This window comes from Paenarthrobacter sp. NPDC057981 (assembly GCF_042886835.1).
Lineage (GTDB): Bacteria > Actinomycetota > Actinomycetes > Actinomycetales > Micrococcaceae > Arthrobacter.
Window position 1 is genome coordinate 1 of sequence record NZ_JBHVQI010000035.1, and the last position, 40,807, is coordinate 40,807.

The 40,807-nt window shown below is 63.4% G+C and carries 36 protein-coding genes and 1 pseudogene; 10 read left to right on the forward strand and 27 right to left on the reverse strand.

The window, feature by feature from the left end; genetic code table 11:
• Positions 1-128 precede the first annotated feature (128 nt).
• From ACFVSI_RS20605 to ACFVSI_RS20625, 5 genes are all read right to left on the reverse strand, one after another.
• Positions 129-557, reverse strand: coding sequence for a DUF3151 domain-containing protein (locus ACFVSI_RS20605; RefSeq protein ID WP_387827905.1), 429 nt, complete (start codon positions 555-557; stop codon positions 129-131).
• Complete coding sequence (fbaA, locus tag ACFVSI_RS20610; protein WP_235521349.1) at positions 557-1,576, reverse strand: class II fructose-bisphosphate aldolase; 1,020 nt, start codon at positions 1,574-1,576, stop codon at positions 557-559. The genes ACFVSI_RS20605 and fbaA overlap by 1 nt, the downstream gene beginning before the upstream one ends.
• Positions 1,577-1,774: 198 nt before the next feature.
• Complete coding sequence (locus ACFVSI_RS20615; protein WP_387827908.1) at positions 1,775-2,503, reverse strand: hypothetical protein; 729 nt, start codon at positions 2,501-2,503, stop codon at positions 1,775-1,777.
• Between the two features lie 376 nt (positions 2,504-2,879).
• Positions 2,880-3,575, reverse strand: coding sequence for a TrmH family RNA methyltransferase (locus ACFVSI_RS20620; RefSeq protein WP_387827911.1), 696 nt, complete (start codon positions 3,573-3,575; stop codon positions 2,880-2,882).
• A 41-nt stretch (positions 3,576-3,616) separates the two neighbouring features.
• Positions 3,617-4,741, reverse strand: coding sequence for a hypothetical protein (locus ACFVSI_RS20625; protein WP_387827914.1), 1,125 nt, complete (start codon positions 4,739-4,741; stop codon positions 3,617-3,619).
• 323 nt (positions 4,742-5,064) lie between these two features.
• Between ACFVSI_RS20625 and ACFVSI_RS20630 the strand changes: the two genes are divergently transcribed.
• Both ACFVSI_RS20630 and ACFVSI_RS20635 read left to right on the forward strand, forming a co-directional pair.
• The gene (locus tag ACFVSI_RS20630; RefSeq protein WP_377548497.1) at positions 5,065-5,895 is read left to right on the forward strand and encodes an HAD-IIA family hydrolase; all 831 of its coding nucleotides are present in this window, start codon (positions 5,065-5,067) and stop codon (positions 5,893-5,895) included.
• An 11-nt stretch (positions 5,896-5,906) separates the two neighbouring features.
• The gene (locus tag ACFVSI_RS20635; protein WP_387827917.1) at positions 5,907-6,623 is read left to right on the forward strand and encodes a tyrosine-protein phosphatase; all 717 of its coding nucleotides are present in this window, start codon (positions 5,907-5,909) and stop codon (positions 6,621-6,623) included.
• A gap of 18 nt (positions 6,624-6,641) precedes the next feature.
• Here the strand turns inward: ACFVSI_RS20635 and ACFVSI_RS20640 are convergent, their stop codons facing one another.
• The 16 genes from ACFVSI_RS20640 to ACFVSI_RS20715 all read right to left on the reverse strand — a co-directional run bounded on the left by ACFVSI_RS20640 (position 6,642) and on the right by ACFVSI_RS20715 (position 26,569).
• A complete protein-coding gene (locus ACFVSI_RS20640; protein ID WP_387827920.1) occupies positions 6,642-7,766 on the reverse strand; it encodes a thioesterase domain-containing protein in 1,125 nt (374 codons plus the stop codon).
• Positions 7,767-7,871: 105 nt separating this feature from the next.
• Positions 7,872-8,444, reverse strand: coding sequence for an orotate phosphoribosyltransferase (gene pyrE, locus ACFVSI_RS20645; protein WP_281450632.1), 573 nt, complete (start codon positions 8,442-8,444; stop codon positions 7,872-7,874).
• Positions 8,445-8,483: 39 nt separating this feature from the next.
• On the reverse strand, positions 8,484-9,467 hold the full coding sequence (locus ACFVSI_RS20650) for a LacI family DNA-binding transcriptional regulator (RefSeq protein WP_387827989.1): 984 nt from the start codon (positions 9,465-9,467) through the stop codon (positions 8,484-8,486).
• A gap of 90 nt (positions 9,468-9,557) precedes the next feature.
• Positions 9,558-10,841, reverse strand: coding sequence for a multiple monosaccharide ABC transporter permease (gene mmsB, locus ACFVSI_RS20655; protein WP_387827923.1), 1,284 nt, complete (start codon positions 10,839-10,841; stop codon positions 9,558-9,560).
• A gap of 5 nt (positions 10,842-10,846) precedes the next feature.
• Positions 10,847-12,376: a multiple monosaccharide ABC transporter ATP-binding protein gene (gene mmsA / locus ACFVSI_RS20660; RefSeq protein ID WP_387827925.1), complete on the reverse strand. Its 1,530-nt coding sequence runs from the start codon at positions 12,374-12,376 to the stop codon at positions 10,847-10,849.
• Positions 12,377-12,517: 141 nt separating this feature from the next.
• Entirely contained in the window at positions 12,518-13,642 is a 1,125-nt protein-coding gene (chvE, locus tag ACFVSI_RS20665; protein WP_387827928.1) for a multiple monosaccharide ABC transporter substrate-binding protein, read from the reverse strand.
• A 358-nt stretch (positions 13,643-14,000) separates the two neighbouring features.
• A complete protein-coding gene (locus ACFVSI_RS20670) occupies positions 14,001-16,259 on the reverse strand; it encodes a gluconokinase, GntK/IdnK-type (protein ID WP_387827931.1) in 2,259 nt (752 codons plus the stop codon).
• Positions 16,249-17,478: a D-mannonate dehydratase ManD gene (gene manD, locus ACFVSI_RS20675; RefSeq protein WP_144661870.1), complete on the reverse strand. Its 1,230-nt coding sequence runs from the start codon at positions 17,476-17,478 to the stop codon at positions 16,249-16,251. The genes ACFVSI_RS20670 and manD overlap by 11 nt, the downstream gene beginning before the upstream one ends.
• Before the next feature lie 24 nt (positions 17,479-17,502).
• Positions 17,503-18,831: a mannitol dehydrogenase family protein gene (locus ACFVSI_RS20680; protein ID WP_387827935.1), complete on the reverse strand. Its 1,329-nt coding sequence runs from the start codon at positions 18,829-18,831 to the stop codon at positions 17,503-17,505.
• Complete coding sequence (uxaC, locus tag ACFVSI_RS20685; RefSeq protein ID WP_387827938.1) at positions 18,828-20,222, reverse strand: glucuronate isomerase; 1,395 nt, start codon at positions 20,220-20,222, stop codon at positions 18,828-18,830. The genes ACFVSI_RS20680 and uxaC overlap by 4 nt, the downstream gene beginning before the upstream one ends.
• Before the next feature lie 3 nt (positions 20,223-20,225).
• A complete protein-coding gene (locus ACFVSI_RS20690; RefSeq protein ID WP_387827941.1) occupies positions 20,226-21,158 on the reverse strand; it encodes a sugar phosphate isomerase/epimerase family protein in 933 nt (310 codons plus the stop codon).
• Positions 21,155-22,327 (reverse strand): Gfo/Idh/MocA family protein, encoded by a 1,173-nt coding sequence (locus ACFVSI_RS20695; protein ID WP_387827992.1) that lies wholly within the window; start codon positions 22,325-22,327, stop codon positions 21,155-21,157. Before ACFVSI_RS20695 ends, ACFVSI_RS20690 begins: the two co-directional genes overlap by 4 nt.
• A gap of 20 nt (positions 22,328-22,347) precedes the next feature.
• Positions 22,348-23,196, reverse strand: coding sequence for a sugar phosphate isomerase/epimerase family protein (locus tag ACFVSI_RS20700; RefSeq protein ID WP_387827944.1), 849 nt, complete (start codon positions 23,194-23,196; stop codon positions 22,348-22,350).
• Between the two features lie 2 nt (positions 23,197-23,198).
• Entirely contained in the window at positions 23,199-24,134 is a 936-nt protein-coding gene (locus ACFVSI_RS20705; RefSeq protein ID WP_387827947.1) for a carbohydrate ABC transporter permease, read from the reverse strand.
• Complete coding sequence (locus tag ACFVSI_RS20710) at positions 24,131-25,192, reverse strand: carbohydrate ABC transporter permease (protein ID WP_262277098.1); 1,062 nt, start codon at positions 25,190-25,192, stop codon at positions 24,131-24,133. The genes ACFVSI_RS20705 and ACFVSI_RS20710 overlap by 4 nt, the downstream gene beginning before the upstream one ends.
• Positions 25,193-25,204: 12 nt before the next feature.
• Positions 25,205-26,569 carry an ABC transporter substrate-binding protein gene (locus ACFVSI_RS20715; RefSeq protein WP_387827951.1) on the reverse strand — a complete coding sequence of 455 codons (1,365 nt, stop codon included), beginning with the start codon at positions 26,567-26,569 and terminating at the stop codon, positions 25,205-25,207.
• Positions 26,570-26,698: 129 nt separating this feature from the next.
• Here ACFVSI_RS20715 and ACFVSI_RS20720 point away from each other — a divergent pair, with 129 nt between their 5' ends.
• Together ACFVSI_RS20720 and nadE are read left to right on the forward strand one after the other, a co-directional pair.
• Positions 26,699-27,724, forward strand: a complete 1,026-nt coding sequence (locus tag ACFVSI_RS20720; protein ID WP_387827954.1) for a LacI family DNA-binding transcriptional regulator — start codon at positions 26,699-26,701, stop codon at positions 27,722-27,724.
• Positions 27,725-27,782: 58 nt separating this feature from the next.
• The gene (gene nadE, locus ACFVSI_RS20725) at positions 27,783-28,604 is read left to right on the forward strand and encodes an ammonia-dependent NAD(+) synthetase (protein ID WP_281450617.1); all 822 of its coding nucleotides are present in this window, start codon (positions 27,783-27,785) and stop codon (positions 28,602-28,604) included.
• 4 nt (positions 28,605-28,608) lie between these two features.
• On the opposite strand, the gene ACFVSI_RS20730 is transcribed toward nadE, so the two are convergent.
• The 5 genes from ACFVSI_RS20730 to ACFVSI_RS20750 all read right to left on the reverse strand — a co-directional run bounded on the left by ACFVSI_RS20730 (position 28,609) and on the right by ACFVSI_RS20750 (position 32,897).
• The gene (locus tag ACFVSI_RS20730) at positions 28,609-29,871 is read right to left on the reverse strand and encodes an FAD-dependent oxidoreductase (protein WP_387827957.1); all 1,263 of its coding nucleotides are present in this window, start codon (positions 29,869-29,871) and stop codon (positions 28,609-28,611) included.
• Entirely contained in the window at positions 29,868-30,299 is a 432-nt protein-coding gene (locus tag ACFVSI_RS20735; RefSeq protein ID WP_387827960.1) for a RidA family protein, read from the reverse strand. The genes ACFVSI_RS20730 and ACFVSI_RS20735 overlap by 4 nt, the downstream gene beginning before the upstream one ends.
• Before the next feature lie 85 nt (positions 30,300-30,384).
• Positions 30,385-31,182 carry an amino acid ABC transporter ATP-binding protein gene (locus ACFVSI_RS20740; RefSeq protein WP_387827963.1) on the reverse strand — a complete coding sequence of 266 codons (798 nt, stop codon included), beginning with the start codon at positions 31,180-31,182 and terminating at the stop codon, positions 30,385-30,387.
• Positions 31,179-31,937 carry an amino acid ABC transporter permease gene (locus ACFVSI_RS20745; RefSeq protein WP_387827966.1) on the reverse strand — a complete coding sequence of 253 codons (759 nt, stop codon included), beginning with the start codon at positions 31,935-31,937 and terminating at the stop codon, positions 31,179-31,181. The genes ACFVSI_RS20740 and ACFVSI_RS20745 overlap by 4 nt, the downstream gene beginning before the upstream one ends.
• 39 nt (positions 31,938-31,976) lie before the next feature.
• Positions 31,977-32,897, reverse strand: coding sequence for a substrate-binding periplasmic protein (locus ACFVSI_RS20750; RefSeq protein ID WP_387827969.1), 921 nt, complete (start codon positions 32,895-32,897; stop codon positions 31,977-31,979).
• Positions 32,898-33,072: 175 nt separating this feature from the next.
• On the opposite strand from ACFVSI_RS20750, the gene ACFVSI_RS20755 reads away from it, so the two are divergent.
• Positions 33,073-34,290: a CdaR family transcriptional regulator gene (locus ACFVSI_RS20755; RefSeq protein ID WP_387827972.1), complete on the forward strand. Its 1,218-nt coding sequence runs from the start codon at positions 33,073-33,075 to the stop codon at positions 34,288-34,290.
• 3 nt (positions 34,291-34,293) lie between these two features.
• On the opposite strand, the gene ACFVSI_RS20760 is transcribed toward ACFVSI_RS20755, so the two are convergent.
• Positions 34,294-35,010: a FadR/GntR family transcriptional regulator gene (locus tag ACFVSI_RS20760; RefSeq protein ID WP_387827975.1), complete on the reverse strand. Its 717-nt coding sequence runs from the start codon at positions 35,008-35,010 to the stop codon at positions 34,294-34,296.
• A 263-nt stretch (positions 35,011-35,273) separates the two neighbouring features.
• Between ACFVSI_RS20760 and eat the strand changes: the two genes are divergently transcribed.
• From eat to ACFVSI_RS20785, 5 genes and pseudogenes are all read left to right on the forward strand, one after another.
• Positions 35,274-36,704 (forward strand): ethanolamine permease, encoded by a 1,431-nt coding sequence (gene eat, locus ACFVSI_RS20765; protein WP_387827978.1) that lies wholly within the window; start codon positions 35,274-35,276, stop codon positions 36,702-36,704.
• 51 nt (positions 36,705-36,755) lie between these two features.
• Positions 36,756-38,138: a glutamine synthetase family protein gene (locus ACFVSI_RS20770; protein WP_387827980.1), complete on the forward strand. Its 1,383-nt coding sequence runs from the start codon at positions 36,756-36,758 to the stop codon at positions 38,136-38,138.
• Complete coding sequence (locus tag ACFVSI_RS20775) at positions 38,119-38,880, forward strand: gamma-glutamyl-gamma-aminobutyrate hydrolase family protein (protein WP_387827983.1); 762 nt, start codon at positions 38,119-38,121, stop codon at positions 38,878-38,880. The genes ACFVSI_RS20770 and ACFVSI_RS20775 overlap by 20 nt, the downstream gene beginning before the upstream one ends.
• Positions 38,877-40,247 carry an aldehyde dehydrogenase family protein gene (locus ACFVSI_RS20780; protein ID WP_387827986.1) on the forward strand — a complete coding sequence of 457 codons (1,371 nt, stop codon included), beginning with the start codon at positions 38,877-38,879 and terminating at the stop codon, positions 40,245-40,247. The genes ACFVSI_RS20775 and ACFVSI_RS20780 overlap by 4 nt, the downstream gene beginning before the upstream one ends.
• A gap of 27 nt (positions 40,248-40,274) precedes the next feature.
• Positions 40,275-40,715 (forward strand): annotated as a pseudogene (locus tag ACFVSI_RS20785) (SDR family NAD(P)-dependent oxidoreductase); the annotation flags it as partial.
• Between the last annotated feature and the right edge of the window lie 92 nt (positions 40,716-40,807).

A 40,807-nucleotide genomic window follows, 5' to 3' on the forward strand; every position in this document is an offset into this window, starting at 1 on the left:
CTAGGGGACAGCAAACGTTCCAATGACGCTTCATTGGAACGTTTGCTGTCCCCTAGTTGGGCGGATTAACGACGACGGCGACCCTCGCCTTTTCGGTGAGGGCCGCCGTCGTTTGTTCTTTCGTCGCGTCAGCCTTGGCGGGCTTCGATTGCTGCCTTGGCCTTCGGATCCGAGTCGTTCAGGAACTTCTCGATCCGCTCCGGTTCGTCAGCTTCGCCGATCGCCGATGCGGCCCGGCCCAGCGCGTAGAGCGCACGCAGGAATCCCTGGTTGGGCTCGTGCTCCCACGGGATGGGCCCGATGCCGCGCCAGCCGTTGCGGCGCAGCGAATCCAAGCCGCGGTGGTAACCGACGCGGGCGTAGGCGTAAGACTCGATGGTCCGCCCCTCGGCCCAGGCTTCCTCGGCGAGGATAGCCCACAGCAGTGACGACGTGGGGTTCTGGGCCACGAGGTCCAGTGCTTCCTTGCCAAGGGCCAGGTGCTGGTAGATCTCGTTCTCGGCGGGCAGGAGCGTGGGCTCCGGCCCCATCAGGTTCTTCCGGAATTCGTCGGACATTAGAAGGTCTTGCCAACCGATCCGAGCTGCTGGGCTGCCTCAACGATGCGTGCGGCCATGCCGGCCTCGGCGGAGGCGCCCCAGACGCGGGGGTCGTAGGTCTTCTTGTTGCCCATTTCGCCGTCGACCTTGAGGACGCCGTCGTAGTTGGAGAACATGTGGCCGGCCACCGGGCGGGTGAACGCGTACTGGGTGTCGGTGTCGATGTTCATCTTGATGACGCCATAGGAAACAGCGTCGGCGATTTCCTGCTCCGTGGAGCCCGAGCCGCCGTGGAAGACCAGGTCAAACGGGTTTTCCTTGCCGATCTTGGCGCCGACCTCGGCCTGGATCTGCTTGAGCAGTTCGGGGCGGAGCTTCACGTTGCCCGGCTTGTAGACGCCGTGCACGTTGCCGAAAGTGAGGGCGGTGAGGTAGCGGCCGTTTTCGCCGGCACCCAGGGCCTCGATGGTGGCCAGTGCATCTTCGGTGGTGGTGTAGAGCTTCTCGTTGATCTCGTTCTCGACGCCGTCTTCCTCGCCACCAACGGTGCCGATTTCAACCTCGAGGATGATCTTGGCAGCAGCGGCGCGCTGCAGCAGTTCGCGGCCGATGCGCAGGTTGTCTTCCAGGGTCTCGTGCGAACCGTCCCACATGTGCGAGTTGAAGATCGGGTCCTTGCCGGCCTTCACGGCTTCCTCGGAAGCGGACAGCAACGGAAGAACAAAATCGGCAAGCTTGTCCTGCGGGCAGTGGTCCGTGTGCAGGGCGATGTTGACGTTGTAGTTCTTGGCAACTTCGCGGGCGAACGCGGCGAAACCGAGGGAACCGGCCACCATGTCCTTGACCGAAGCGCCCGACCAGTAGGCTGCGCCACCGGTGGAAACCTGGATGATGCCGTCAGATTCGGCCTCGGCGAAACCGCGGATCGCAGCGTTCAGAGTCTGCGACGACGTCACGTTGACCGCGGGGAAAGCGAATCCGCCAGCCTTTGCGCGGTCGATCATCTCGGAGTAAATCTCTGGGGTTGCAATGGGCATGGTGACTCCTATGCTGAATTCGTCTGTGGGTTGGTAACCCTGGAGTAGACCGCTTACGGCTAGCACCCATCCTAGCGATATCCGCCGGGACGCCGTGTTTCGGGTCACTGGGGCTCTTAACACTTCCGCCGAGTTGGCATTTAATGACAATCCGGCGCCTTGGGATTGTCATCAAATGCCAACTTGCGCAGTATTTGCTCACCGGTCCCGCCAACCGCGGCTTTGGAGCGCACGACGGACTTTATGTACGACGGCGGGTCTCTCACCTTCGAGGTCGTGCTTTGAGATCCGGACTTCCAGCCAGCCGTGGGCGAGTGACTTTTCCTGCCGTTCGATGTCCTTCAGATGCTGTTGGGCGCCACCGTGGTGCTGGCCGTCGTACTGGAGGGAGATCTTATGGTCCACGTACGCGGCGTCAGGCCACAGCACTGCTCCGCCAAAGACGTCACGGACCACCAGGTTGAGCACAGGCTCGGGCAGTCCCGCGTTGATGAGTGCCATTCGCATCAGGCTCTCCGGCGCGGAGTCAGAGCCTACCCGGATCAGCTCCAACGCTGCCCGGGCGGTCCGCACTCCGCGCATGCCAGGGTGCCGGGAAACTGCCCGGGTCAACTCCTCAAGGCTGCACACCGGGTCTTTGGGAACGGGAAAGTCCGGACCATGGGCGCATACCAGGTGGTCTCCTGCAGCCACCAGGTCCTCAACGGACAGCAGTTTGGCCAAGTCAAGCCAGGTCCTCGGCGGAGAGGTGAGGCGGACGCCGTCGTGCTCCACGGTCTCGTCCGGAAGCAGCGTCAGGAGGTGGCCCGCCACGTTCACGCGCCGCGGGAAACTGAATCCGGCGCGCCGGGCCAGATGGATGCGCCAATCCCCGTTGAGCACTCCCGGCAAAGGGATCCCCCAGAGCCGGGCCGCTGAAAGCGACACCAGCAGTGATGAGTCGTCCAGGTCCGTGTACGCCCGCAGCGCAGCTGCCCCGGATGCAACAGACGCGGCCGGGACCCTGATTCCCGGGACACCAGCACCAAATCCTTGGCCAAGGTCCGGGATCGAGGCACTCCGGCCTTGTCCGATGCACGCACGGAGAACGAACCTGTCGTGAGGTGGTGAGGTAGTTCTTTCCTGCGCATGCCCCATTCTGGCTGGCCCGAGCGGAGCCGGGCTGGGTTATCCACAGGTCACCCGGCCAATCCCGCCGCGAGTTGGCATTTAATGACAATCCGCCGCCTCTGGATTGTCATTAAATGCCAACTCGGCGGGGCGGCGGGGCGGCGGGGCGGCGGGCGCCGGCGGGGCCGGGGGCTTACACGGGCTGGTTGAACACGTGCCGGCGCACCCACGCATGCATCGCAATGGCCGCAGCGGATGCCGCGTTCATGGACCGCGTGGAGCCGAACTGCTCAATGGAGAGCGTTGCGACGGCGGCATCGTGCACCTCAGGCGTCAGCCCCGGACCTTCCTGCCCGAACACCAGCACGCACTTTTCCGGCAGGTCGTAGGTTTCCAGCGGCACGGAATCCGGGAAGATATCGATGCCGATCACAGCCAGTCCCTCCCCCTCGGCCCACTGGACGAAATCCTCAACGGTGGGGTGGTGGCGGACGTGCTGGTAGCGGTCGGTGACCATGGCCCCGCGACGGTTCCATCGCCGTCGTCCGATGATGTGGACCTCCTTGGCGAGGAACGCGTTCGCTGTGCGGACCACGGTGCCGATGTTGAGGTCGTGCTGCCAGTTTTCGATGGCGATGTGGAATTCGTGCCGCTTGGAGTCCAGATCGGCGACGATCGCCTCGTGCTTCCAGTACCGGTACTGGTCCACCACGTTGCGGCGGTCACCATCCCTCAACAGGTCCGGGTCCCAGTGCTCGCCTTCCGGCCACTCGCCTTCCCAGGGGCCGACGCCGACCTCCGCCTTCGCCTCTACCTCGCCTTCTGCTGTGGTCTCCCCGGGTGTTTCGGCAGGGGTGGGCAGGGCTGTGTTGGGGGGAAGGTCAGTCACCCCTCAACTTTAGCCCCGGCCCGCCCGGCCCAAAGGATGGCTTAGCCCATCTTCCACTTGTTGATGCGGTACGAGTTGCCCAGCTGCTCGAAGAGGCCCGGGTGCGCATCCCAATATTCCTTGTGTCCACTGACGCCGAGCATCTGCGGGGTTCCCCAGGGTGTCACTGAGAACAGGTTCACTGCCTGGATGGCTTCGCCGCGCGCGTTGGTGCAGGTGAAGCCAATGACCACGGCCTCCCCGCGGCGGAATTCACGGATCTCCGGCATGGTGGTCTTGAAGTCGGACGCGCACTTGTGGCCTACCAGGTTCTGCGGCAGCTCAGTGGCCGTCATGCCCTTGTACCTGGCCTCGATGTCCGCCAGGGCCTTCCTGATCTCCACCGGATCCTTCCCGAACTTGCCTTCCTCCGATTCCGCAAAGAACGCATAGGCGAGCGCAATGCCGTCCCCGTCGGTCTCCACTGTGCCCTGGGCCTTCTTCTGGATTTCCTCGCCCGTAGTGGGGTCCTTGGTGATGCCGAACGACTCGTCGTGGGTCCACTCGGCGAGGTACTGGAAGGACGATTCGCCCGTGACCCACTTGCTGAACAAAGGGTCGCCATCGGCAGGAACACTGCTGGGACCGGCGAGCTCTTCCCACGTTGCCGGCAGCGGGATGACCCCGGCGGGCAGTTCCGTGGGCGGCGCGGCGTCACCGGAGGGCTCCCCCTCAGCGGACGGTTCGGCAGCGGCGTCGGACGCTTCCTCCGAGGACGTCACCGACGGCGACTGAACCGCAGTTGGCTTGGTCATCGATGGAATCAGCCACGTGAACGCCACCACCAGCGCAATAATCACGACGACGGCGACTCCACCCAGGATGAAGAAGAGGGACTTCTTGTTGTGGTCGCCCGGGTTGTGGCCGGGTCCGGTGGGCTGGCCCGGGTAGCCGGGCTGGCCCTGATCCACCTGGGGATAGCGGTGTACGGTCTCTGCGTACTGGCCGTCAGGGTTGTTGACAGGCTGGCCCTGCTGCGCCAATCCCTGCTGTGCTTCCGGCTGGTACAGGGGCTGAGTCTGCCCCGGCTGGTACTGCCGGTATTGGCCCTTGTCCGTGTCATAGCGCGGCTGCGGCACTCCGTCGGGGTTGTAGGGAGGCTGGGGTGTGCCGTTGTTGTTGCTCATGACAAGGCCCTTTCACATGCAGTGGGCACCGGGGCATCCTGGCGGACGCCTCCGGTGGTCTATCCGGAACGAGGGACCTGCTGAAGCGGGACGATCTTGAAACACGCCGTGTCGATCCCCCGACCCACGGCGTTACCCGGCCCAGGGCATTGCCCGGCCCGCGCAGCCACAAGCGTAGTGCAACCGGCCATGCACGGCACAAGTCAAAACCTCTACCCCATATGGGCAGAACTACCCACATAGGCCGGATTCCGGGATGTCCCTGCGCCCGAATAATGAAAGACTGGGACGCAGTGCATGAACAACCCCAGCCGGAGGTAAATATGGCAGAAGAAACCACGCCCCAGACGTCCACATCGGTTTACCGCAACGGCCACGAGATCGAATGCTGGCTCACGGACATGGACGGTGTCCTGGTTCATGAAAACCAGGCGATCCCCGGCGCAGCGGAGCTCATCCAGCGCTGGGTGGATACGTCCAAGCGCTTCCTGGTGCTGACCAACAACTCCATCTTCACTCCCCGCGACCTCGCTGCCCGTCTTCGGGCGTCCGGCCTCGAGGTTCCGGAGGAGAATATCTGGACCTCGGCACTGGCCACTGCCCAGTTCCTCAAGGACCAGGTCCAGTCCTCGGATTCGGGCAACCGCGCCTACACAATTGGCGAGGCCGGACTCACAACGGCCCTCCACGAGGCCGGGTTCATCCTCACGGATACCGAACCCGATTTCGTGGTCCTCGGCGAGACCCGCACCTACTCCTTCGAGGCGATCACCATGGCCGTCCGGCACATCCTGGCCGGCGCCCGCTTCATCGCCACCAACCCGGACGCCACCGGCCCCTCCAAGGACGGCCCCATGCCCGCGACCGGCGCCATCGCAGCCATGATCACCAAGGCCACCGGCCGCGAACCGTATGTTGTGGGAAAGCCCAACCCCATGATGTTCCGCTCGGCCATGAACAGGATCGACGCCCACTCCGAGACCACGGCCATGATCGGCGACCGCATGGACACGGACATCATTGCGGGCATGGAAGCAGGCCTGCACACGGTCCTGGTGCTCAGCGGCATCACGCAGCGCGAGGAGATCGTCTCCTTCCCGTTCCGGCCCAACCAGATCCTCAATTCCGTGGCCGACCTCAAGAGCCAGATCTAAGAAAGACAACCATGGCTGTGCTCAATCTGCGTCCCCTCGCCGGGGGACGGATCCTCAGGGGGAGCCAGCCGTTCGGCTTGGATGCCGCTGCGACGTCAGCTTTCCTGTCGGAGCACGGCATCCAGGCCATCGTTGACCTGCGCAGCGATCTGGAACGGTCTCTCGTCCCGTGGCTGGTCGCGGACGACATGAATCACGACGGCGGCCGCGCGCCTTCCGCCTCGGCCCCGCCCGCCGTCGAACTCATCAACAACCCGCTGGACCCAAACGCCATTGCCGGGTCGCTCCAGGCCGTGGAAACTGCCGAGGATCTGGGCGAGCTGTACTTGGGGTGGATCCGGCTTCGGCCCGGCTGGGTGGCTGATGCCCTGAGGCCCGTGGCGCGCGGCAAACGAACGTTGGTGCACTGCTCATTGGGCAAGGACAGGACCGGCGTGGTGTCCGCTATCGCGCTTTTGGCGGCGGGCGGCACCGAGGAAGCAGTTGTGGCTGACTACGCTGCAACCACCACGAACCTGCCGGACGTACTGAAGATCATGGCCGAAACATGGCGCCTCAGCGTCCCCTCCACGCCCTCGGAGTATTTCAGCCCGGACCTGATGATCCTGCAGAGCCCTGAAGCCGCAATGAGGCATTTCCTGGCTGGATTCGCCAAGGAATTCGGGGACGTCGGCGGGTTCCTGCACGAGGCGGGCCTGACCGCCGTCGAAATTGAAGCGCTGCGGTGACGACAAGCCGTGCTGCCGCTAGGCAGGCCTGATCACCTTGCCGTTGGGCTCGCGGTAGGCGGGCTCCTCCGGCTCGGGCGGCAGGGGCAGGAGCTCATTTTGGACCTGTTCCAGCAACGGCCGGTACACACCGCCGTTCCACTGGGGGCTTGCGTGCGCGGGGCGGGCGCCCTCTGTGCTGAGCGTGGGCATCGCCATGTTGGCGCCGAAAACCTTGCTCCAGCCTGCGCGCGCTGATTCGTAGTCCACGGTGCCGTCCTGGGCGTTGCCCATAAACGCCATCTTGGCCCCGCCGATCTTGCCCGCGAACCGCAACCCATCAAAGTGGTAGATATACGCTGACTCCGTCTGGATCAGGACGCTGGACGGAGCAATGGGCGACAGTTGCTCCATGGTTTGGTCCAGGATTTGGCGCCAGGTGCGCTCGTCCTTGTGGACCACGCGCTCCCCCAGCTCATAGCCTCCACGCAGCACGGACGGAATGCGGAACCCATTCTCGTAAAGGAACACGACGCCGTCGAACCAGCTTTGGTCCAGAACGTCCGCACGGCTGAACGGACTCGAATCCAGGACAATCACCTGGGTTTCCATACCGTGCAGTTCCAGCAGGCGCGCGGCGACCTGGGTTGCGAGCATGCCGCCGAAACTGTGCCCGTAAAAATACAGCTTCTCCAACTCAAGCTCGCGGACATGAAGGATGATTTCGCGGACCACCTCGTCCACGTCCAGGCCCAGGTTGGAATACCCGACGGCGGCAAGGCGGCCGCGTTGGTGGAGGGCGGGACGCAGTGAGTTCAGGATCCACTGGGCCTCTTCCCAGCTGGTCTTGTACCCGGGAAACAGGATCCAACTGGCCTTGGGAAAGTACAGGTCCGAATACGGATCGGGCACGCGCAGTATCTTGGTAGCCCGGCGCTCGGCCTGGACGCGGCGGGTGAACAGCATGTCCCCGGCAAGCGCGGCCGAGATGCCCGCGTAGGTGAGGAAGTTGCGGCGCGAGGTCTTCTTGAGCCGGGCAGCGTAAGGCAGGATCCTGGCCCAGGAGGCCGGATCCTGTTCCTTGTCCGGTTCCGGAAGGACGGGTGCCGGAGGGTTTTGATCCACCTCCGGCGGCGCCGTGAGCTTCCCTACTTGAACGTCCACGCAGCAAGCATAGGCTTCAACCCGGGCACCTCACATCCCCGCAGTTTTTGTACAGCTAATGCCCTTAAGATGCGCTCTTGAGGGCATTAGCTGTACAAAAACTCCCTAGTCGAGGCCGAGTTCGTCCTTGCCGAAAGCGAAGAGGTAGGGAACGCCGGTTTCGGCTTCGATCTTCTCTTTGGCACCGGTGTTGCGGTCCACGATCACGGCGACGGCCACCACGTTGCCGCCGGCCTTCCGGACACCTTCGACGGCGGTCAGTGCGGACCCGCCGGTGGTGGACGTGTCTTCAAGGACCACAACGTTGCGTCCTTCAACCGAGGGACCCTCCACCTGGCGGCCCATGCCGTACGACTTCTGGGCCTTGCGGACAACGAACGCGTCCACAGCACGGCCGGCGTCGGCAGCAGCGTGCATCACAGCGGTACCGACGGGGTCGGCACCCATGGTGAGCCCGCCCGCGCACTCAACCTGGACACCGGCGTCGTCGATCATTGCCAACATGACCTGGCCCACCAGCTTGGAAGCCTCGTGGTGCAAGGTGATGCGCCGGAGATCGATGTAGTAGTCAGCTTCCTTGCCGCTGGAGAGGATCACCTTGCCGCGGACCACCGCCAGCTCTTTGATGAGTTCAAGAAGGCGGGCACGGGCAGCTGAGGTGTCAGGCGAGGAAGTCATGGCTCCTAGTTTAGTGTGCCGGGATTCGTGCGCAGGAGTTCAGTGTGACGGCGCCGCCGTGGTGGCCCGGATGACCAGGCGTGGATCCACGATCTGGTCCTGGGATCCGGCGTGTCCTTCCAGTTGATGCAGCATCTCCTCCATGCATTTGCGCCCGAGTTCTTCAAAGTCCTGTTTGATGGTTGTCAGCGGCGGCATGAAGAATCCGGCCTCCGGCTGGTCGTCGTATCCCACCACGCTGATGTCGCCGGGCACCTGGCGTCCGGCTTCCTGGACCGCGCGGAGGACGCCGACGGCCATCTGGTCGTTTGCCACAAAGACGGCCGTCACGGCGTCGTGCTGGAGAAGCTCCAGACCGGCCCGGTAACCGGACGCAGCATCCCAGGCGCCCTGGAGCAGAACGTCCGCGTCAAGCCCGGCCGTCTCCAGTGCCTCGCGCCAGCCTTCGATGCGTTCCGCGGCGTCGATCCAGTGCGTTGGGCCGGAGATATGCGCGATGCTGCGATGCCCCAGTCCTATCAGGTGCTCCACGGCAAGCCGCGCGCCCAATCGCTGGTTGAGCGATGCCCCCTTCAACGGGTTTCCCGCGCCGGCACCCACCGCGACTATGGGCACCGGAACTGAGACATCGCGCAAGGCTGCGAGGACATCGGGATGCGGGACCAGGATGACAATGCCATCCACTGACTGGCTGCTGAAATGCGCCATGGCGTCGTTGATGCTTTCGCTGGTCACTTCGCGCAGGCTCGCGATACTGACGAAATACCCCGCTTCCCTGCCCGCCTGCTCAACGCCCAAGAGCGTGTTGGCTGGCCCGAACTGCCCTGTTTCGCAGGCCAGGACACCGATGGTGCGGGATCGACGCGTCACCAGGCTTCGCGCGGCAGTGTTCCGGCGATACCCGAGCCGGGCTATCGCGGCCTCCACCCGCTCCTTGGTGTTGTTGCTGACGTTCGGGTGGTTGTTCAGGACCCGTGAAACCGTTTGGTGCGAGACGCCCGCCATCTTGGCGACATCCCCCATGACCGGGGGCCGGGGAGCAGAATCGGGCGCGGCCCCGGGCAGTACCCGGGGCCGCGCTGGGAGCGACTGATCGCCGCGTGGCATCGGACGCTACTTCGCGTCGACGCCCACAGGCTCCGCTTTGGACGCGGGGGCCGCTTGGGTCGCTGGAGGCGTGGTCTTCCACTTGAAGCGGCGTCCCATGCCGGATCCTCCGCCGGCACCGGTCCGGTTCTTGTTGAAGATGTCGAAGCCGACGGCCAACAGGAGCACCAGGCCCTTGATGAGCTGCTGGTAGTCAGTGCCGAGGCCGAGGATGGACATACCGTTGTTCAGGACGCCCATGATCAGGCCACCGATCATGGCCCCCGCTACCGTACCGATACCGCCCTGGACAGCTGCGCCACCGATGAAGGCTGCCGCGATCGAGTCCAGCTCGAACCCGGTACCACCGGCCGGCTGTGCGGAGTTCAGGCGTGCGGTGAACACCAGGCCGGCCAGTGCGGCGAGGACACCCATGTTCACGAAGAGCCGGAAAGTAACCTTCTTGGTCTTGATGCCGGACAGTTCGGCGGCGTGGAGGTTGCCACCGATGGCGTAGGTGTGGCGGCCGAAGATGCTGTTGTTCATCAGGGCCGAGTAGAGAATCACCAGGGCTGCGAGCACGATCAGGACAATCGGGGTTCCGCGGTAGCTGGCCAGCAGGAAGGTGATGATGAGCATCAGGACGGCGATGAAACCGTTTTTGACGGCGAACCAGGCCATCGGCTCGTTCTCGAGGTTGAACTTGCGGCGGACGCGGCGTTCCTTCAGGGCCTGGAAAAGGATGGCTGCAGTACCGCCGACACCCAGGATGACCGTCAGCCATTCAAGGACAGAAGTGCCACCGGAGATGTCCGGAAGGAAGCCGCCACCCAAGGCACGAAGTTCGTTCGGGAACGGGGTGATCTGCTGGTTCTTGAGGGTGATCAGCGTCAAACCTCGGAAGATCAGCATGCCGGCCAGGGTGACGATGAAGGCGGGGATGCCGACGTAGGCGATCCAGTAACCCTGCCATGCACCCACCAAGGCACCGACCAAGAGGCACGCCGGGATGGCGAGCCACCAGGCCCAACCCCAGTGCACGATCATCACGCCTGCCACAGCACCAATGAAGCCTGCGATGGAGCCGACAGAGAGGTCGATGTGGCCGGCGATGATGACCATCACCATGCCAATGGCGAGGATCAGGATGTAGCTGTTCTGGACCACCAGGTTGGTGACGTTCTGCGGCTCAAGGAGGATGCCGTCGGTGAGGACCTGGAAAAGGATGACGATCAGGATCAGGGCGACGAAGATGCCAACCTGGCGGAGGCGGCTTGTGAGGAAGCCAAGGGATTCTCGTAGGGCGGACATGGTGGCTATTCCTTCTCTTGAGTCATGTAGTGCATGAGGGTTTCCTGCGTGGCCTCGGCGATGGGGACCTCGCCGGTGATGCGGCCCGCGGAGAGCGTGTAGATTCTGTCGCAGATGCCCAGGAGCTCCGGCAATTCGGAGGAGATCACGATGACGGCTTTCCCGGAGGCGGCCAGCTCAGCGATGATCGTGTAGATCTCAAACTTGGCGCCGACGTCGATTCCGCGTGTGGGTTCGTCCAGGATCAGCACGTCGGGATCGGAGAACATCCACTTGCTGAGCACCACTTTTTGCTGGTTTCCGCCCGAGAGCTTGCCGGTGATCGCAGCAACCGAGGGAGCCTTGATGTTCATGCTCTTCCGGTAGTGGTTGGCCACCGTGGTTTCCTGGTTCCCGTCCACCCAGCCGCGCTTGGCCAGCTTGCCCAGGGCGGCCATGGAAATGTTCCGCTTGATGTCCTCGATCAGGTTCAGGCCGTAGTGCTTCCGGTCCTCGGTGGCGTACGCAATGCCGTGGTCGATCGCGTCCGAAACCGTGGAGGTGTTGATCTCCTTGCCGTACTTGTAGACCTTGCCGGAGACAGCACGCCCATAGGTCCTTCCGAAAACACTCATGGCCAGCTCGGTCCGGCCGGCGCCCATGAGTCCGGCCAGGCCAACGACCTCGCCCTTGTGGACCCTCAGGTTGGCATTGCTGACGACGGTCCGCGAGTGGTCCTGCGGGTGCTGGACCGTCCAGTCTTCGATGCGCAGGACTTCTTCGCCGATGTTGGGGGTGCGGTCCGGATAGAGGCTTTCAAGGTCGCGTCCCACCATGCCGCGGATAATACGCTCCTGCGTGATCTGGCCCTGGTCCAGGCGCAGCGTCTCGATGGACTTCCCGTCACGGATGATGGTGACGGCGTCGGCCACCTTGCGGATCTCGTTGAGCTTGTGGCTGATGATGATGCTGGTAACGCCCTGGCCCTTGAGGTGCAGGATGAGGTCCAGCAGGTGGTCCGAGTCTTCGTCGTTCAGGGCTGCGGTGGGCTCGTCCAGGATGAGCAGCTTCACTTCTTTGGATAGTGCCTTGGCAATCTCCACCAGTTGCTGTTTGCCCACGCTGATGTGCTGGATGGGCGTAATGGGGTTCTCGCTGAGGCCGACGCGGGCCAGCAGTTTGGCGGCTTCCAGGTTGGTCTTGCGCCAGTCCACCCAACCGTTCCTGGCCTGCTCGTTGCCGAGGTAGATGTTCTCGGCGATCGACAGGTAGGGGCTCAGGGCCAGTTCCTGGTGGATGATCACGATCCCGCGCTTCTCGCTGTCCGTGATGCTGGAAAACTCGCAGGGCTCATTCTCGAACAGAATGTCGCCGTCGAAGGTGTTGTGCGCGTAGACGCCGGACAACACCTTCATGAGGGTGGATTTCCCGGCGCCGTTCTCACCGCAAATGGCGTGAACCTCACCTCGGTTGACGTCCAGGGTGACGTCCTGAAGTGCTTTTACACCGGGGAAAGTCTTGGTGATTCCTCGCATTTGAAGAATGGGTACGTTCATCGTCAATTCCCGCTGACTGGTTGAAAACTTGGCCGGGCCGAGGACTCGACAGGCTCTGGGGATACTGTGGCCCCGCCGCACTTCGCTGCAGATAAATGCACGGCGCAGCTAAGGACGGTGGGGCCACAGCGGGGGACGTCGTTACTTGACGTCGGATTCCTTGTAGTAGCCCGAGTCGATGAGTTCCTTCTTGTAGTTGTCCTTGGTGATGATGACGGACTTCAAGAGGTAAGCCGGAACAACCTTGACCTTGTTGTTGTAGGTCTTGGTGTCGTTGGTCTCAGGCTCGTTGCCCTTGAGGACAGCGTCCACCATCTTCACGGCCTGTGCGCCGAGCTGACGGGTGTCCTTGAAGATGGTGGAGTACTGCTCGCCGGCGATGATGGACTTCACGGAGCCCTTTTCGGCGTCCTGGCCGGTTACTACGGGGAGCTTGCCGGTGGAGTAGCCGCCTGTGCTGGTCAGGGCGGAGATGATGCCGATGGACAGGCCGTCGTACGGCGACAGCACGCCGTCGAGCTTGGTGCCGGAGCTGTAAGCGGAGGTGAGGATGTCTTCCATGCGCTTCTGGGCTACGGGTGCCTGCCAGCGGAGGATGGCTGCCTGCTCGAACTTGGTCTGGCCGCTGGGGACCTTCAGGGTGCCTGCATCCAGGTACGGCTTGAGGGTATCCATGGCGCCGGTCCAGAAGAAGTTGGCGTTATTGTCATCCGGGCTGCCTGCGAACAGTTCAACGTTGAACGGGCCCTTGCCCTCTACCTTTTTGCCGCTGGCGTCGACCAGTCCCAGGCCGGTCAGCAGTGACGTGGCCTGCTGGACGCCCACGGTGTAGTTGTCGAACGTGGTGTAGTAGTCCACGTTCGGGGTGCCGTTGATGAGGCGGTCGTAGGCGATGACCTTGACGTTCTGCTCCTTGGCCTTGGCCAGGACATCCGTCAGCGTGGTGCCATCAATGGCCGCGATGATGAGGGCCTTGGCCCCCTTGGTCAGCATGTTCTCGATCTGGGAAACCTGCGTGGGGATGTCATCGTTGGCGAACTGCAGGTCCGTCTTGTAGCCCAGGTCCTTCAGGGACTTCTCAACGTTGGCGCCGTCGGCGATCCAACGCTCCGACGTCTGCGTCGGCATCGAAATGCCTACCAGCGAATCGCTGGGTTTTGCGCTGCTGGAGGACTCCGCTGCGCCTCCACGGCTGCCGCAGCCTGTGGCTCCGACGGTCAAGGTCAGGACAACCGCTACGGCGCCCAGGAGTTTTTTCAATCTCACGATGCTCTCCTTCCGCGGCAACAATGCCGCGAACTCTGATGCAGCCGGAGCATCTGCGCGTCCGGCACGGTGAAGCTGGGTGTGGCCTGCGTGCTGGGGGCTGCACAAGCCAGTGAAAACGTATTGCGAATGCCATTGTGAACGCTAACAATGCAACGGGTCAAGTGCTGCACATCACAAAATGATTGCAGCTCATTACTCCGGCGCCAGTACTTGATTTACAACGTTGTTAGCGTTCACAATGGCCCGCTGCGGCACCCGGCCACAGAAAAGCCCGGCACCGCCGTGAAGGCGATGCCGGGCTGGACACTCCTCCGCAGTGGAGGGGGCGACTTCTTCCTGGACGAGGACAGGGGAGTCAGAGGCGGGTGTCGAACGAATCGCAGAACACGTTCTGGTTGAACGTTCCCTGGAATTCGGACTTCCCCTGGATTTTCCGGATGGTCGCTCGAATGGCCTCACGGGTGCCGGCATGGGCGTGGATCGCCGTCTTCACCATCGGCACGTCGATCAGGTGGTTGGGTTGGTTGAGCGAGACGAATACGGTGGGAACTTCCGTTGCGTACCAAGGTATTTCAGCAGCCATCGGCGAGGACCACTTGATACGGATGGCAGCCTCCTGTGCGAAGCCTTTCACGTTGGCGAAGACGAAGGCGCCGTCGTAACGCTCGGCGTAGTCCGCAGTGGCTTCCTCGGACACCACCCGCATGAAATTCATGCCGACTTCCCCTGCGGCTTCGCGTTGTTCGGCGGTCTTGAAGACGTCCACCTCAAAACCGGCGGCCTCCAGCTCCTCCCTGACGATGTCCAGGTAGGCCAACGGATCAGCCCGGGTGAAGTCGGCCCCGCCCGAGATGCCATACAAACGGATGCGCTTGTGGGTCGTGGGCGTGATGGGCAGGTTCCCCGCGGTGTCCTTCACCAGCGTCACCGTCTTGTCCGCGATCTCCGCGGCGATCGCGCGATGGGCCTCGCTGCCAATGACGGCCAGGGCGTCAGGCGCGGGAACCAAGGATTCCCGGGAAGCCACGTGCAGGCCAAGGCTCGCCTTCAGGCCGAGGATCCTCCGCAGGGCATCCTCAAGGCGGGCGTCAGTGATGATGCCGGCCTTGTAGCCGTCCAGCATGAATCCGAAGTCCTCCTCCGGGTTGCGGAAGAAGAGGAACATATCGCAGCCTGCCGCAATGGTGGCTGGGACCAGGTCGCGCCGCTTCATGGCCTGGGTCAGCCCCACCATCAGGGAGGCGTCCGTCAAAACCAGGCCGTTGAAACCGAGCTCACCGCGAAGCAGGTCCTGCAGGAGCTCGGGGGCAAGGGTTGCGGGACGGATTTCGGCATCCGTCATAGCGGGTCGGAAGTGTCGCGAGACCTCCGGTGCGCCAATGTGCCCCACCATGATGGACTGCACGCCGTGCCCGATCATCTCGCGGTACACGTGCCCGTAACTCTGGTCCCACTCGTCGTAGCCCAAAGTGTTGTAGGACGTGACAACATGCTGGTCACGCTCGTCGACGCCATCGCCCGGGAAGTGCTTCATGGCGCACACAGTGGGCGATTCGCTGATGCCGTCGAAGTATTCCTTGGCCCGTTCCACCACGATCTCCGGGGTGTTGCCGAAGGCCCGCGTCGAGATCACCGTGTTCCGCCAGTTGTAATGGATGTCCACGATCGGCGCGAACGCCCAGTTACAGCCCAGAGCAGCAGTTTCGACGCCGGCCACCTCGCCCATGCGGCGGGCGATCGCCTTGTCGGGGTGCGAACCGGCCTGCAGGTGCGTCGAAACGAACGTGCCGTCGTCGCAGCTGCCTGCCCCGCCCATCTCCGGGTTGGAAGCAACGAGCAGCGGGATGCGGGTCTTGGACTGCGCGTATCGGATGTGCTCTTGTACCGCCGCCGACGGGCCGGGCCGGTAGCGCATGCCACCGACGTGGAAGTTCTCCAGCACGTTGTCCAGATACTCAGGCGAGTAGTCGTTGTTGTGGTTGATGAAGAGCTGGCCGATCTTCTCTTCCAACGTCATGGACGCGATGGTGGCCTCAACCCATTCCACTGCAGAGTCGTCCAGCGTGAACGGTGCCGCCTTGAGGTCCACCAGGAACCTCGCGGCGCCATCCCGGGGTCCCGGGAGCCCCTCCACGGCGCGGTCAACGATCTGCTCCACAGGTGTCTCAATGTCCACCACCACACCTGCTTCATCGGCGTGGAGATGTTCAAGGGTAGCCAGTTGCGAGTCCAGCAGCGAGGGCGGCATGAAGTGCCCTGGGCGGGAGTTCATGCGTTCGCTGAGCAGTTCCCGGGCTCCGTGCAGGTGCACGAACACCACGGATTCGCCACCGCCGCGGATGATGTCCCGGTAGGCGCGCTTCAGCGCGCTGCACGCGATCACCAAGGAAGCGTCCGACGCCGAGAATCGCCTGCCGATCTCGGCAAGCCAGGGCGCACGGTCGTCGTCGTTAAGCGGAGTACCGGCGGCCATCTTGTCGATGTTCGACTGTGGATGCAGCGCATCGCCGTCGAGGAATTCCGCGCCGAGGCGCTGGGCGAGGGCCGCGCCGACCGTGCTTTTCCCACAGCCGGCGACCCCCATCACCACAACATGGAGAGGCTTACCAGTCATGGACCGTGCCATCAACAAGGCGGTTGTAGGGCAGGTAGGCCTGCTGGTACGGGTAAGCGGCAGCGGCTTCTTCGTTGAACTCGACGCCGAGGCCCGGGTTGTCGCCCGGGTGCAGGTAGCCGTCTGTGAAGGTCATGGACTGCTCGAAGACCTCGTTGGTCTTGTCCGAGTGCTGCATGTACTCCTGGATGCCGTAATTGTGGATCGCCAGGCCGACGTGCAGCTGGGCGGCGAAGCCCACCGGGGAGATGTCCGTGGGCCCGTGGAAGCCGGACTTGATCTGGTACTGGGCGGCGAAGTCCATGACCTTCTTCAACGGCGAGATGCCACCGAAGTGCGTGGAGGCGGCACGGACGTAGTCGATCAGCTGTTCCTTGATGAGGGTCTGGAAATCGAACACGGTGTTGAAGATTTCACCGATGGCCAGCGGGGTGGTGGTGTGCTGGCGGACCAGGCGCAGTCCTTCCTGGTTTTCGGCCGGCGTGCAGTCCTCGAGCCAGAAGAGGTCGTACGGCTCCAGGGCCTTTCCGAGCTTGGCGGCCTGGATGGGGGTCATGCGGTGGTGGCCGTCGTGCAGCAATGGGATTTCGGGGCCGAACTCGTTGCGCACTGCTTCAAACACTGTGGGCAGGTGGCGGAGGTAGGCGCGGGTGTCCCAGTCCTCCTCGAGGGGGAACGCGCCACGGCCGGCGGGTTCGTAGTCGTACCGCTCCCCCGAGGCCTGGGCCTGCGCGGCAACACCGTACACGGCCTTGATGCCGGGAATCGCGGTTTGGATTCGGATGGACTTGTAGCCCAGCTCCAGGTGTTCGCGGACCGAGTCAAAGAGGGACGGAATGTCAGAACCCGATGCGTGTCCATAAGCGCGCAGCCCGTTCCTGGAAGCGCCGCCCAGCAGCTGGTACACCGGCAGCCCGGCCACCTTGCCCTTGATGTCCCACAACGCCATGTCGACGGCGGCAATCGCCGCCATCGTGACCGGCCCCCGGCGCCAGTAGGAGCTGCGGTACAGGAACTGCCAGGTGTCCTCGATCCGGTGCGGGTCCTTGCCGATCAGCAACTGCGCGACGTGCTCCTTAAGGTAGGCGGCCACAGCCAGTTCCCGGCCGTTGAGCGTCGCGTCGCCGATGCCTGTCACACCGTCTTCGGTGGTGATGCGGAGGGTGACGAAGTTGCGGGTAGGGCTGGTCACGAAGACTTCAGCGGCAATGATTTTCATGGGTGTGGCATTCCTTCCAGGGGTCTATGCGTGGGTACTGGCAGCGGCAACGTCGTCCTGCTGCCGGTGAATATGGGAAACCAGGGCACTGTCCCCGGCGAGGTCAGGGCTGATGAGCGCCAGCAGCGCTTTGGCGCGTTGTTCGGCGTCGTGCGTTTTTGCGGTCCGGATGTCGTCAGCAAGGGGGTCTTGGAAGTCGTCCGTGGAGGACACGTACGCAATCCAGGCCGCCATCATGCGGGCAGCACCGGCTCCGGGACGGCCTTCGGCGCGTTCGGCCACCAGCACGGGCAAGGCGCGCATGCGCAACTTGGTGGTTCCGTCCATGGCAATCTGGGTCAGGTGGTGGGCAATCCGCGAATTGCCGAAGCGTTCAAGCAGGGCTTGTCGATAGCCGGGAATGTCCAGACCTTCGTCCGGCAGGTGGCGGGCAGCCTCATCCCAAAACGACTCCACGGCGGATCGGCAGACCTCATCGGACAGGGCGTCCGCCACGGTCGAATGGCCCCGGACCAGTCCCGCGTAGGCGAGGATGGAGTGCGCCCCGTTGAGCAGCCAGAGTTTGCGGTTCTCGTACGGCTCGATGTCGTCCACGAAAATTGCGCCGGCATCTTCCCAGCGCGGACGTCCGCCTGGAAAGTCACCACTCAGGACCCAGTTACTGAAGGGTTCGGCCACGACGGCGGCCTCGTCCAGGTATCCGCACTGTTCGGCTACTTCCTCAAGGTCATCCGGTGTGGTCCGCGGCGTAATGCGGTCCACGGAGGTGCCAACGAAGCTCACCTGTGTATTGATCCATTCCGCCAGTGCCGGCTCCGCCGCTTCGGCGATGGCCAGCACAGCCTTGCGGGCAACTGCGCCGTTGTCTGCCAGGTTGTCGCAACTGACGACGGCAATCGGACCGGCGTCGGCGTCCTTTCGGGCAGCGAGCGCGGTGACCAGGCGGGCCAGCGGCGTGTTCCCGCCGGTTGCCGCATAAGCGGCTTCGGTGATGGTCAAAGTGACAACGGCCGTGCCGGGCGCGGCCACGAGCTCCGCGAGTCGCTGGACGTCCGCGCCGTCCACAGCTTCGACGATGCTGCCGACGACTTCAAACGCATCTCCCGCGCCGGACCTCTCCACCACTGTGAACACGCCGTCCTGTTCGGCCAGGACATCCGCGGCGTCGGGCCGGCGCCCGGTAAACGCCGCGATGCCCCACTCGGCCGCGTCTCCCGCGTGGTGGGTGTACCAGGCCTGGTGGGAGCGGTGGAACGCGCCAAGGCCCAGATGCACCATCCGGACTGGGGGCGCGGCCTGCCCCGGAAACGCGGAGGCCCGGGTGAGGCGGGGCGGTCCCTGGTCGGCACTCATAGCTTGAAGACCCTTCGCGGGGAAGAATCGACGACGTCGACAATCAGCTCATGCGCGCGGTCCTCGCTGATGCGGTGCTCGGCAACCAGCCGCGCCAGGAACGAGGCTTCGATCCTGCGGGAAGCGTCGTGCCGGGCAGGGATGGAGCAGAAGGCCCGCGTGTCATCTATGAACCCGGAAGAACGGGAGAAGCCAGCGGTTTCCGTGACGGCCGAGCGGAAGCGAAGCATGGCGTCGGGCGCGTCCAGGAACCACCACGGAGCACCGATGTAGACCGAAGGGTAGAACCCCGCAAGTGGTGCAAGTTCACGGGAAAAGACCGTCTCGTCCAAGGTGAAAAGCACCAGGTGGAAGTCCTTGGCCGTGCCGAAGTCCTGCAGGAGCGGGCGGACGGCCTCGGTGTAATTGACCGCGAAAGGGATGTCGTGGCCCGTGTCCGCGCCGAAGGCCTCGAACGTTGGCTGGTGGTGGTTGCGGTAGGAGCCCGGATGGATGGTCATCACCAGGCCGTCTTCCACGGACATCCGCGCCATCTGGTACATCATGTGGGCCTCGAACGCGTCGCGGTCCTGGGCGTTTGCCTGTCTCGAAACTGCCTTCTCGAACAAGGCCTCTGCGTCAGATTGGTCCAGCTTGAGGGTCGCCGGTGTCCTCACACCGTGGTCCGCGGAGACTGCTCCGTGGTCCACGAAGTACCGGCGGCGGTTTTCCAGGGCGGTGAGGTAGCCACGGTAGCCGCTGCCGCCGTCGGACGCTTCTGCGATGAGCCGCTCCACGTTGGCCTGCCACGCCGGGTGTGCGATGTTGATGTACGCATCCGGGCGGAACGTGGGCAGTACACGGCCATGGAACGACGGGTCGGCAGCGAGCGCCCGGTGGCTGTCCAGGCTGTCCAGGGGATCGTCCGTGGTGGCAAGGACCTCGATGTTGAAGTCCTTGAACAGCTCACGGGGGCGGAAACCGGGCTCCGCGAGCTTGGCGGAAATGGCGTCGAAACTGGCGTCCGCCGTAGCTGCGGACAGCTCACCCTGCCACCCGAACACCGACTCGAACTGGGTCCGCAACCAGTACCCGGACGCGGTGCCGTCGAACAATGGCCAGGCCTCGCAGAAGGACCGCCAGATGTTGCGAGCCCCTGCCTGGGGCTGGAGCTTGTCCAGCGGAACTCCGGAGGCGTGGATCAGCCGGGTGACGTAATGGTCGGGGGTGACCAGCAACGCGGCCGGATCAGGAAAGGGCGTGTTCTGCTCGATGACGGCCGCGTCCACATGGCCGTGCGGGGAAATGATGGGCAGGTCCTGGACCCGCTCCAACAAGGCACGCGCGATGCTGCGCGTCCCCGGGTCCGCCGGGAGCAGGCGGTCCGGGTGGGTGGCAAGGGATTCGGACATGGGTCAGCCTTTCGGGGTGGAACCGGCGGAGAGATCGGCGTTGGACGGAACCGTCAGTCCTGCCAGCTCGGCCACCCGGCGCAAGTACTGAAGGTTGCCTGCGGTACGCTCGGCCAACGGAAGGTCGGTGGAGAAGTCCTCCACGGTCACCCACTCGTCATAACCGACCTCGGCGAGCGCCTTGAAGTACGCCAGGACGCTCCCCTGGCCTTCAGCCAGCGGGGCCCACTCGTTGACCCACGCTGCGGCTCCGGACTCGTCCCGCTCCCCCGTGAAAACCCAGCGCGCATTCTTCACGTGGACGTGAGCCAGGTACGGTCCGAGGAGTTCGAGAGCAGGCAGCGGAGACTCCCAGCCTTCGATCAATAGGTTGCCGAGATCGTGGATGACGCCCACGTGCTGGGAATCCAGGCCCTCCAGAAGGCGGCGGGCAGCTGAGGCGGATGAGGTGACCGTGCCGTGGTGCAGCTCGACGAGTGCCTTGACTCCATGGTGGGCGGCACGGCCGGCAACCCACTCGTAGTGCTCACGGGTGGCTGCAAACAACTCCGGGTAGGACAGGCCACTTGGCTCGCCCCCGCCCATGGTGGAGTTGCCCAACGGCAGGACGTTGACCCTGACCTGGTGGGCACCCAAGGCGGCCGTCGCGGCGAGGACTCGCTCGACGTCGTCGTGGTTGTCGCAGCGGGCGTACCCGCCCAGGCCCGAGTACTCCAGGCCGGCTTCTGCGGTGAGGCGGGCAATCTCCGGCAGTGAATCCTCAAGGCCGGTCATCGGCCAGGTTGCCTTGTTTCCCGCCCAAAAGCCTGGCTCAGGGGATTCAGCCTGATCGGTGACGCGCCATTCAATGCCGTGCCAACCCTGCGCTGCGAGCTCGGTGGCGGCTTCCTGCGGAGTCCAGTCCGGCGTCGAGGCCGTGAAGACCGAGAATTTCATGCGCTGACCTCCTCGAAGTGGCCGTTGCCGGTGCGCACCTCAACGTCGTTGTACTTGCCCGCAACCACATCGGCTATGAGGACGGGCTGGCCGAGCGTGGCCGAGACGTACAGTGCCCGCACGGTAGCCAGCGCCCGCACTGCGTCCTCGATGGTGACGCCTGCAGGACGGCTGTTCCGGATCGCGTCCACTACGTCGCGGTACTGGCGGATGTGGCCGGCCGGGTAGACGGTGGGGTCGAGGTTTGCTTGCGGCGCTGGATCAGCGAACTTGGCCAGCTCCTCCTCTGCCTGGTTGCCCGCGCCGGGCATCCCCATGGGCCCGCTCTGCGTCTCTTCTTCGGAAGCGGCAGCGTGGAAGAACTGGAGGTTGTCGCTGTCGATCACAGCCGAGCCCATGCTGCCCATGACCTGCAGCCTGACGCTGAGCCCAGGGTACGCGGCGGTGGTTGCGTGGAGTACCGCCAGGGCACCTGATTCGAACGTCACGGTGGCCACGGCGGTGTCCTCCACCTCGACTCCTGTGTGTGCCAGGAGGGCGGTCTTTGCACTGATTTCCACCGGGGTGCCAAGGAACCACAGCAGGAGGTCCACGGTGTGGACGCCCTGGTTCATCACCGCCCCGCCACCATCCATGGCCCAGGTGCCGCGCCAGGCGCCGGAGTCGTAGTAGCCCTGGCTGCGGTACCAGCTCACCGAGGCAATTGCCGAGGTCAGCCGCCCAAAGCGTCCGGCGCGTCGGGCCTCGTCCACCACAATGGATGCCGGGTCGAAACGGTGCTGGCTGATGACACTGGCCACCAAGCCCTTCTCCTCTGCCGCTTTGGCTGCCGCCAGGATTTCGTCGGCACGGTTCAGGTTCACATCCAGCGGCTTTTCGATCACCACATGCTTGCCCGCGTTGAGGACCTCCAGTGCCTGCTCGATGTGCAGTCCGCTGGGGGTCGCGATGATGACAAGGTCGACGTCGGACCCTGCGAACGCTTCGTCCAGGCTTCGGAAGGTGGCAGGCCGGGCGGCGCCTTGGTCTTCGATGTGTTGGGCAAGGGCATCTGCGGCTTCGGTGATCTCATCCACCAGGGCAGTGACCTGCAGGTCCTCGATCGCGGCGACCGACGCCGCGTGGGTGCGTCCGATGGTGCCGCATCCGGCAATGGCGACGTTGATCATGGACTTCGACGTTTCGGTGCTCACTTGGTTTCCACTCCTGCTTCGTTAACAACTTCGGCAAAGGCACGGGCTGCCATCCCGAACGCGGTGGGGCCGGAGAATCCTCCCAGGCCATGGGCGCCGGCCAGATGCGGCTCCAGGCTTGCGAAGCCCACGAAACCGTCGGCTTTCAGCGCTTCGACTGTGCGGAGCAGATCGCCGTCCCCCTCACCGGCAGGAACCACGACGCCGTCCGCGAACCGCGCGTCCTTGACCTGGAGGTATTCGAGGTGGGGACGGAGTTTGGCGTAGCCCTCGTCGAAGGGCTTGACGCCAACCTGGACGAAGTTGGCCGGATCCCACGCAACTTTCAGTGCGGGCGAGTTCACGGACGCGATGATGTCCAGCACGCGGTCCGGGGTGTCTCCGAAAATGTCCTTTTCGTTCTCGTGGAGCAGCACTACGCCGGACTGTTCGGCAACCTCGGCCAGGGCACGCATACGCTCAATCACGTCGTCCCGGATACTGTCCACTGCCACTCCTTCTCCGTAGTAGAAGGAGAAGATGCGGATGTAGCGGGCACCAAGGACCTGGGCTGCGTTGGCGGCCCGGCGGAGGCGCTCAACCTCGTGTTCCACCGGCAGCGTGACATCCACTTTGCCAATGGGCGACGCGATGGCCGAAACCCCCATCCCGGCGGTGTCCAGGAGCTTCTTCAGTTCCGTCAACTGCTCGGACGTCAGGTCCACGATGTTGGTTCCCCAGGCGCTGCGGACTTCGATGTGGTTCGCCCCCAGGGCCTGGAGTACGGCGATCTGCAGGACCGGGTCGTCGTCGATCTCGTCTCCAAAGCCCGAAAGCGTCCACTGGACTGTTGCTGGACCGGTCATTGCTACTTAACTCCTCCGGCGGTGAGACCGCCCACTAGGTAACGTTGGAAAATCAGGTAGAGAATCACGACGGGCGCCGCGCAAACCAGCGAAGCCGCCATCATTTGGCCGTACAGGGGAATCGCTCCACCTTCCTGCGAGGCTCCGAAGATCTGCAGGGCTACGGCTGCGGTCTGGCTCTCCGGCCGGGTCATCACCGAGGCAAAGAGGACATCGTTCCAGCCCAACAGGAAAGCGAAGATGCCCGAAACAACAATGCCGGGCCAGCTGAGCGGAAGGATGATCCGGACCAGGACGCCCACGTTGCTGGCGCCGTCGATCCTTGCCGCCTCTTCCAGCTCACGCGGAAGGCCACGCAGATAGGTGACCATGACCCAGGTGGAGAAGGGCATCGCGAAGGTCAGGTAGGTGACGAAGAGACCCCACTGCGTTCCGATCACCTGGACGCCGAGGTAGCTGGCGGCCGAAGAGAAGAGCACGAACACCGGAAGGACCATCAGGGTACCCGGCACGGACTGCAGCGCCAGGAGCCCGCGAAGGATGGTCAGCCGCCCGCGGAATTGGTAGCGGACCAGGACGTAGGCGATGGATATGGACATGGCTGCCGACACCACGGCGGTGGCGCCCGCTACCAGGACGCTGTTTGCAAGGCCCTTCGCCAGGCCAACGCTGGACCAGATCTTGGTGTAGTTCTCCAGCGAGAAGCTGGACGGCCAGAACTCGCCGTTGGCCACGCCGATGTCCGAGTTCACCGATGCCAGGAAAATATAAGCAACCGGGATCAGGACGATGGCGCTCAGGACCGTGAGGATGATGGCCAGCATGGGGCCAGGCAGGAGCCGGGTGACTTCGTGCTGCCGTTTTGAACCGGGCCGGAACGCAGCCCCCGACGGGTCCGGGCGGGACGTGCCGCGGACCGAGGTGGTTGATGCGCTCACTTCTTGCCTCCCGGCGTATCGGCGTCGTCCAGCTTGACGGCGCGAAGGTAGATGAACAGCGGTATGGCGATCAACACCAGGGACACAAACGCCATGGCGGCGCTGAGGCCGAAGCGGAAGCTCTGGAAGCTGGTCACGTAGGTGAGGATCGGAAGCACTTCGACGTCGGACGGGGCCGGAACGCCGAACAGCACGAACGGAAGGGTGAAGTTGTTGATGTGGTGCAGCATGCCGATCAGGAAAGCCAGCGACAACGGACCCTTGAGGTACGGGAAGATGACGTACCGAAGCTTGTTCCACCACAGTGCCCCGTCCAAGGCCGAGGCCTCATGGACTTCGTGGTCCACCGATTGCAGGCCCGAAAGTGCCAGCAGGTAGATGAACGGCCAGGAAGCCCAGATCTGGACCAGGATCAGCGTCCAGTACGTTTGGGGTCCGTTCAGCCACAGCCCACCGTCCACTCCGAAGACACCCAGGGCCGAGTTGACGACTCCGTCAGGCTGGAACATGGTCCTCCATACGGTTGCCACCACGAAAGACGGCAGTACGTACGGGATCAGGAAAATCGAGCGGATCAGCGCCCGGCCCTTGAAAGCATTCTGCGTGGCAACAGCCGCTGCGATGCCCAATGGCAAGGTCACGACCATGGCGATCAGCGAGTAGCTCACACTCAGCCACACCGAGTGCAGCAGAGGCGAGTCGGTCAGGGCCTCCACGAAGTTCTCGACGCCGATGAACGGTGCGCTGACCCACTTGCGCAGCGAGTACTGGTCGAGGTTGAGCGTTGACATGTAGATGCCGAGGAACAGCGGGACCACGATGATGATGAACATCAGGAGTCCGCCGGGGATCAGCATCCACAGTGGACGGTTCCGCTCGCTCAAGCCCTTGCGGCGGACAGGTTTCCTGCCACCGCCGCCCGGCTGGAGGGTTCCTGTGCCTGCGGCCGGTGAGGCACCGGCGTCGAGCGCTGGCTCTGTCGACCCGGACCGGGCCAGCTGCCCGCGGGCAGCCGGACCGGACACGGGTTTCATTTCCCTGAAGGAATCAGTGGACATGGGAGACCCTGCCTAGGACTTCGCAGCCCGGTCGAGGGAAGCCTGGCCCTTGGACTGGGCGTCCTTCAGCCGTGATTCCAGGGCGCTCTCGTCAACGGATCCCTTGGCCAGGTCCGGGATGGACTGGACGGTCACGTTCAGGAGGCCCAACTGGATGTCGCCCCAGGCGCCGGTGAAGGGAGTTGCCTTCGACTTGCCGGCAGCATCGGCGATCGGCTTCAGCTTCGGGTCGGTCAGGGACGCCAGTGCCTCGGCATTTGCCGGAAGCTCACCGAAGATCTTCTGGTAGTTCAGCTGCTCGTCTTTGGACGTGATCAGCTCGATGTAGGCGAACGCCAGATCCTTCTGCTGGGAGTAGTCCGCGACCACGACGTTGTCACCGGACAGGATGCTGGCGGCCTTGTCGCCGTCGCCCTTGGGGGACGATTCGCCCGGAGCCGTGGTGGGCATGAGGGCGTATTCGTACTTGCCGGCGATGGCTGACTTGTCCAGGGTGGGAATGGAGCTGGACGTGGTCATCATCAGGTAACCGGCCTTGCCGGAAGCGAAGGCTGCCACCGCGTTGCTGTTGCTCCAGCCGATCGCTGCCGGGTCAACCACCTTGTCCTTGGTGAGCCAACCGAAGTAGGTGTCGTAGGCCTTCTTGACCGTGGGATCGTCCAGCTTCAGCTTGTTGCCGTCAACCAGCGGGTTGCCTGCCTGCACGGACATGGCCCAAATGAATTTCCAGGGATCGAAGTTGTCCTTGTAGCCGGTGGCCAGGCCGAAGGTTCCGGTGCCGGCGTTGGTCATCTTCTTGGCCTGCTCGGCGAGCTCGTCCCAGGTGGTGGCTGGCTTGTCGATGCCCGCGGCGGCCAGGATGTCCTTGTTGTAGGCCATGACGAACGGGCGGCTGACGAACGGGATGCCTGCTTGGTGTTCGGAGTCAGGTCCGGAGATGCCCAGGGCTGCGGGGTTGAACCGGTCCTTTCCGCCGACCTTCTTCCAGTCGTCGTCGGAAAGCGTCACGAAGGCTTTGGTGGCATAGGCGGTGGGCGTGAAGGTGGTGCCCAGGCTGTAGACGTCCGGCCCCTGGCCGGAAACAACAGAAGTCTGGATGCGGGTCAGTTCATCGTTGGCCGAGGCGAAGGTCTCAAACTTCACTTCCGCGCCAGTCTTTGCCTTGAACTTGGCGGCGATATCGCTCTGCCACTTCTTCTGCTCTTCCGGGTATTGGTTGTTAACGCCGGTCAATACATTCAGCGTCTTTCCCGCTCCGTCGACGGCACCCCCGGAGCTGGCAGACGTGCCGCTGTTGCCGCTCCCCCCACAGGCTGTCAATGCCAGTGCAGCAGTCAAAGCGACGGCGGCAAGCTTGGCAGATGGTGCAAACCTCATTGTTTCCTCCTTGGATACACAGCCCGGTAGTGGTCTACGTCACAGGGGCTTTCGGCAACGAGTCTACGAGTCCGGCAACTGTGCGGCAAGCGGTTGCCAAAAGTTGCCATGGGATGGTGCAATCTTTTTATGGCTGAGACGAACGGGCGGGGATCCGCACCCACAATCAAGGATGTTGCGGCCTTGGCGGGAGTGGCCACTTCCACTGTCTCCAGGGCCCTTTCCAACCCGGACCGCGTGAACAGGGCAACCCGTGAACGCATCGAAAAAGTGGCCGCCGAGCTCAACTATGTCCCCAGTTCGCAGGCCCGCAGCCTTAGCTCCGGCCGGACCAATGCCATCGCCCTCCTGGTCCCCGACGTCACCAATCCGTTCTACTTCGACATCATCAGGGGCACCCAGAACCAGCTGAAGGCAGCCGGCTATACCCAGTTGCTGGTGGACACCGAAGAGTCGGCCGAGATGGAAGCCGATGCCCTGCAGAAGATGCAACGAACTGCCGATGGCTTCATCCTCGCCGCTTCCCGCCTCACTGACACCCAGATTCTCGAGGCGGCATCGTCCCAGGCAATCGTCACCATCAACCGCTCCTCAGCCAACGCTCCCACTGTGGTCATCGACACCCCGGGTGCCGTTGTCCAGGCACTGGAACACCTGACATCGCTGGGCCACTCCAAGATCTGTTACGTCGGCGGGCCGGCTTCCTCCTGGTCGAACGCCAAACGCTGGAAGACCTTTGAGGAGGAAAGCCATGACCGTGGACTCAAGACCTCCCGGGTTGGTCCTTTCACTCCCAAGACAACCTCGGGTGCGGCGGCCGCAGATGCCGCAGCACGAACCGGAGCAACGGCGTGCATCGTTTTCAACGACCTCCTGGCGATCGGCATGCTGCAGCGACTCCGCGAGCGTGGCATCCGGGTCCCCGAGGACATGAGCATCGTGGGGTGCGACGATATCTTCGGCGCCGACTTCTGCAACCCACCCCTGACCACCATGGCCTCCCCGATCGAGCAGGCCGGACGGGTGGCGGTTTCAATGCTGCTGGCACAGCTGGATCCACTGAACGCCGGGTCCAGCCGGCGCCTCGCGGTCATGCCCACCCATCTGACGGTGCGCGGTTCAACCGGCCCGGCACCGGATCAACGTCCTGAATAACTGAATCACCACGCAATATGGTTGAGCCTTCGTGACGCGGCTGACTACTGTGGAACACATGCGCGAACTCCAGGCCAAGATCATTGAGGAAATGGGCGTCCAGCCCCGGATCGATCCCGCGGAGGAGATCCGCAAACGGGTCGCCTTCCTGAAGGACTACTTGAAGGCGACAGGGACCAAGGGCTTTGTGCTGGGCATTTCCGGCGGCCTCGACTCCACGCTCGCGGGCCGCCTGGCCCAGTTGGCGGTTGAGGAACTGGAAGCCGACGGCGTGGACGCAAACTTCGTGGCGGTCCGCCTCCCCTACGGTGTCCAGCACGACGAAGAGGACGCGCAGGCCGCCTTGGACTTCATCCGGGCCAAAACCGAATGGACCTTCAACATCTCCCGCGCCGTCGACGGTTTCGAGGACGAGTTCCTCAAGACCACCGGCGCCGAAATTTCAGACTTCCACAAGGGCAACACCAAGGCCCGCGCCCGCATGATCGCGCAGTACGCCTTGGCAGGAGAGCACAACTATCTGGTAATCGGTACGGACCACGGCGCCGAGTCCGTCACCGGCTTCTTCACGAAATACGGCGACGGCGGTGCGGACATCCTCCCGCTGTTTGGCCTCGACAAGCGCCAAAACCGGCAAGTCCTGGCAGAGTTGGGCGCCCCCGAGCGCCTGTGGAAGAAGGTTCCCACAGCCGATCTCCTAGACGACAAGCCGGGCCGCACGGACGAGGACGAGCTCGGCATCACCTACGACCAGATCGACGACTACCTTGAGGGCCGCGAGGTACCCGAAGGAGTCGCCGAGACCATCGAACAGAAGTTCCTTCGCACGCGCCACAAGCGCACGGTCCCGGTCACCATCTTCGATACGTGGTGGAAATAGGCACCTAGCGGCCGACGGCGTAAGGCGCCACCGGAAGGGCCGTAGCCTTTCCGTCGATCAGGTCAGCCAGCATCTCCGCGGACCCACAGGCCATGGTCCACCCCAGGTGGCCGTGGCCTGTGTTGATGTACAGGTTGCTTTCACCTGCCCTGCCAATGATGGGTGGCCCGTCCGGGGTCATGGGCCGGAGGCCCACCTTGTAGGTGGCCCGGTCCAGATCCAACACCCCGGGAAACAGTTCGTTACCGGCGTTGAGGATGTTGGCGAAGTCCTTCTGTGAATACTGCTGCGAGTAGCCGGCAAACTCGGCGGTGGCAGACATCCGCAATTCATCCCCGAACCGTGACCACGCAACCAGGGACCTCTCGTCAATGCCCCCCAAGCCAGGGGCAAGTGCTCCTTCTTTGATGGGAGCGGTCAAGCTGTACCCCTTGGCCGGATAGACCGGGAGGCGGATACCGGCGGTCCTGGCAAGGCGGGCGCTCATCGGACCACCCGCAAGGATGTACCGGTCGGCCGTCAGTTCACCGTGAACGCTTCGGAGCCCTCCCACGTGGGTTGCACCAGGCCGGGAAGCCTCCATCCGGAAGCCCTGGACGGCCGTGTCGAAGGTGAAGCGCACTCCCAGGTCCTCGCACAATTTTCGGACTTCCGCGGCAAATTCGGCGGGGTTTCCGCTCGCATCGGTTTCATCGTGGACAGCTCCCACGAACCTGACGTGGCTGTTCGCCAGTGCCGGTTCCAAGTGGAGCAATTCCTCGCGGGACACGGGCCGCTGGGCCTGGCCGTTCTCCCGCATGATGGTGCCGTGCGCCATCGCGCGCTTCAGGGCTTCGCCATCCCTGTAGAGGTAGAGGACGCCGCCTCCCGATGGACGGAAGTCCATGTCCTCCCCGTTGATCATCGCGTTGAAGAGCTCTTGGCTCCGTTGGGCGAGACGAAGTTTTGCCAGGGTATTTCGGTTCGCCCGCGGGCCGGTACATTCGCGTAGGAACCTGAGACCCCAGGACACGAGTTCCGCATCGAGGCGTGGTTTCACCCGGATGGAGGTATCGGAACTGAAAAGGGATCGCAGCAACTCCTTGGGCGCCGACGGTGAAGCCCAGGCAAACGAGTGCCCCGGTGCGATCAAACCCGCTGTAGCGTCGCTGGTAGCCAGCGTTTCGGAAGCCTCCCTGTCCACCACTTCAACCTCGTGTCCACGCCGGGCCAGCTCATAAGCCGTGGTGACACCGATGATCCCGGCGCCCACTATCAGGATCTTCATTTCCCTGCCTCCGCCGGAACGGCATTGGTCTGCGGCAGGCAGGCAATCGCCTGCACTTCCACCAGGAGCCTGGGGTCCAGCAGTTCGGCAACAACAGTGGCCCGGGACGGCCTGTGTCCACCAAAAGCCGACACCCAGGTTTTGTTGAAAGCCTCGGCAAGCACAGCATCCTTGAGGTAGACCGTGCAGGAAACCACGTTCGCCAGGCCGGCACCGTAAGTCGCCAGTACACGCCTCAATCGCTCCAGGGAACATCGGGTCTGTGCCTCGATGTCCCCCTCCCCCACCACCAATCCGTCGTCGCTGAACGAAACCTGGCCCGAAACATAGAGGGTTCCTCCTGCGAGGGTGGCCGCTGGATAGGGAGAAGCCTCGGTTGTGATGCCGGGGACATCCACGGTCCGGACGGGGATTTGAGTCGAAGTCATGGTTCTCTTTCACGGAAATCGGGCGCGTTTGAGCATGGCGTGGCACAACGGGGTGACAGGCGACGCGCGCTGGTGGGGAGGAAGGCTAACTGTCCGAGTTGTAGGAGCGCAGGAACGCCTTGGTGCGTTCCTCCCGCGGGTTGTCGATAACCGCGGAAGGTGGACCCTGTTCGATGATGTGGCCGCCGTCTATGAAGACGATCTGATCCGAAATCTCCTTGGCAAAGGGAACTTCGTGCGTGACGATGACCATCGTCATGCCGGAACGGGCCAAGCGGCGCATGACGGCCAGAACGTCGCGGGTGGACTCAGGATCGAGTGCCGACGTCGGCTCGTCAAACAGGAGCAGGCTGGGGCCGAGCGCCAATGCCCGGGCTATCGCTACCCGCTGTTGTTCACCGCCGGACATCTGCTCGGGAAAGGCCAGGGCCCGGTGGGACAACCCCACTTCGGCAAGCAACTCCAGTGCCGTATGGAGGGCCTGCTTTTCGGGGATCTTCAACCCCTTCATTTGGGCCAGCATGACATTTTCCACAGCTGTCAGGTGGGGAAACAGGTAGAAGCGTTGAAAGACCATCCCCACCTGTTGCCTGAGCTTGGCCAGATCCTTGCACACCGTCTTCCGCCCGGCGAAGACAGGTTCGCCTTGCAACGCAATGGAGCCGGAGTCGGGTTGTTCGAGGAGGTTGATGCAGCGCATCAAGGTGGTCTTGCCACCGCCGCTTCGGCCGATGATGCTGACGATGTTGCCTGGGTCCACCGTGAAATCCACGTTGTCAAGCACGGTGCGGCCGGAGAAGGACTTCACCAGGTTCTTGATCTCCACTACTGGACGGACATTGTTCACCGTTTGGCCTTTGGTCTCGGTTCTTCCGATGGTCATGGCTTTACCTCCGAGTATCGCTTGGGTTCCGCAGCCGCCAGAAGGGCGCGGGCCTGAGCCAACCTGCGATGCCTGCGAAGGGACAGCGGCGCTCCTGCCTGTACGCGGCGTTCAAGCCTGAGCACAAGCTGCGAGAGCGGGTAGCAGACCACAAAGTAGATCGCGGAAATGACGATGTAGACCTCAAGGGCGCGGAAGGTTTCGCTGGCAATCAGTTGGGCCTGCGACATAAGCTCAGCCGCCGAAATCACTACCAGAAGGGAAGTGGACTTCAAGAGGTCCACCAGCATGGTGCCGGTTCCAGGCAGTGCCAGCCTCAGCGCCTGCGGGAAGATGATGCCCGTGAAGGTCACGGTCGGCCCGAGACCCAGGGCTTGACCTGCTTCCCGCTGCCCGGGGTGCACGCCGAGCAACGCGGACCTGAAAATTTCCGAAAGGTACGCCCCGTAGAAGATCACCAGGCTGAGCGTGCCGGCCTGGAAGGCATTGAGCCGGATACCAATGGAAGCCAAGCCAAAGTAGGTGATGAAAATGATGGCCAGCAGGGGGATGTTCTTGAACAGTTCCGTGTAGACAGCTGCCGGTATCCGGAGCAGGCGCCGGGAACTGATGCGCAGGAGCGCGATGCCGAGTCCGATCACCACTGCGCCGGCAAAGCCAGCCGCCGTGTAGCCAAGGGACCTCAGCAGACCATCAGCGAGTGCCGGCAGGTACTCCTGCCAGGGCACCTGAAACAGGCCGGGTGCGGGGTTCATGATTAATCCTGTCCGTTGGGAATGATTGCCGGGACCGCTTCATTTCGAGGGGGCAGTCCAGTCGGCCGGGCGGTCCGCGGCCTGCCGGTCCGCGGCCATCGACGGCGAGGGCTTAAGGTACTGGTCTGGATCGCCGCCGTATTTGGTGATCAGGGCGGCAAGCTCCCCGTTGGCATACATCTCCCTGATGACGCCGGAAATTGCCTTCTCCAGTTTCGGCTCCTCCTTGGGAACATAGAAGCTGGTCATGTAAGGCTGGAAGTAGGCCAGATCAGGGGACTTCTGCACTTCGTCATCTGTAGGCGGGGTCAGGTACTTGGTCTGGATCCCCAGATCGGGTCGCTGGGCCTGGGTGTAAGAGATCAACAGGGGATCCACGAACCCCACGTCCACCCGGCCGGAGCCGACGTCCGCGAACAGGCCATTGGCGTCAGGGAACGAGCTGAGCTTGGCATCCGGCACAGCCTTGATGGACTTCACCCAAACGTAGCCGGTGACGGTGCCGAGGTTCTTCCCGCGGAGGTCCGCCAGGGACTTGATGTCCTTGTCGCCTTGGACGGCCATCGCTGGTGGGGAGTAGTACGGAGGATCGGTGAACAACCCGGCATTCGCGCGTTCTTTCGTCCAAGCGATGCCTCCAATGGAGATATCGACGCGCCGGCTTTGCACACCTCCGAGCATGCCGTTGAAGTCCGTAACCTGCGGTTCGATCGTGAGGTTCAGCTTCTTCGCTGCTGCCTGCAGGATTTCGGCGTCCAAGCCGACCATCTGGCCGTCCTTCATGGCGGTGTATGGCATGTAAGGCTGGATGGCTACCTTGAGTTTGCCGGCTTCGATGGTGTCCAGACCGTCGGCATTGCTGGCGACGCCGTTGCCGCCACAGGCTGTCAGCGTCAGGGTCACGGCACCAAGGGCCGCGACGATGGACGTACGAAATGGTTTGGGGATGCGACGAAACATGGTGGTCGCCTTTCGCTGGGTTCAATGCTGATGCAGAACGCCTTCTGCTGTTCGGCTTTGCGCCGCTTAGTAACAACCGTAGGCTTGGGTGTGATGAAAGTCATTGGACTATTCATCCACGTTCCAATCAAACAATGCCTACCTTTTTGTACGAAATGACCGAAGGAATTCCCTCATGGCAGTGACCACCCCGCGCCCCGGGGCCGGACCCCTGACCCCTGCTCTCGCCCAGCAAATCGCCGGCGACACCAGCGAAATCGTAGGGTTCAACATCTTGATTACCGACGCCCATGGCACGGTGATCGGCAGCGGCGACACGAGCCGCGTTGGCAGTTTCCATGAAGCATCCTTGGAAGTGATCCGCACGCGGTTGTCGGCCACCCATTCCGCGGCCCAAGCCCGCGCGCTGGAGGGGGTCAGGCCCGGGGTAACGCTGCCCATCCTGCTCAATGGCCAGGCGGTGGGCACGGTCGGAATTACCGGCTCCCCGGCCCAAGTCACCCGCTTTGGTTTGATGGTTGAACGCCAGACGGAAATCCTGCTCCACCAGGCGTCGCTGCTGCGGTCCACGCTGCAGCGCGAGCGCGAGCTGGAGGACCTTGTACGCAGCATTCTTGCCTTTGATCCGCAGGTGACCGAGGCTTCAACCCTGCTGGACCAAGCCAACGATCAAGGCGTGGACCTTACAGCCCGGAGGGTTGCCGTGGTCGTGCATCTTCCCGGCCGCACGCCCGCCCCCTCCACCACGTCGGAGTGGCTTCCGAGGGCATTGGTACTGCTCCGTGAGAGTTTTCAGCACCGCCAGACAATCGCCGCTTCAATCGGCGCCAGCCGCTACGTCGTCTTCGCACATCCCACGGCCGATGGAATGGGCGGAATCCTTGCCCAGGCACGCAATTGCGTGGAACAGTTCCGTGCGCACTTGGGCCTGGACGTCGAAATAGGCGTCGGAACCGGGGCAGCCGGGCCCACCCACATGCGAACAGCCTATGAGGACGCGTCCGACGCACTGCATCTGGGCAGGCGGATCACCCGACGCAGCGTCACCACCATCGACGAGGTCAGGATGGAACAGTTGCTCTCAGGTGTCAGCCTCCGGGCCAGGCAGCGATACACAGCAGCTTTGGCCTCCCCGCTGGTGGCCTCGGGTGATTGGGGCACTGTTCGGAGCACCGTCATTGCGTGGTGCGAAAGCGGATTTTCCCTGGTGGGCGCGGCGCGGCGTCTTCATATCCACCGGAACACGCTTATTCACCGACTGGAGAGGATCGAAAAGCTCCAAGGCTGGTCCGAACGCACGGCAGTTGCCTATCTCGCCTTGTATCTGGCCTGTAAAACCAACGAGTTCGACGCCGGACCGCACCTGACGCGCGACTCCTCCAGCGTGCGGTGAGGCTTAGGCGAGGAAACCCCGCAGCAGCGAGGCCGTGCCCTCCAGGTGCTCCATCGTGGCCCTTTCGGCGGCAGGGGCATCGCCGCGAAGGATGGCCTCGGCGATCTCCGTGTGTTGCTCGTTTGCGTGCTCAAGATTGGTTCCCAGCAGCGGAATCCGGTCCAGCAAGTCGTTAAGTCTGGCTCGGGTTTCTGCTACGGCCGATACCAGACTCGCAGAACCGCACATTTCGGCGATGGCAATGTGGAAGCGGGAGTCGCGGGGGCGATAGCCGGATGCCGTCGCCGCGCACACCTCAGACAGGCACACTTGCAGGTGCCTTCGTGCGGCTGCGGACAGATCAGCCTTGGCCGCCAATCCCGCAGCCGCGGGCTCGATGATTGACCGGAAGAGCAGGACGTCTTCAACTTCTGCCGGGTCCAGCGGCCCCTGGTCCGGTTTCCGCTGCACAGTATCCGTGGAGACGTACGTGCCGCCATACCTGCCACGCTGCACTTCCAGGTACCCGGCGCTCTGCAGTTCGCCCAAAGCATCGCGCAGTGTCGCCCGGGAAACGCCCAGTTGCTCGGCCAGTTCACGTTCCGGCGGAAGTTTTTCGGCCGGGGCAAAGATACCCAGCTTGATGGTCTGCAGGACGTGTTCGATCGTCTCCTCGAACGCGTTGCCACCTCTGACCGGGCGCAGCATTGAGAACGACGGGCCGAAGGCTGGATCCGGCACGGGCAGCTCCTTTCACAGGAAGCGCATCACCCCAAGGAGATGCTGCTGCCTTCATGCTACCCATGTCTCCAGTCAAAGGTCGCGAAAGAGACCATTGGTGCGACTCGCGGGCATTTAGGACGCACTTTTCCGGGGAAGTCTTGACGTGTGCCACATCACAGTCCACACTGAGAAGCACGCAATGGACTAAAAACAGTCCTTTAGGATCTCAAGGTCCTCCCAATTACTTTCCCACAAGCATTCCTCAAACGTAAGGAACACGCATGGAAACAGTGGAACAACCGTCCGGTGGCGAGGACGAGTATTTGCAGCATCGGCGCCTCAAACGAGGGGCAGCGGGCTGGGTCCTGCTCGCCGGCCTGGGTGTGGCCTATGTGATCTCCGGAGACTTCGCGGGCTGGAACCTGGGCCTCGCCCAAGGAGGATGGGGCGGGTTGCTGATCGCCTTCGTCCTCATGGCAGTCATGTACACCTGCATGGTCTTCGGGCTTGCCGAACTCTCGTCAACGCTCCCCACTGCGGGTGCCGGCTACGCCTTTGCCCGCCGCGCCCTTGGGCCATTAGGCGGCTTTGCCACCGGCATGGCTGTGCTCATTGAGTACGCGGTGGCCCCCGCAGCAATCGCAACGTTCATCGGCGGCTATGTGGAAGCATTGGGCCTGTTTGGCCTGACCAACTCCTGGCCCGTCTACCTCGTCACCTACGTCATCTTCATCGGCATCCATCTTCGTGGCGTCGGCGAAGCCTTGAAGATCATGTTCGCCATCACTGCGGTGGCTGCAGTCGCCCTGGTCGCAGCCGTAATAGGCCTCCTCCCCAAGTTTGACGCGGCCAAGCTCTTCGACATCGTCCCTGATGGATCAGCCGGTTCCAGTGCTTTCCTGCCCATGGGAGTCAGCGGAATCCTGGCCGCCCTGGTGTACGGAATCTGGTTCTTTCTTGCCGTCGAAGGTGTTCCCCTGGCCGCGGAAGAGACGTCCAACCCCAAGCGGGACATGCCACGCGGCATCATCGTGGCAGTCATCATCCTGGTGGTCTTTGGAGCGCTGATGCTGGTTCTGGTCCCGGGTGCTGCGGGTTCACAGGCAATGAGCAGCTCCGACAACCCCCTTCCCGAAGCCCTCCGGATCGCCTATGGCGGAAACACCTTCCTGGCCGACTTCATCAACTACGCAGGGTTGGCCGGTTTGGTGGCCAGTTTCTTCTCCATCATCTACGCCTACTCCCGTCAGCTGTTCGCCCTCTCCCGTGCCGGCTACCTCCCCCGCTGGCTCTCGCTCACGGGCGCGCGCCGCACCCCCTACTGGGCCCTGATTGTTCCCGGTACCATCGGCTTCCTGCTCGCGGCAATAACCCACGACGGCGCCCTCCTGATCAATATCGCAGTCTTCGGAGCCACGGTTTCCTACGTCCTGCTCAACCTTTCGCACATCGTCCTGCGCAAGAAGGAGCCCAACCTCGAACGTGGCTACAGGACTCCGGGCGGAGTCGTCACAACGTCGATCGCCCTGGTTCTGTCCGCTGTGGCAGTCGTGGCGACGTTCGTCGTCGACGTTTTTGCCGCCTCCATCACGGCAGCCATCTTCGCTGCCGCCCTTCTCTACTTCTGGCTTTACAGCCGGCACCGGATCGTGGCGGGCGCGCCCGAAGAAGAGTTCGCCCAACTCGCCATGGCCGAAGCCGAGCTGAAGTAACAACCCAAGTCACGTAACAACAATGTCCAACCACAAAACTGCGGAGACACCATGAATGACCAAAACAAAGAACACTTCCCGGACCAGCAGCTCACCGTCGAGCATCTGCGGGAACTCGTGGGCCGTGGCGAGATAGATACGGTAATCGTCGCCATCACGGACGCCCTCGGACGGTTGCAGGGAAAGCGCTGCGGGGCACGTTCCTTCCTTGAAGACGTCCTGGGCCACGGGGCGGAAGGCTGCAACTACCTCTTGGCAGTCGACGTCGATATGAAGACCGTGGACGGCTACGCCATGTCCTCTTGGGAGACCGGCTACGGAGACATGGTGATGATGCCGGATGTCTCCACCCTGCGCCGCGTCCCCTGGTTGGAAGGCACTGCAATGGTGCAGTGTGACGTGCTGTGGACCGACGGCCGGCCGGTTATTGCTTCGCCCCGCCAGATCCTGAAGGCGCAGATTGAGCGGCTCGAAAAGCTCGGTTACCGGGCCTGCGCCGGTACCGAACTGGAGTTCATCATGTTCGATGACTCCTATGCCCAGGCCTGGGAAAAGAACTACAACGGCCTCACGCCGGCCACGCAGTACAACGTGGACTACTCGCTGCTGGCCACCGCCCGCCTGGAGCCGGTGATCCGCTCCATCCGCAACAACATGGAGGCTGCGGGCCTGGTGGTGGAGTCGTCCAAGGGCGAGTGCAACCTCGGCCAGCAGGAGATCACCTTCCGCTTCGACCAGGCCTTGGCCGCCTGCGACAAGCACACGTTCTACAAAAACGGCGCCAAGGAGATCGCCGACCAGCACGGCAAGAGCATCACGTTCATGTCCAAGTTCAATGAACGCGAGGGCAACTCCTGCCACATCCACTTCAGCCTCACCGACCTGGAGGGGAACCCGGTCCTGGCCGGCGACGGCGAACACGGCTTCAGCCCGGTCATGGAACGTTTCGTGGCGGGACAGTTGACTGCGCTGCGCGAGCTGACGTACTTCCTCGCGCCGAACATCAACTCTTACAAACGGTACGTCGAAGGCAGTTTCGCCCCGACGGCTGTCGCCTGGGGACTCGACAACCGCAGTTGCGCGCTGCGCGTCGTGGGACACGGCAAAAACCTCCGCACCGAGAACAGGATCGGTGGCGGCGATGTGAACCCCTATCTGGCAGTCGCAGCGATGATCGCAGCTGTCATCCACGGCATCGAAAACGACGTTCCCCTCCAGCCGATCACCAAGGGCAACGCCTACGAATCCGACGCCGAGCGCCTGCCCACCACGCTGCGGGATGCCCGTGACCTCCTGGCCGAAAGCAGCATCGCACGCAAGGCCTTCGGGGACGACGTCGTGGACCACTACGTCCACGCTGCCACCGTGGAACTCACCGCTTATGACAGCGCCATCACCGATTGGGAGAGGACCCGTGGCTTTGAACGACTCTGACATCACCTACCGGCCCAGGATTGCGCTGACCAGTTACCTTCAGGAGGCCTCCTGGGGTGTGTGGAATACGACGGCGGCCATCCTCCCAGCGACCTACGTTGAGGCAGTCGTCGCAGCCGGAGCTACGCCACTGTTGCTCCCACCCGTAGGAACCGACCCCTCAGTGCTGGACCTGGTGGACGGACTGATCGTGGTGGGAGGACCCGACGTCGATCCTTCCCTCTACGGGCAGGAACCGCATCCCACAACGCGGCCACAGCCGCTGCGGGACAACCACGACTCCGAGCTCCTTCGCGGCGCGCTGGACCGCGGGCTTCCGCTGTTCGCGATCTGCCGGGGCGCCCAGCTCCTGAACGTTGTGCAGGGCGGCAGCCTGGTCCAGCACATTCCGGACATCAATCCGGAGGCCAACTGCCAGCCGGCTCCGGGCGTTTTCGGTGAAGCCAGCTTCACGACCGAGCAGGGCAGCGTGATCCACGATCTCCTGGGCGACTCAGCGACGTCTCCCTGCTACCACCATCAGGCGATGGACTATGTTCCCGATCAACTCCGTGTCACTGCCCGTTCCGCCGACGGCATGATCCAGGCCGTCGAAACCACGGACGGCAACTGGGTGCTGGGCGTCCAGTTCCACCCGGAACAGAACCCTGACGATCTCCGGCTCTTCCGCGGCTTCGTGGAAGCAGCGTCCCATTACCGGGCCGACCACACCGCGACCATGAAAGCGATGTCCCCAGCATGACCTCAACAGTCTTTGACGTGATCAACCCGGCCACCGAAGAAGTCATCCAGACCGTGCCCTTGGCTGGATTGGCCGAAACGGACGCAGCCATCGCGAAGGCTGCAGCCGCCTACGAATCCTGGCGGGCAGTAGCCCCCGCCGACCGTGCGCTGCTGCTGCGCCGGTTCGCCGCCGCCGTCGACCATGACCTGGAAAACCTTGCCCAGCTGGAGGTCCGCAACGCCGGACACACCATCGGCAACGCCCGCTGGGAAGCCGGGAACGTCCGCGATGTCCTCAATTACTACGCCGCCGCACCCGAACGGCACTTCGGGCGCCAGATCCCGGTGGCCGGCGGCGTCAACATGACGTTCCATGAGCCCTTGGGTGTGGTGGGCGTGATCGTGCCGTGGAACTTCCCCATGCCGATTGCGGGGTGGGGTTTCGCTCCGGCCCTGGCCGCAGGGAACACAGTGGTGCTCAAACCTGCCGAGGTAACACCGCTGACGGCGATCCGCCTGGGCGAGCTCGCCCTCGAGGCCGGCATTCCTGAAGGCGTCTTCCAGGTGCTTCCGGGCAAGGGGTCCGTGGTGGGCCAGCGGTTCGTCACCCATCCCGCAGTGCGCAAGGTGGTTTTCACCGGCTCCACCGGCGTTGGCAAGCAGATCATGGCGGGCTGCGCGGACCAGGTGAAGCGGGTGACGCTGGAACTTGGCGGCAAGAGTGCCAACATCGTTTTCGACGACGCCGACCTGGAGCTTGCCGCTGCGGCGGCACCGGGTGGGGCATTCGACAACGCCGGCCAGGACTGCTGCGCCCGCTCGCGGATCCTGGTTCAGCGAAGTGTGTACGAGCGCTTCCTTGAGCTGCTGGAACCCGAAGTCCTGGGGATGCGGGTGGGTGATCCGGCGGATGCCGCCACCTCAATGGGCCCGCTCATTTCGGCCCAGCAGCTGGGTACGGTTTCGGCTTTCGTGCCCGACGGCGCCCCGGTCGCCTTCCAAGGTAAGGCGCCCGAAGGCCCCGGCTTCTGGTTCCCGCCCACCGTGCTGACTCCGGAGCTGGATGCGCCGTCGTTCACGGACGAAATCTTTGGTCCGGTAGTCGCCGTCGTGCCGTTCGACGACGAAGCGGACGCCATCAGGATCGCCAACAACACCGAATACGGGCTATCCGGGTCCATCTGGACGTCCAAGGTGGACCGTGCCCTTCGCGTGGCGCGCGCGGTCGAGTCCGGCAACCTGTCCGTCAATTCGCACTCCTCCGTCCGCTACTCCACGCCGTTCGGTGGCTTCAAGCAATCAGGCCTCGGCCGCGAACTTGGCCCTGACGCCTTGGATGCGTTCACCGAGGTCAAGAACGTCTTCATCTCCACCCAATCCGCTTAGTCTTTCCACCCTGATAAAGGAGCAACAATGCAAGCAGTAGTTTCCAACCGTCTCGCAGGCCGCAGCGCAGTCATCACCGGAGGTGCCAGCGGCATCGGACTGGCCACCGCACGCCGGATGGCCGCAGAGGGCGCCAACGTGGTGATCGCGGACATCGAACCAACCTCCGGCATCGCCGCCGCGAACGAAGTGGGAGGCCTGTTCGTGAAGGTCGATGTCACCAGCGAGGAAGAAGTCCGCAACCTCTACGCCCAGACAAAGGAGACCTACGGCAGCGTCGACATCGCCTTCAACAACGCAGGCATCTCCCCCGCCGACGACGCCTCCATCCTTGACACCGGCATCGACGCCTGGCGCAGGGTCCAGGAAGTGAACCTGACCTCCGTTTATTACTGCTGCAAGTACGCGATCCCGTACATGCAGGAACAGGGCAAGGGCTCCATCATCAACACGGCCTCCTTCGTGGCAGGGCGCCGTTGGAATCAAGCGTGATGGCGTTTGGATCCGAGTCCGCCAGCAGCTGTTGGCTGATGGTGGCCTGGGACGTGGAGAGGGAGAAG

Excerpts from the sequence above, each read along its gene's own strand:
- ACFVSI_RS20740 (WP_387827963.1), bottom strand. The coding sequence starts at position 31,182 with ATGACCATCGGAAGAACCGAGACCAAAGGCCAAACGGTGAACAATGTC.
- ACFVSI_RS20730 (WP_387827957.1), bottom strand. The coding sequence starts at position 29,871 with ATGAAGATCCTGATAGTGGGCGCCGGGATCATCGGTGTCACCACGGCT.
- ACFVSI_RS20715 (WP_387827951.1), bottom strand. The coding sequence starts at position 26,569 with ATGAGGTTTGCACCATCTGCCAAGCTTGCCGCCGTCGCTTTGACTGCT.
- manD (WP_144661870.1), bottom strand. The coding sequence starts at position 17,478 with ATGAAAATCATTGCCGCTGAAGTCTTCGTGACCAGCCCTACCCGCAAC.
- ACFVSI_RS20755 (WP_387827972.1), top strand. The coding sequence starts at position 33,073 with ATGGCAGTGACCACCCCGCGCCCCGGGGCCGGACCCCTGACCCCTGCT.
- mmsA (WP_387827925.1), bottom strand. The coding sequence starts at position 12,376 with ATGAACGTACCCATTCTTCAAATGCGAGGAATCACCAAGACTTTCCCC.
- ACFVSI_RS20680 (WP_387827935.1), bottom strand. The coding sequence starts at position 18,831 with ATGAGTGCCGACCAGGGACCGCCCCGCCTCACCCGGGCCTCCGCGTTT.
- ACFVSI_RS20605 (WP_387827905.1), bottom strand. The coding sequence starts at position 557 with ATGTCCGACGAATTCCGGAAGAACCTGATGGGGCCGGAGCCCACGCTC.
- ACFVSI_RS20770 (WP_387827980.1), top strand. The coding sequence starts at position 36,756 with ATGAATGACCAAAACAAAGAACACTTCCCGGACCAGCAGCTCACCGTC.
- pyrE (WP_281450632.1), bottom strand. The coding sequence starts at position 8,444 with ATGACTTCCTCGCCTGACACCTCAGCTGCCCGTGCCCGCCTTCTTGAA.
- ACFVSI_RS20635 (WP_387827917.1), top strand. The coding sequence starts at position 5,907 with ATGGCTGTGCTCAATCTGCGTCCCCTCGCCGGGGGACGGATCCTCAGG.
- ACFVSI_RS20745 (WP_387827966.1), bottom strand. The coding sequence starts at position 31,937 with ATGAACCCCGCACCCGGCCTGTTTCAGGTGCCCTGGCAGGAGTACCTG.
- ACFVSI_RS20735 (WP_387827960.1), bottom strand. The coding sequence starts at position 30,299 with ATGACTTCGACTCAAATCCCCGTCCGGACCGTGGATGTCCCCGGCATC.
- ACFVSI_RS20720 (WP_387827954.1), top strand. The coding sequence starts at position 26,699 with ATGGCTGAGACGAACGGGCGGGGATCCGCACCCACAATCAAGGATGTT.
- ACFVSI_RS20630 (WP_377548497.1), top strand. The coding sequence starts at position 5,065 with ATGGCAGAAGAAACCACGCCCCAGACGTCCACATCGGTTTACCGCAAC.
- nadE (WP_281450617.1), top strand. The coding sequence starts at position 27,783 with ATGCGCGAACTCCAGGCCAAGATCATTGAGGAAATGGGCGTCCAGCCC.
- ACFVSI_RS20695 (WP_387827992.1), bottom strand. The coding sequence starts at position 22,327 with ATGATCAACGTCGCCATTGCCGGATGCGGCACCATCGGACGCACCCAC.
- ACFVSI_RS20670 (WP_387827931.1), bottom strand. The coding sequence starts at position 16,259 with ATGACTGGTAAGCCTCTCCATGTTGTGGTGATGGGGGTCGCCGGCTGT.
- uxaC (WP_387827938.1), bottom strand. The coding sequence starts at position 20,222 with ATGTCCGAATCCCTTGCCACCCACCCGGACCGCCTGCTCCCGGCGGAC.
- ACFVSI_RS20780 (WP_387827986.1), top strand. The coding sequence starts at position 38,877 with ATGACCTCAACAGTCTTTGACGTGATCAACCCGGCCACCGAAGAAGTC.
- ACFVSI_RS20750 (WP_387827969.1), bottom strand. The coding sequence starts at position 32,897 with ATGTTTCGTCGCATCCCCAAACCATTTCGTACGTCCATCGTCGCGGCC.
- ACFVSI_RS20700 (WP_387827944.1), bottom strand. The coding sequence starts at position 23,196 with ATGACCGGTCCAGCAACAGTCCAGTGGACGCTTTCGGGCTTTGGAGAC.
- ACFVSI_RS20650 (WP_387827989.1), bottom strand. The coding sequence starts at position 9,467 with ATGGGGGATGTCGCCAAGATGGCGGGCGTCTCGCACCAAACGGTTTCA.
- eat (WP_387827978.1), top strand. The coding sequence starts at position 35,274 with ATGGAAACAGTGGAACAACCGTCCGGTGGCGAGGACGAGTATTTGCAG.
- ACFVSI_RS20625 (WP_387827914.1), bottom strand. The coding sequence starts at position 4,741 with ATGAGCAACAACAACGGCACACCCCAGCCTCCCTACAACCCCGACGGA.
- ACFVSI_RS20690 (WP_387827941.1), bottom strand. The coding sequence starts at position 21,158 with ATGAAATTCTCGGTCTTCACGGCCTCGACGCCGGACTGGACTCCGCAG.
- fbaA (WP_235521349.1), bottom strand. The coding sequence starts at position 1,576 with ATGCCCATTGCAACCCCAGAGATTTACTCCGAGATGATCGACCGCGCA.
- ACFVSI_RS20710 (WP_262277098.1), bottom strand. The coding sequence starts at position 25,192 with ATGTCCACTGATTCCTTCAGGGAAATGAAACCCGTGTCCGGTCCGGCT.
- mmsB (WP_387827923.1), bottom strand. The coding sequence starts at position 10,841 with ATGTCCGCCCTACGAGAATCCCTTGGCTTCCTCACAAGCCGCCTCCGC.